The sequence below is a fragment of the Roseateles sp. GW835-FHT13E02 genome, assembly GCF_058794035.1.
The window spans coordinates 223979-279499 of the sequence record NZ_JBXAGJ010000003.1; the positions used below are offsets into that span (position 1 = coordinate 223979).

At 65.8% G+C, this 55521-nt stretch carries 52 protein-coding genes and 1 pseudogene (1 of these 53 running past the window's edge); 24 read left to right on the forward strand and 29 right to left on the reverse strand.

The window, feature by feature from the left end:
* The 6 genes from AC1Q6P_RS04400 to AC1Q6P_RS04425 all read right to left on the reverse strand — a co-directional run.
* Nucleotides 1–410, reverse strand: the 5' portion of a protein-coding gene (locus AC1Q6P_RS04400) for a hypothetical protein (protein ID WP_492663404.1). It extends 151 nt beyond the left edge of the window; the window shows 410 of its 561 coding nt (coding positions 1–410); it begins with the start codon at nucleotides 408–410; its stop codon lies off the left edge, out of view.
* Nucleotides 407–1237: a DUF6502 family protein gene (locus AC1Q6P_RS04405; protein ID WP_492663405.1), complete on the reverse strand. Its 831-nt coding sequence runs from the start codon at nucleotides 1235–1237 to the stop codon at nucleotides 407–409. The genes AC1Q6P_RS04400 and AC1Q6P_RS04405 overlap by 4 nt, the downstream gene beginning before the upstream one ends.
* Before the next feature lie 166 nt (nucleotides 1238–1403).
* Nucleotides 1404–3362, reverse strand: a complete 1959-nt coding sequence (locus AC1Q6P_RS04410; protein WP_492663406.1) for a TonB-dependent siderophore receptor — start codon at nucleotides 3360–3362, stop codon at nucleotides 1404–1406.
* A gap of 82 nt (nucleotides 3363–3444) precedes the next feature.
* A complete protein-coding gene (locus AC1Q6P_RS04415; protein WP_492663407.1) occupies nucleotides 3445–4059 on the reverse strand; it encodes an NUDIX hydrolase in 615 nt (204 codons plus the stop codon).
* A gap of 58 nt (nucleotides 4060–4117) precedes the next feature.
* The gene (gene gstA / locus AC1Q6P_RS04420) at nucleotides 4118–4726 is read right to left on the reverse strand and encodes a glutathione transferase GstA (RefSeq protein ID WP_492663408.1); all 609 of its coding nucleotides are present in this window, start codon (nucleotides 4724–4726) and stop codon (nucleotides 4118–4120) included.
* Between the two features lie 105 nt (nucleotides 4727–4831).
* Nucleotides 4832–5167, reverse strand: coding sequence for a PspC domain-containing protein (locus tag AC1Q6P_RS04425; protein WP_271007724.1), 336 nt, complete (start codon nucleotides 5165–5167; stop codon nucleotides 4832–4834).
* Nucleotides 5168–5405: 238 nt separating this feature from the next.
* Between AC1Q6P_RS04425 and AC1Q6P_RS04430 the strand changes: the two genes are divergently transcribed.
* The 3 genes from AC1Q6P_RS04430 to AC1Q6P_RS04440 are packed head-to-tail and all read left to right on the forward strand — an operon-like array spanning nucleotide 5406 to nucleotide 8937.
* Nucleotides 5406–6923: an alpha/beta hydrolase gene (locus AC1Q6P_RS04430; RefSeq protein ID WP_492663409.1), complete on the forward strand. Its 1518-nt coding sequence runs from the start codon at nucleotides 5406–5408 to the stop codon at nucleotides 6921–6923.
* Nucleotides 6920–7726: an ABC transporter ATP-binding protein gene (locus AC1Q6P_RS04435; RefSeq protein WP_492663410.1), complete on the forward strand. Its 807-nt coding sequence runs from the start codon at nucleotides 6920–6922 to the stop codon at nucleotides 7724–7726. Before AC1Q6P_RS04430 ends, AC1Q6P_RS04435 begins: the two co-directional genes overlap by 4 nt.
* Nucleotides 7723–8937: an ABC transporter permease gene (locus tag AC1Q6P_RS04440; protein ID WP_492663411.1), complete on the forward strand. Its 1215-nt coding sequence runs from the start codon at nucleotides 7723–7725 to the stop codon at nucleotides 8935–8937. Before AC1Q6P_RS04435 ends, AC1Q6P_RS04440 begins: the two co-directional genes overlap by 4 nt.
* A gap of 690 nt (nucleotides 8938–9627) precedes the next feature.
* On the opposite strand, the gene AC1Q6P_RS04445 is transcribed toward AC1Q6P_RS04440, so the two are convergent.
* On the reverse strand, nucleotides 9628–9870 hold the full coding sequence (locus tag AC1Q6P_RS04445; protein WP_492663412.1) for a DUF4902 domain-containing protein: 243 nt from the start codon (nucleotides 9868–9870) through the stop codon (nucleotides 9628–9630).
* Nucleotides 9871–10156: 286 nt separating this feature from the next.
* On the opposite strand from AC1Q6P_RS04445, the gene AC1Q6P_RS04450 reads away from it, so the two are divergent.
* The 5 genes and pseudogenes from AC1Q6P_RS04450 to AC1Q6P_RS04470 all read left to right on the forward strand — a co-directional run bounded on the left by AC1Q6P_RS04450 (nucleotide 10157) and on the right by AC1Q6P_RS04470 (nucleotide 15121).
* Nucleotides 10157–10894, forward strand: a complete 738-nt coding sequence (locus AC1Q6P_RS04450) for a helix-turn-helix transcriptional regulator (RefSeq protein ID WP_171828495.1) — start codon at nucleotides 10157–10159, stop codon at nucleotides 10892–10894.
* A gap of 161 nt (nucleotides 10895–11055) precedes the next feature.
* Complete coding sequence (locus tag AC1Q6P_RS04455; RefSeq protein ID WP_171828496.1) at nucleotides 11056–11253, forward strand: CCRG-2 family RiPP; 198 nt, start codon at nucleotides 11056–11058, stop codon at nucleotides 11251–11253.
* Between the two features lie 84 nt (nucleotides 11254–11337).
* Complete coding sequence (locus tag AC1Q6P_RS04460) at nucleotides 11338–12588, forward strand: HlyD family secretion protein (RefSeq protein ID WP_492663413.1); 1251 nt, start codon at nucleotides 11338–11340, stop codon at nucleotides 12586–12588.
* Nucleotides 12581–14761, forward strand: coding sequence for a peptidase domain-containing ABC transporter (locus AC1Q6P_RS04465; protein WP_492663414.1), 2181 nt, complete (start codon nucleotides 12581–12583; stop codon nucleotides 14759–14761). The genes AC1Q6P_RS04460 and AC1Q6P_RS04465 overlap by 8 nt, the downstream gene beginning before the upstream one ends.
* Nucleotides 14762–14865: 104 nt before the next feature.
* A pseudogene (locus AC1Q6P_RS04470) lies at nucleotides 14866–15121 on the forward strand (DUF2061 domain-containing protein).
* Here the strand turns inward: AC1Q6P_RS04470 and AC1Q6P_RS04475 are convergent.
* Nucleotides 15108–16127 (reverse strand): Bug family tripartite tricarboxylate transporter substrate binding protein, encoded by a 1020-nt coding sequence (locus AC1Q6P_RS04475; RefSeq protein ID WP_492663415.1) that lies wholly within the window; start codon nucleotides 16125–16127, stop codon nucleotides 15108–15110. The pseudogene AC1Q6P_RS04470 and the gene AC1Q6P_RS04475 sit on opposite strands and share 14 nt — an antisense overlap.
* Before the next feature lie 65 nt (nucleotides 16128–16192).
* Nucleotides 16193–16459, reverse strand: a complete 267-nt coding sequence (locus tag AC1Q6P_RS04480) for a YkgJ family cysteine cluster protein (RefSeq protein WP_171828501.1) — start codon at nucleotides 16457–16459, stop codon at nucleotides 16193–16195.
* A 173-nt stretch (nucleotides 16460–16632) separates the two neighbouring features.
* Here AC1Q6P_RS04480 and mnmG point away from each other — a divergent pair, with 173 nt between their 5' ends.
* From mnmG to AC1Q6P_RS04505, 5 genes are all read left to right on the forward strand, one after another.
* Nucleotides 16633–18603, forward strand: a complete 1971-nt coding sequence (gene mnmG / locus AC1Q6P_RS04485) for a tRNA uridine-5-carboxymethylaminomethyl(34) synthesis enzyme MnmG (protein ID WP_492663416.1) — start codon at nucleotides 16633–16635, stop codon at nucleotides 18601–18603.
* Nucleotides 18600–19175 (forward strand): cysteine hydrolase family protein, encoded by a 576-nt coding sequence (locus AC1Q6P_RS04490; protein ID WP_492663417.1) that lies wholly within the window; start codon nucleotides 18600–18602, stop codon nucleotides 19173–19175. Before mnmG ends, AC1Q6P_RS04490 begins: the two co-directional genes overlap by 4 nt.
* The gene (gene rsmG / locus AC1Q6P_RS04495; RefSeq protein ID WP_492663418.1) at nucleotides 19172–19843 is read left to right on the forward strand and encodes a 16S rRNA (guanine(527)-N(7))-methyltransferase RsmG; all 672 of its coding nucleotides are present in this window, start codon (nucleotides 19172–19174) and stop codon (nucleotides 19841–19843) included. Before AC1Q6P_RS04490 ends, rsmG begins: the two co-directional genes overlap by 4 nt.
* Before the next feature lie 93 nt (nucleotides 19844–19936).
* Entirely contained in the window at nucleotides 19937–20707 is a 771-nt protein-coding gene (locus tag AC1Q6P_RS04500) for a ParA family protein (RefSeq protein ID WP_492663419.1), read from the forward strand.
* Nucleotides 20708–20723: 16 nt separating this feature from the next.
* Nucleotides 20724–21515, forward strand: a complete 792-nt coding sequence (locus tag AC1Q6P_RS04505; protein WP_492663420.1) for a GNAT family N-acetyltransferase — start codon at nucleotides 20724–20726, stop codon at nucleotides 21513–21515.
* A 21-nt stretch (nucleotides 21516–21536) separates the two neighbouring features.
* On the opposite strand, the gene AC1Q6P_RS04510 is transcribed toward AC1Q6P_RS04505, so the two are convergent.
* Entirely contained in the window at nucleotides 21537–21989 is a 453-nt protein-coding gene (locus tag AC1Q6P_RS04510; protein WP_492663421.1) for a GNAT family N-acetyltransferase, read from the reverse strand.
* Entirely contained in the window at nucleotides 21986–22930 is a 945-nt protein-coding gene (gene argC / locus AC1Q6P_RS04515; protein ID WP_492663422.1) for an N-acetyl-gamma-glutamyl-phosphate reductase, read from the reverse strand. The genes AC1Q6P_RS04510 and argC overlap by 4 nt, the downstream gene beginning before the upstream one ends.
* A gap of 54 nt (nucleotides 22931–22984) precedes the next feature.
* Between argC and AC1Q6P_RS04520 the strand changes: the two genes are divergently transcribed.
* The 6 genes from AC1Q6P_RS04520 to AC1Q6P_RS04545 all read left to right on the forward strand — a co-directional run bounded on the left by AC1Q6P_RS04520 (nucleotide 22985) and on the right by AC1Q6P_RS04545 (nucleotide 30858).
* Nucleotides 22985–23530: an RBBP9/YdeN family alpha/beta hydrolase gene (locus AC1Q6P_RS04520; protein WP_171828508.1), complete on the forward strand. Its 546-nt coding sequence runs from the start codon at nucleotides 22985–22987 to the stop codon at nucleotides 23528–23530.
* 15 nt (nucleotides 23531–23545) lie between these two features.
* Nucleotides 23546–24457: a ParB/RepB/Spo0J family partition protein gene (locus AC1Q6P_RS04525; protein WP_102768795.1), complete on the forward strand. Its 912-nt coding sequence runs from the start codon at nucleotides 23546–23548 to the stop codon at nucleotides 24455–24457.
* Nucleotides 24458–24767: 310 nt separating this feature from the next.
* On the forward strand, nucleotides 24768–26690 hold the full coding sequence (locus tag AC1Q6P_RS04530; RefSeq protein WP_102768794.1) for a PrkA family serine protein kinase: 1923 nt from the start codon (nucleotides 24768–24770) through the stop codon (nucleotides 26688–26690).
* Nucleotides 26691–26724: 34 nt separating this feature from the next.
* The gene (locus tag AC1Q6P_RS04535) at nucleotides 26725–28005 is read left to right on the forward strand and encodes a YeaH/YhbH family protein (RefSeq protein ID WP_492663423.1); all 1281 of its coding nucleotides are present in this window, start codon (nucleotides 26725–26727) and stop codon (nucleotides 28003–28005) included.
* Nucleotides 28006–28091: 86 nt separating this feature from the next.
* Nucleotides 28092–29603: a SpoVR family protein gene (locus AC1Q6P_RS04540; RefSeq protein WP_492663493.1), complete on the forward strand. Its 1512-nt coding sequence runs from the start codon at nucleotides 28092–28094 to the stop codon at nucleotides 29601–29603.
* 163 nt (nucleotides 29604–29766) lie between these two features.
* Complete coding sequence (locus AC1Q6P_RS04545) at nucleotides 29767–30858, forward strand: hypothetical protein (RefSeq protein WP_492663424.1); 1092 nt, start codon at nucleotides 29767–29769, stop codon at nucleotides 30856–30858.
* 30 nt (nucleotides 30859–30888) lie between these two features.
* Here the strand turns inward: AC1Q6P_RS04545 and AC1Q6P_RS04550 are convergent, their stop codons facing one another.
* Both AC1Q6P_RS04550 and AC1Q6P_RS04555 read right to left on the reverse strand, forming a co-directional pair.
* A complete protein-coding gene (locus AC1Q6P_RS04550; protein ID WP_492663425.1) occupies nucleotides 30889–32298 on the reverse strand; it encodes an FAD-binding oxidoreductase in 1410 nt (469 codons plus the stop codon).
* A complete protein-coding gene (locus AC1Q6P_RS04555) occupies nucleotides 32295–34667 on the reverse strand; it encodes a penicillin acylase family protein (RefSeq protein ID WP_492663426.1) in 2373 nt (790 codons plus the stop codon). The genes AC1Q6P_RS04550 and AC1Q6P_RS04555 overlap by 4 nt, the downstream gene beginning before the upstream one ends.
* Nucleotides 34668–34922: 255 nt before the next feature.
* Here AC1Q6P_RS04555 and AC1Q6P_RS04560 point away from each other — a divergent pair, with 255 nt between their 5' ends.
* From AC1Q6P_RS04560 to AC1Q6P_RS04570, 3 genes are all read left to right on the forward strand, one after another.
* On the forward strand, nucleotides 34923–36422 hold the full coding sequence (locus AC1Q6P_RS04560; protein ID WP_102768789.1) for an OmpP1/FadL family transporter: 1500 nt from the start codon (nucleotides 34923–34925) through the stop codon (nucleotides 36420–36422).
* 199 nt (nucleotides 36423–36621) lie between these two features.
* Entirely contained in the window at nucleotides 36622–36858 is a 237-nt protein-coding gene (locus AC1Q6P_RS04565) for a hypothetical protein (RefSeq protein WP_171828513.1), read from the forward strand.
* A 71-nt stretch (nucleotides 36859–36929) separates the two neighbouring features.
* On the forward strand, nucleotides 36930–37529 hold the full coding sequence (locus AC1Q6P_RS04570) for a cob(I)yrinic acid a,c-diamide adenosyltransferase (protein ID WP_102768787.1): 600 nt from the start codon (nucleotides 36930–36932) through the stop codon (nucleotides 37527–37529).
* An 8-nt stretch (nucleotides 37530–37537) separates the two neighbouring features.
* Here AC1Q6P_RS04570 and AC1Q6P_RS04575 read toward each other — a convergent pair whose 3' ends face one another.
* Nucleotides 37538–38524 carry a helix-turn-helix transcriptional regulator gene (locus AC1Q6P_RS04575; protein ID WP_102768786.1) on the reverse strand — a complete coding sequence of 329 codons (987 nt, stop codon included), beginning with the start codon at nucleotides 38522–38524 and terminating at the stop codon, nucleotides 37538–37540.
* A 103-nt stretch (nucleotides 38525–38627) separates the two neighbouring features.
* Between AC1Q6P_RS04575 and AC1Q6P_RS04580 the strand changes: the two genes are divergently transcribed.
* Nucleotides 38628–39782 carry a hypothetical protein gene (locus AC1Q6P_RS04580; RefSeq protein ID WP_102768785.1) on the forward strand — a complete coding sequence of 385 codons (1155 nt, stop codon included), beginning with the start codon at nucleotides 38628–38630 and terminating at the stop codon, nucleotides 39780–39782.
* 23 nt (nucleotides 39783–39805) lie between these two features.
* Here AC1Q6P_RS04580 and AC1Q6P_RS04585 read toward each other — a convergent pair whose 3' ends face one another.
* The 6 genes from AC1Q6P_RS04585 to AC1Q6P_RS04610 all read right to left on the reverse strand — a co-directional run bounded on the left by AC1Q6P_RS04585 (nucleotide 39806) and on the right by AC1Q6P_RS04610 (nucleotide 42958).
* Nucleotides 39806–40027 (reverse strand): hypothetical protein, encoded by a 222-nt coding sequence (locus AC1Q6P_RS04585; protein WP_133155244.1) that lies wholly within the window; start codon nucleotides 40025–40027, stop codon nucleotides 39806–39808.
* A gap of 26 nt (nucleotides 40028–40053) precedes the next feature.
* Nucleotides 40054–40548 (reverse strand): hypothetical protein, encoded by a 495-nt coding sequence (locus AC1Q6P_RS04590; RefSeq protein WP_492663427.1) that lies wholly within the window; start codon nucleotides 40546–40548, stop codon nucleotides 40054–40056.
* Complete coding sequence (locus AC1Q6P_RS04595) at nucleotides 40545–41042, reverse strand: AbrB/MazE/SpoVT family DNA-binding domain-containing protein (protein WP_492663428.1); 498 nt, start codon at nucleotides 41040–41042, stop codon at nucleotides 40545–40547. Before AC1Q6P_RS04595 ends, AC1Q6P_RS04590 begins: the two co-directional genes overlap by 4 nt.
* 220 nt (nucleotides 41043–41262) lie before the next feature.
* Nucleotides 41263–41781 carry a GNAT family N-acetyltransferase gene (locus AC1Q6P_RS04600; protein ID WP_102768782.1) on the reverse strand — a complete coding sequence of 173 codons (519 nt, stop codon included), beginning with the start codon at nucleotides 41779–41781 and terminating at the stop codon, nucleotides 41263–41265.
* 173 nt (nucleotides 41782–41954) lie between these two features.
* Nucleotides 41955–42638, reverse strand: a complete 684-nt coding sequence (locus AC1Q6P_RS04605; protein ID WP_492663429.1) for a 3'-5' exonuclease — start codon at nucleotides 42636–42638, stop codon at nucleotides 41955–41957.
* Complete coding sequence (locus AC1Q6P_RS04610; protein WP_171828518.1) at nucleotides 42635–42958, reverse strand: nucleotide pyrophosphohydrolase; 324 nt, start codon at nucleotides 42956–42958, stop codon at nucleotides 42635–42637. Before AC1Q6P_RS04610 ends, AC1Q6P_RS04605 begins: the two co-directional genes overlap by 4 nt.
* Nucleotides 42959–43491: 533 nt before the next feature.
* Here AC1Q6P_RS04610 and AC1Q6P_RS04615 point away from each other — a divergent pair.
* Nucleotides 43492–44640, forward strand: a complete 1149-nt coding sequence (locus AC1Q6P_RS04615) for an SGNH/GDSL hydrolase family protein (protein WP_171828519.1) — start codon at nucleotides 43492–43494, stop codon at nucleotides 44638–44640.
* A gap of 106 nt (nucleotides 44641–44746) precedes the next feature.
* Here AC1Q6P_RS04615 and queE read toward each other — a convergent pair whose 3' ends face one another.
* The 9 genes from queE to AC1Q6P_RS04660 form a co-directional block, all read right to left on the reverse strand.
* The gene (queE, locus tag AC1Q6P_RS04620; RefSeq protein ID WP_102768778.1) at nucleotides 44747–45382 is read right to left on the reverse strand and encodes a 7-carboxy-7-deazaguanine synthase; all 636 of its coding nucleotides are present in this window, start codon (nucleotides 45380–45382) and stop codon (nucleotides 44747–44749) included.
* 34 nt (nucleotides 45383–45416) lie between these two features.
* Nucleotides 45417–46523: a 6-carboxytetrahydropterin synthase gene (locus tag AC1Q6P_RS04625; protein WP_492663430.1), complete on the reverse strand. Its 1107-nt coding sequence runs from the start codon at nucleotides 46521–46523 to the stop codon at nucleotides 45417–45419.
* Between the two features lie 216 nt (nucleotides 46524–46739).
* Nucleotides 46740–48452 carry a SulP family inorganic anion transporter gene (locus tag AC1Q6P_RS04630; protein WP_492663431.1) on the reverse strand — a complete coding sequence of 571 codons (1713 nt, stop codon included), beginning with the start codon at nucleotides 48450–48452 and terminating at the stop codon, nucleotides 46740–46742.
* Between the two features lie 30 nt (nucleotides 48453–48482).
* On the reverse strand, nucleotides 48483–50522 hold the full coding sequence (locus AC1Q6P_RS04635) for a GGDEF domain-containing protein (protein ID WP_492663432.1): 2040 nt from the start codon (nucleotides 50520–50522) through the stop codon (nucleotides 48483–48485).
* A complete protein-coding gene (locus AC1Q6P_RS04640; RefSeq protein WP_492663433.1) occupies nucleotides 50519–52594 on the reverse strand; it encodes a GGDEF domain-containing protein in 2076 nt (691 codons plus the stop codon). The genes AC1Q6P_RS04635 and AC1Q6P_RS04640 overlap by 4 nt, the downstream gene beginning before the upstream one ends.
* A gap of 327 nt (nucleotides 52595–52921) precedes the next feature.
* On the reverse strand, nucleotides 52922–53362 hold the full coding sequence (locus tag AC1Q6P_RS04645) for a PaaI family thioesterase (protein WP_492663434.1): 441 nt from the start codon (nucleotides 53360–53362) through the stop codon (nucleotides 52922–52924).
* Complete coding sequence (locus AC1Q6P_RS04650) at nucleotides 53355–53837, reverse strand: hypothetical protein (protein WP_492663435.1); 483 nt, start codon at nucleotides 53835–53837, stop codon at nucleotides 53355–53357. Before AC1Q6P_RS04650 ends, AC1Q6P_RS04645 begins: the two co-directional genes overlap by 8 nt.
* A 94-nt stretch (nucleotides 53838–53931) precedes the next feature.
* Complete coding sequence (locus AC1Q6P_RS04655; RefSeq protein WP_492663436.1) at nucleotides 53932–54591, reverse strand: class I SAM-dependent DNA methyltransferase; 660 nt, start codon at nucleotides 54589–54591, stop codon at nucleotides 53932–53934.
* A gap of 48 nt (nucleotides 54592–54639) precedes the next feature.
* Nucleotides 54640–55410 (reverse strand): class I SAM-dependent methyltransferase, encoded by a 771-nt coding sequence (locus AC1Q6P_RS04660; protein WP_492663437.1) that lies wholly within the window; start codon nucleotides 55408–55410, stop codon nucleotides 54640–54642.
* Nucleotides 55411–55521 lie beyond the last annotated feature (111 nt).

The window sequence follows — 55521 nt, forward strand, 5'->3', positions numbered from 1 at the left end:
GCCAGCACCGGCTGGATCAGCTTGGCGTTGAGGTAGCCGCCGAAATACAGCGGCACCGCGCTACCCACCTGACCCCATTCGCCGGTGAAGCTGACGCGCGGGCAGCCGCCTTCCAGGCTGATCTTGTTGCCCTCGAAGCTGAGCACCCATTCGGGCTGGGCACTGCTGTCGCTGGCGTACTGGATCTTGGTGGTGCCCGGGTGGTCAGCGGCCACGGCGTTGCTGTTGATCACCGGCGGCTGGCAGTTGAGCAAGCCAGCCCAAGCGGCACTGCACACCGGCACCGGCTGGGCGCCGGCCTGAACGGCAAACTCGCGCGGCTCGGCGGTGCGACCGGTCCCCCCAACGCCCGGACCGCAAGCGCTCGACAGCGCCGCGATCGTGAGCGCCAACACATGCTTGGGTTTCACGGCTTCTCCCCCTCGTTCATCGATTCAGAATAGAAATACACACCGAAGCGCGCCCGCTGGTTTCTGTCGCCGCGGGGCGCGGTCTTGGCGTCTTCATCAAAACGGATCTGGGCCTCGCGCAGCACCTGCTTCAAGGCCTGAGGCCAGGCCTGGCGCGCAACCTCGTGCAGCTGATGGGCGGAAGCTGCGGTGATCTCATCCACAAACACCGCTTGTTCCAGGAACTTGGCCTCGCCCTGCAGATTGGCACTGGCCGCGGCCAGGGCGTCGCTCATATTGTTGGCATACATCCAGGCCATCTCTTCCATGCCCTGGTGGGGCGTGAAGCCCGCCTCGTTCAAGCGCAGGCCTTCGGGGCTCTCTTCCACGCCACCGAGGCGCAGGAGTTCATCGAGCAGCGCACGCGGGCGGACATCGCTGCTGACGCGGGCGACCAGGGCGTCGAAGCTGTCCTCGCTGCCGCTGCGCGGCAGCACGCGCGGCTGGCCCTGGGCATCGACAAAGGGCGGCAGATTGAGCCAGACGCCCACCACCTCGGCCGCCAGGCTCAGCGGGCGGGCCAGCTCGGCCTCGTCCACCTTGGGCTCGGCCGGGCGGGTCAGGTTGCGCACATCGCGGCGGTGCACGCCGGAGAGCAGGCTCAAGGCGCTGTCGGTCTGCGGCATCTGGCGCTCTTGCAGCTCGCGCTGCGCGGCCGCCAGGAACTCGGTCTTGAGCGCCTGCGCAAAAGCCGGGTAGGCCACGCCGCGCTTGACCAGCATGCGGATCAGCGGCCGCATCACCTTGAGGCTGGCTTCCAGGGTCAGCGTGGCGACGGACTTTTTCATCATCGGAGTCATCGGGCAGGGCTCCGCCGGGCGATGCTGCGGATCGAGAACAGGCGCTGGGCCTGCGGCAGGGCGGTCGGCATGGCGATGGGCGAACGGGCAGGGTCCATGCAGCCCAAGGGCTGCGACGATGATGTGGAACATTGTCCCACACCCCTCCCCTCGCTCACCAGCGGCTGCTGAGATTCACGGCCAGCAATCGCCCTTGTCGTTCGGCATAGCTGCCGCTACCCCGCAGCTCCAGGCTGCGGTGGTTCAGGGCATTGCTGAGCAAGAGGCGCAGGGTGCTGGGCTGGCCGCCCAGCTGCAGGGGCCAGCGCAGGCCCAGGTCCAGCTCGCTGAGGGCGGGCAGCTCGACCCGGTTGTCACGCGTGGCCGGCATGCGGCCGGTGTGCGAGAAGCCGGCGTCGAAACTCAAACCGCCCAGTGCGGCCGGGCGGTACACGGCGTTGAGCTTGAGGATGCGCTCGGCCTGGCCGACCGGACGCGGGCCGACCCGGCCCAGGGCCACACCCTCGCCGCGCACGCGCGGCTGCATCAGCACCGCGCCGGCCACCAGCTGCCACTCGGGTGCCGGCCGGCCGTTCAGCGAGAGCTCGATGCCGCGGTGGCGCACATCACCGAGCTCGGTGTAGAGCTGCTGGGCGTCGAGGTTGTAGTAAGGCTTGCGCACATCGAACACGCCCGCCACCAGCTTCAGCCGCGGGCTCATCTGCCAGCGCAGGCCGGCGTCCATCTGCGTGGTCAGGATGGCCGGCAAGGCTTGGTTGCGGTTGCTGGCGTTGCCGGGCGCCACGCCGCTTTCCTCCAGGCCGCGGGTCAGTCCGGCGTAGGCCGCCAGCTCGGGGCTGAAATGCCAGGCGGCGCTGAGGTTGTAGAGCCAGGGCGTGGCTTCGGTCTCGGTCAGCGGCAGGCCGGGGCGGTCGACACGCTTGCGGTAGTCGCTGTGCTGCAGGCCGGCATTGAACTCCAGTTGCTGGTTCCAGCGCAGCTCGTAGGACAGGCCCAGCCAGTGCTGCTTGACCTCGTCCAGGCTTTGCGCGCCGAAGGCAAAGGTGGGCTGCGGCGGCTGGAAGGGCTGGAGCTGGCTCATGGTGCCGTAGTCCAGGCTTTGCGAACCGCCGGTGCGGCGGTCGCGGGCGCGGCCGGCCAGCTGCAGATGCAGGCGCTGCGCCCAGGGCGCCGGGGCGAAGGCCCAGCTCAGGCGCAGCTCGCCGCTGTTGGAGGCCACGCGGCTGGCCGGGTCGGCAATCACCAGGCGCTGGGCCTGGCCCTGGGCGTCCATGCCCAGCAACAGATTGCTGAAGCTGGCGCGGTCGTCGTTTTCGGAGTGGAAGATGCCGGCGCGCAGCTGCCAGGCCGGGTTGAAGGCATGGCGCAAGGTGGCGCCGTAGTTGCGGCCGACGCCGCTGTAGGCCGCCCAGTCCGGCCCCTTGAAGACCCGCGCTTCGCCCAGCGGCGGCAGACCGGGGGTGGCGCTGGACACCTGCGGGCCCATGCGGTCGTAAGGCGTGTCGATGGCCGAGGCGAACACCATGGCCTCGGTGTGCACATCGGGCCGCCACCAGAGCGCCAGGCTGCCGGTGGTGAATTCACCGTCGGTGCCGTTGCCGTATTCGACATGGGCTTTGGAGAAGCCGCCGGTCACGGCCCAGCGGCCGTCGGTGCTCAGCGGGTGGCTGAAATCCAGATCGACAAAACGGCCGCGCCACTGGTCCAGGCCCAGCACCAGCTGCGCGCTGGGCTCGGCGTCCGGGCGGCGCAGGCTGAGGTCAACGATGCCAGTGGGCGCGGGGAAGACAAAGCCCTGGGCCGACAGGCCGACGCGCACATTGCTGGACTGGCGCAGGCGCGCGCTCAAGCCCCAGACCTGGTCGAAGTACAGGCCGTCGATGCGCACATTGCCGGCCGCCGTAGGCGAGAAACCGCGCACGCTGCCGCTGGTGTAGAGGCCGATGGTCTCGCGGCCGATGCTGGTGCCGAAGGCATCGCTGGCGGCTTGCACCGCGGCGTCATTGGCGCGCGCGGCCAGCGGAGCCAGAGACAAAGCCGCCATCATCGTCAACAGGCCGGCGGCCAGCGGGGTCAGAGGCAGGGCGGGAGCAGCAAAAGAGCGATCGGGCATGGGGCGCAGCGCAGAAGCAGGCAAAGCTGCGCAGTGTAGGTGGCAGGTCCGCCGCAGGCGAAAGCCATGGCGGCCCACCCGCTCAAGCCAGGCCCAGCGCCGCCAGCTTGCGCGCCACCGTTTGAAAACGCAGATCGGGCGCCTCGGCCCAGGCGCGCACCGGCTGCCAGGCGGCGGCATGAACCTCGGCCAGCTGCGGGCGCAGCGGGGCGCGGCTGTCGGCCAGCAGCAGGTAGGCGTAGTCGTGGTGCCAATGCGCACCTTCCTGCTTTCGCGGGTTGGCGGGGATGGCATGGCTGTCGATGTCCAGCGGCAGGGCCAGGCCGCTGGCGGCGTCGATGTATTCGGGGTGCGGCTGCAGGACCTGGACCCCGGTTTCCTCGCGAGCCTCGCGCAGGGCCGAGGCCAGCAGGGGATCGGCCGCCGCGTTGGGCTCGAAATGCCCGCCCGGCTGCAACCAGCGCTGCAAGGTCTTGTGATGGATCAGCAGGAGTTGGCGGGTGGCGGGATCCAGCACGATGGCGCTGGTGGTGATGTGGCCGCGCATCTGGGCGCGGCTGAACACATCGCCGTCCGGGTCTTGCAGCTGGGCCTGCAAGGCTTGCAGCCGCGCGCTTTCTTCCGGAAAGCGGGGGCTCAGATAGGCCTGCAGGATCTGGCAGGCCTGGGCGTGAACGTGGGAGCGGGAGGTCGACATGGGACCATTGTCCGGCCCCGGCGACTCCCCTCCTCCGCGCTGCGCCCTTCGGCTCAGGTCACTTCAGCAAGCCTTCGGCCTTCATCGCTTCCTGCACCGCCGGGCGGGCCGCCACGCGGGCACGGAAAGCCACCAGGTGCTCGAAGCCGCTGACGTCCACACCGACGTACTGGCCCCAGTTGCTGACCACGAACAGATAGGCATCAGCCACCGTGAACTGATCGCCCATCAGGTACTGCTTGCCTTCCAGCTGGGCATTGACCCAGGTCAGGCGCGCCATCAGCGCGGCGCGGGCAACCGGCTTGTAGTCTTCCGGGGTGGCCGGGTTGAACAGGGGCGAGAAGCCCTTGTGCAGCTCGGAGGTGATGTAGTTCAGCCATTCCTGCAGGCGGTAGCGCGCCATGCTGCCGGCGGCCGGGGCCAGGTTGGCGGCGGGCGCCAGGTCGGCGATGTACTGGACGATGGCCGGGCCTTCGGTCAGGCGCTCACCGTTGTCCAACTCCAGCACAGGCACCGAACCCTTGGAATTGATGGCGTAGAAATCGCTGCCGTCCTGCAGCTTCTTGGTCTTGGTGCTGGCCAGCACCAGATCAAAACTCAGGCCCGCCTCGCGCAGGGCGATGTGCGGGGACAAAGAGCAGGCGCCAGGGCTGTAATAGAGCTTCATGGTTCAGGTTTCCTTGCGAGAACTTGCCGGCGGACCTGCCGGCAAAGCCCGAACCATACGCCGGATTGGCGACTCTTGCAGGCAGGCGCCCAACGGCCGCCGAGATCAATCCTGCGGCACAAAGATCCAGAGCAGCAGGTAGACGAACAAGCCCGTGCCCACGCACAGCACCAGCAGGGTGAAGAGCAGGCGCCAGACCCAGGAATCCAGGCCGGTGATGCGAGACAAGCCACCGCAGACACCGCCCAGCCAGCGATCCTCGCGGCTGCGGCGCAGCTCGTTCAGGCCGTTGGCGGCCGGAGCAAAGCCCGCGCTGGTAGAAGCGCCTGGCGCTGCCTCGCCGCTCAGCAGCCGGGCCTTGGCCTGCGCGAACTCAGCGTCACTGAGCACACCGCGCTCGTGCAGCTCGGCCAGTTTGTGGAGTTCTTCGGCGACGGACATCTGGGTTCCTCCTTCTGAATGCCGGGGCCGTCATTGCCCCAGCCCTCAATCTAACGCCATCGGCGGGCTGAGTCCGTGCGCTGCGACAAACTGCAGCGCCGGGCGACTGAACGGCCGCCCCGCATTCCCCGCAGCTTGTCGCCGCGTTCCGCCATTCGCCGCAGGCAGGAGTCAAAGCGCTGCAGGCGCTGCCCATAATCCGCCCCCATACAAGCACCCAAGTCTGGAGACGACGCTGATGTGGAAACAAAGACAAGGAACAGGAGCCGCCCCGCTGCTGAGCGGCCTGGCCCTGCTGCTGGGCACGGGCCTGGCGGCGGCCGCCGCGAGCGAAGGCGGCACGAGCAAGCTGGGCAATGGCCCCACCCACGCCTGCCGCATCGAAGGCATGCCCAATGAGATGCAATGCGGCAGCGTCATGCGGCCGCTGGACCCGGCCAAGCCGCAGGGCACGCAGATCGAGATCCACTACCTGGTGGTGCCCGCCATGGCTCGCAACAAGCAGCCCGACCCGGTGCTGATGCTGGCCGGCGGCCCCGGCCAAAGCGCCATTGCGGTGGCGCCGCGGGTGCTGGGCGTGCTCAAGCGCTTGAACAACCGACGTGACCTGGTCTTCATCGACCAGCGCGGCACCGGCAAGTCTGCCCCGCTGCAATGCGCCGATGACAGCAAGCTGCCGATCGCCGAAGCCCTGGACCCACAAGCCCAGGAGCGCCGCCTGCGCGACTGCCAGGAAAGCCTGAGCCGCCTGCCCCACGGCGATCTGCGCCTGTACACCACGACGATCGCCATGCAGGACTTCGAGGCCGTGCGTGAGCAGCTGGGCGCGCCGCAGTGGAACCTCTACGGCGCCTCTTACGGCACGCGTGCGGCACTGGAATACATGCGCCAGTTCCCGAGCAAGGTGCGCCGCGCCCTGATCGACGGCGTGGCGCCGCCGGACATGGTGCTGCCCGCCAGCTTCTCGACCGACAACCAGGCCGCGCTGGATGCCGCCTTCAGCGCCTGCGAAAAAGAACCGGCCTGCCAGGCCCGCCACCCGCAGCTGCGTGCCCAGTGGCAAGCGCTGCTGGCCAGCGTGCCGCGCCAGATCACGGTGCGTCAGCCCATGACCGGCAAGCAAGAACAGTTCACGCTGACCCGCAGCCAGCTGCTGCGCGCCGTGCGCGGCCCGCTCTACATGCCAGCCCTGGCCGCCGCCCTGCCCGCCGCCATCGGTGAGGCGGCCGAAGGCCGCTTTGACGGCCTGATGGGCCTGACCGGCACCATGAGCTCGAACAAGAGTTCGCGCCTGGCCATGGGCATGCATTTCTCGGTGGTCTGCGCCGAGGACCTGCCCCGCCTGCCGCAAGCGAGCGACAAGCCGGGCGCCGACTACGGCAACAGCGACGCCCTGCTCTACAGCGCCGCCTGCAAGACCTGGCCCCGCGGCGAGGTGCCCGAAGCCTTCTACCAAGTGCCCAAGGCCGCCATGCCCGTGCTGGTGCTCAGCGGTGGCGCCGATCCGGTGACCCCGCCCCGCCACGGCGAGCGGGTGACCAAAGCCCTGGGCGACAAGGCCCAGCACATCGTCGTGCCCGAGGCCGGCCACGGCGTGGCCACCATCGGCTGCATGCGCGATGTGATGTTCCGCTTCTTCGACGCCAAGACCGACGCCGCCGCCCTGCCCCAGGACGCCGCCTGCGCCACCCGCATCCCGCGCCCGCTGGCCTTTGTGCCGGTGCAAGACGCTTCTGCCACCAAGGTGCAGCCATGATCGAAATCAAGAACGTCAGCAAGAGCTTCGTCAGCGCCAGCGGCGGCTATTCTCTCTTCAAAAAGGGCAAGAAACAGACCGTGCAAGCGGTGCGCGATGTCAGCCTGCATGCGCCGAACGGCCGCATCACCGGCCTGCTGGGCGCCAACGGCGCCGGCAAGACCACCACCTTGCGCATGCTGGGCGGCTTGTTCGAACCCGATCACGGCCAGATCAGCGTCGACGGCATCCAGGTCAGCCAGGCGCCGCGCCAAGCCCTGGCGCGCATGGGCATCCTGGGCGATGTACATGGCCTCTACCCGCGCCTGAGCGCCCGCGAAAACATCATCTACTTCGGCCGCCTGCAAGGCATGGAAGCCGATGCGGCCAACGCCCGCGCCGAGGAGCTGGCGCGTCTGCTGGACATGCGCCACATCCTGGACCGCCGCAGCGATGGCTTCAGCCAGGGCGAGCGCATGAAGACCGCCCTGGCCCGCGCCCTGGTGCATGACCCGGCCAACATCGTGCTGGACGAGCCGACCAACGGCCTCGATGTGCTGGCCACCCGGGCACTGCGCGAGGCCCTGCGCCATCTGCGCTCGCCCGAGGGCGGCGGCAAGTGCATCGTCTTTTCCACCCACATCATGCCGGAGGTGGAACAGCTCTGTGAGCATGTGGTGGTGGTGGCGCAAGGCCGCAGCGTGGCCGAAGGCTCGGTGCCCGAGCTGCTGGCCCTGGCCGGCGAAAAGCACTTCGAGGACGCCTTTGTGAAGCTGGCCTTCACTCAGCAGCAGCAACATCAACAACAAGAGGTGGCGGCATGAGCGCGAGCATCACCAGCAGCAACAACAACAGCGGCAGCTCCAGTCTGCTGAGGAACTTCTGGATCGTCTTGCGCAAGGAGGTGGTCGACGCCTTGCGTGACCGCCGCACCCTGATGCGCCTGTCCATCCCCGCCGTGCTGATGGGCCCGCTGCTGCTGCTGGCGCTTTCGGGCCTGATCTCCTCGCTGGAGGGCCAGGCCGACAAGCGCGAGGTGCAGGTGGTGGGCATCGAGCATGCGCCCAGCCTGCGCAACTTCCTGGAGCGCCAGACCTACACCCTGAAACAGGCCCCGGCTGACTACGAAGCACGCCTGCGCGCCAGCACCTTGCTGGAGCCGGTGCTGGTGATCGGCAAGAACTTTGAGGCCGAACTGCTGGCCGGCGACAAGCCCACGGTAGAGCTGGTCAGCGACAGCGCCAACCAGCGCGCCAGCGCCGGCGTCGGCCGGCTGGAACGCCTGGTCAACGCTTTCAGCCAGGAGCGCGCCGCCCTCAGCCTGGCCCTGCGCGGCGTCTCGGGCGAATTGCTCCAGCCCGTGGCCATCGAGGAACGCGACCTGGCCAGCGTGCAGGCCCGCGCTGCCCGCATCACCGGCATCATCCCCATGTTCATCATCATGGCCGTGCTCTACGGCGCCCTGACGGCCGCCCTGGACAGCACGGCCGGCGAGCGCGAACGGGGTTCATTGGAGCCCTTGCTGATGAACCCGGTGCAGCACATCGCCCTGGTGCTGGGCAAATGGGGCGCGGTGGCCTTGCTGGGCATGGCGGTGGCGCTGATTGCCTGCGTCAGCTTTGTGCCGGCGCAGTGGCTGCTGCAGAGCGACAGCCTGCAAGCCATGTTCCAGTTCGGCAGCTACGAGGTGATCGCCTTCCTGCTGCTGCAGCTGCCGCTGGCCGTGGGCATCAGCGCCGTGCTGATGGCCCTGGCCATCCGCTCCAAGACCTTCAAGGAAGCCCAAGCCGGCAGCACCATGGTGATGACCGCCGTGAGCCTGATGCCCATGGTCACCCTGCTCAACCCGGGCGGCGAAGCGCCCTGGTATCTGTGGGTGCCGGGCCTGGCGCAGAACACCTTGATGATGCTGGTGCTCAAGGGCGAGACGCTCAGCGCCGCCCAGGTCCTGCCCGGCGTCGCCGTGGGCCTGGCCCTGATGGCCGGCGGCCTGCTCTTCGTGGCCCGCTCCATGCGCGGCGCGGTGTCCAAGTAGGCGCGGCAGCTTTCCCTTCTTCTTCCTCCAACACGAGCCCGGGCATGCCCGGGCTTTTTCATGGGTGCTGGGAGGCGGAGAACGGCACATTGCGGACCTCGGCTGTCTGGATCTTTCTCGCTGCGGTGGCTCGTCCCACCGCCGGGCTCATGGTTCGCGGTTCGGCTCTGCGAGCCGACTGCCCTCGGTGCTCACTCCGCAGCTCAGCGGCGCCAAACTCCCTCCGTTCGCTGCGCTCACTGTGGTCAAACAGTGGCGCCGAGTAAGCGCTTGAAGCGCGTGAGTACACGCGCCTGAGCCGCTCCGCTGCGCCCTCGGCCGCGCACAAATCGCCCGTCGGCGGGCCGAGCCACCTCCGGAGATGGCGTGTTCCACCGTGGATGAGGCAGATCGATCGCGATGCAAGCGCCCTGCAGCCCGTGCCGCTGCCGGGCGAATTGTGCCGGGCCGAGCAGCACAGCGCCTCGGGGCGCGCACGTACTCGTGCGCTTCAAGGTCTGACTTGGCGCTTCTGTCTGAACGAAGCGAGCGCAGGGAGCGAAGTGAGTTATGCGCCAGCCCCGAGGCGCGAGCAGCGCAGGGAAGTCGGCCCGCCAGGGTCGACCCCGGAACCATGAGCCCGGTGGCGGCACGGGCTGCAGGGCCTCACGAGCAAAACCACCAAAGGCTGCTTCGTGCCGAGAACTGCCCTCAATGCTGCCCGAGCGCTCGCTGAACTTCGTACTGCCAGGGCAGGGTGTGGACGATCTCGTTGAGCTGACGGGCGGATTCCAGCGGCGCCAGCACTTCGCCATCGGCATTCAGGAACTGCAGATTGGTGACCAAAGCGAGAGGGTCCACCATGGCCACCACACCCGCCGACATGCTGACCCAATCCCAGGCCACACCGGCGACGGTGTCGCCGTCGTCCCCCTGCCACAGGGTTTGTCCCATGGCGGGCCGCCCTCCTTCGCCTGGAACCAGCACCTGCGTGCTGCGGTGCGCAAACTGCAAGCGAGGCGCATGCTGCGCTTCACAAAGAACCCGTGGCCATGCGTACACCATCCAAGCTGGAGTCATAGAACAATCACTTCGAATTGCTAATGTGGATCAACGAGCGGACAGACTTGCGTAACTGTTTGTGCAGTGTGCAAGCAGCGTTTTCGACACGCCAGCTGTAAACCTTGCCAGGGGTATAACCGAGTTGACCGCGAGCCCGCGGTTTATTGCAATGCGCGCCATGGACGGGAGCAATTCAATGCTGCAAGGGGGTTATCAGGCGGTGCTGGAGGCACGCAGCCGCGAGGAGTTTCGCCACGAGGTGATCCGCTTCGCGCAAAGCCTGGGCTTCTCCACCGTGTCAGCCACGGTGGTGCTGGATCACACCGTCGGCGAGTCCGAGTTCGAGACGGTGGACAACACGCCGGAGTCGTTCACATCCACCTACCTGGACCGCAGCAGCTGGCGCCATGACCCCGTGGTTCAACACTGCAAACACCAAAGCGTGCCCATCGTCTGGAACCAGAGCACCTACCTGGCCAGCGGGCAGGCGCATATGTGGGAAGAGCAAGCCCGGTTTGGTTACCGTACCGGCATCGCCCTGGCCTTGCATCTGCCCGAGGGCCGGCACTTCATGCTGGGCATGGATCGACCCGAACCGCTGCCGGGCAACCCTGTCGAGTTGACGCGATTGGTCGCAGATCTGCAGCTGTTCGCGGTCTACGCCCAAGACGCAGCGTGGCGGGTGGTGATGCCCCGCGAGACCGAGGCGCAGGTCAAACAATCCCGGCTCACCCCACGTGAGCTGGAATGCCTGCGTTGGACCATGGATGGCAAGACGGCCTGGGAGGTCGGCACCATCCTCAGCATCACCGAGCGCACGGCCGTGCTGCACCTCAACAACGCCATGCACAAGCTGGGCTGCACCACCAAGCATCAGGCGGTGCTGAAGGCGCTGCGCATGGGCTTGATCCGTTGAAACCCGAACTCTCTCGCAAACCCGCAGCCCTGGCGCTGCGAGGCTGACATAACCTCCAGGCTTCGCGCAACTGTAAGAGTTGACACTTCCAAGGCTGGCCGTGAATTGCTGAAATCATTGCCAAGCACTCGTTGGAGTGTGTTCACCGATTGGATTCCATCATGACCCAGCACACCAACTCCGAATTGAACATGTCTGAAACCGGTCCCGTGGAGCTGAGCCTGGAGCAGCTGCAAGCTGTCGCCGGCGGCGGCACGCCCAAGGGCGGTTGGGGTCCCCTACCCGTCGCACCCGACGCTCCGGCCGTGCCGACTGAAGCACCGGTTCCTGTCCCCGGCACGCCCAAAGGCGGCTGGTAATCCCTCTCTCGCTGTCACCCTCCGCTCCTGAACCGAGCGGGCTTTGACGGGCAAGAAGGTAGCAAAGACCGGTCTTCGCCACACATGCTGTTCCGCCGCGAGGCCTTGCAAGGCCAGCAGCACAGCGGCTTGGGCAGGGTGCACGTCCTGCCACCGCTGTCTCTCACACTGCTCACGGCGGTTGCCGTGGGCAGTGTTGCTTTGGTGCTCGCGTTTCTCTGCACGGCGGAATACACCCGCAAGGCCCGGGTCAGCGGCTATCTGGTGCCGGACCGCGGCGTACTGCGCATCCAGGCGCCGCAATCAGCCACGGTGCTGAGCCGCGAGGTCGGCGAAGGCCAAGCGGTCAAGGCCGGCGACGTGCTGTTCGTGCTGGCCCTGGACAGCGCCAGCCAGACCATCGAAGGCATCGCCCAGACCCTGCAAAGCCGTCAGCTGAGCCTGCAAGGCACGGCCAGCCAGCAGCTGGCCCTGGTGCGCACCCAGCTGCAGACCCTGACGCAGAAACGCGCCGGCCTGCTGCGCGAACAGGCCCAGCTGCAGGTCGAACGCCAGCTGCACGCCGAGCGCCTGGCCCTGGCGCGCGAATCGCTGGAGCGGCAGGAAAACCTGGCCCGCAACCACTTCATCTCGCCCGCCCAGCTGCAGAGCAAGCGCGAGGAACTGCTCGGCCTGCAATCGCAAACCCAGGCCCTGGCCCGCCAGGGCGAGGCCCTGCAGCGCGATCTGCAAGCGACCGAGGCGCAGATGCGCGAGCTGCCGCTGCGCAGCGAAGTGCTGCAGGCCGAGATCGCCCGCGACCTGGCCGAGCTGAAGGAAAAAGGCCTGGAGACCGAAGGCCGGCGCCGCCTGGTGCTGCGCGCACCCAGCGACGGCATCGTCTCCACCCTGCTGGCCGAGCCCGGCCAAAGCATCCAGGGTGGCGCGGCCCTGGCCCAGCTGTTGCCGGCGCGCACGCAGATGCAGGCCCAGCTGTTCGCGCCTTCGAGCGCGGTCGGTTTCTTGCAGGCACAGCAGGCCGTTCAGCTGCGCTACCAGGCCTTTCCGTACCAAAAATTCGGCCAGCAAAGTGGGCGCGTGCTTCAGGTCTCGCGCACGCCCCTGGCCCCGGCCGAGCTGGCCACCCTCAACCTGCCGGCCGCGCTCAGCCAGGGCGCGGGCAGCGAGCCGCTCTACCGCATCACCGTCAGCCTGGACCACCAAACCGTCAGAGCCTACGGACAGCCCCAAGCCCTGGCCGCCGGCATGCAGCTCGATGCCGATGTCATGCTGGAGCGGCGCCGCCTGATCGAGTGGATTTTCGAACCCCTGCTGAGCCTGGCCCAACGTGTCTGATTCCGCGCCCTCCCCCAACGCCGCCCCCGGCCTGCTGTCTCGCCTGCACCTGAGCTGGCGTCGCCGCGGCCGGGTGCCGGTGATTCTGCAGACGGAGGCGGCCGAATGCGGCCTGGCCTGCCTGGCCATGGTGGCCAGCGCGCGCGGCCTGCATCTGGACTTGCCGGAACTGCGCCGGCGCTTTTCGCTCTCGCTCAAGGGCGCGACCATGGCCGACCTGCTGCGCATGGCCGCGCCCCTGGGCCTGGCCGGCCGCGGCCTGCGCGCCGAGCCCGAACATCTGGTGCGGCTGGAGCTGCCGGCCATCCTGCACTGGGACTTCAACCATTTCGTGGTTCTGGTTGAGGTGCGCGGCCAGCAGGCCCTGATCCATGACCCGGCCCATGGCCGGCGGCAGATCTCTCTGGCGGAGCTCTCGCGCCACTTCACCGGCGTGGCCCTGGAGCTGCGCCCCGGGCCGGACTTCACACCCCAGCCTCCGGCGCCACGCCTGCGCTGGCGCCAGCTGTTCGGCCGCATCAGCGGGCTCAAGCGCTCGCTGGGCCAGATCCTGCTGCTGGCCCTGGCGCTGGAGCTGCTGGCCCTGCTCTCGCCCTTTTTGCTGCAGTGGGTGGTAGACGGGGTGCTGGTCAGCGCCGACCGCGACCTGCTGGTCACCCTGGGCCTGGGATTTGGCCTGCTGGTGTTGCTGCAAACGGCCATCAGCGCCCTGCGCTCCTGGGCGGTGCTGGTGCTCTCGGCCTCGCTCAATCTGCAGTGGCTGACCCAGGTCTTCGGCCACCTGCTGCGCCTGCCTCTGGCCTGGTTCGAGAAGCGCCATCTGGGCGACATCTGGTCGCGCTTTTCCAGCGTGCAGCAGATCCAGCGCACCCTCTCCACCCGCTTTGCCGAAGCCCTGCTGGACGGCGCCATGGTGCTGCTGACCCTGGCCATGATGGCCGTCTACTCGCCGCGGCTGAGCGCCGTGGCGCTGACCGCCGTGCTGGGCTATGGCCTGCTGCGCTGGGCTTACTTCGGCCCGCTGCGCGAGGCCAGCGAAGAGGCCCTGGTGTTCGAGGCCAAGCAGAACAGCCATTTCCTCGAGTCGCTGCGCGGCGCCCAGGCCATCAAGCTCTACAACGCCGAGGCCGAGCGCAGCGCCGCCTTTGCCAATCTGGTGGTCGAGCAGATGAACGCCAGCATCGCCACCCGCCGGCTGGACCTGGGCATGGCCGTGGGCCAGCGCCTGCTGTTCGGCCTGGAGCGCGTGGCCATCGTCTGGCTGGGCGCCCTGCTGGTGCTGGACCGCGAGCTCTCGGTCGGCATGTTGTTCGCCTTCCTGGCCTACAAAGAGCAGTTCAGCGCGCGCGTGGCCGGCCTGATCGACAAGGGCGTGGAGCTGAGCATGCTGCGCCTGCAGGGCGAGCGCCTGGCCGACATCGTGCTGAGCGCGGCCGAGCCGGCCGAGCTGAGCGCAGGGGCCAAAGTGAGTGCCGGCTCTCCGGAAACGCTCGAACTGGTGGACCTGAGCTTTGCGTATGCGGAAGGCGAGGCGCCGGTGATCCAGAGCTGCAGCCTGCGCATCGAGCCCGGCGAAGCGGTGGCCATCGTCGGCCCCTCGGGCTGTGGCAAGACCACCTTGCTCAAGCTGATGCTGGGCATCCACAGCCCGCAGCGCGGCGAGATCCGCATCGGTGGCCGGCCGCTAGCCCAGCTGGGTCTGGCCGCCTGGCGCGCCCGCATCGGCATCGTCATGCAGGACGACCAGCTCTTCGCCGGCAGCATTGCCGACAACATCAGCTTCTTCGACCCCGAGGCCGACTCGGCCTGGGTGCAGGAATGCGCGCGCATCGCCTGCGTGCACGAGGACATCAGCGCCCTGCCCATGGGCTACCAGAGCCTGGTCGGCGACATGGGCAGCAGCCTCTCGGGCGGGCAGCGGCAGCGCGTGCTGCTGGCGCGCGCACTCTACAAACGGCCGCACTACCTGTTCCTGGACGAAGCCACCAGCGCGCTCGATGTCGAGAAAGAACGCCAGCTCAACGCCTCGCTGCGTGCACTCAATCTGAGCCGCATCGTCATCGCCCACCGCCCGGAGACCATTGCCTCGGCCCAGCGCATCATCGCCCTGCAAGGTGGGCGGGTGGCGCAAGATCTGCGCAGCGTGCCGCCGGCCAGCAACCAGGCCGGTTGAGCAGGAGGGGCTATTGCCGCCATCGAGATTGCCAAATGGACGGCGAGTGGCCGTGCTTTTAGCATTCGCCTATTGAAATTAAGGCACCAATAGGCGAACCCACCATGGCCAAAACCGCGAGCTTCGGCGTCCTCCATCTGGGCACCTCTTTCGGCGTCACCTACGCCCTGACCGGCAATGTGGCCGTGGCCGGCGCAGTGACCCTTTGTGGAACCGGCCGTCAACACGGTGATGCACCACTTCTTCGACAAGTACTGGGGCCACCCGCGCCTGAAAGCCTGGTTCGCTCAGCGCAGCCTTCGCCGCCTGCGCCGCAACGCGGGAGCGGCGGCAGCGGCGGCACAGATCAATCCGGCTTGACCTTGGCCCGGTTCAGCACCGGCTTCCAGCGCTGCTGTTCCTGGGCGATGAAGGCGGCGAACTGAGCCGGCGTGTTGCCCACGGCCTCGGCCGAATCGGCGCTCAGGCGCTCGGCAGAAGCGCTGCTTCGGATGGCCTTGGCCGATTCCGTGGCCAGGCGGTCGAGATGGGCCGGGGCCAGATTGGCCGGCGCGAGCAGGCCGTACCACTGCGTCATCTCAAAGCCCGGGAAGCCCTGCTCTGCCACGGTCGGCACATCGGGCAGCTGCGGCAAGCGGGCCTTGGAGCCGGTGGCGAGACAGCGCAGCTTGCCGGCCTTGACGAACTGCAGCACGGCTGGTGCGCCGACCGAGGCGGCATCGAGGCGGCCAGCCAGCAGATCGGTCAGCTGCGGGCCGGTGCCGCGGTAAGGCACATGGACGATGAAGAGCTCGGCCGCCATCTTCAGATACTCCATGGCCAAATGGCCGGCGCTGCCATTGCCGGCCGAGCCGTAATTCAGGCGGCCCGGCTTGCTGCGCGCCAGGGCCACAAATTCCTTGAGGTTGCGCGCCGGCACATCGGGGTGGACCACGTAGAGACTGGGCACCTTGGCCAGCAGCGTCACGGGCTTGAAGTCCTTGACCGGGTCGTAGGGCAGCTTGTCGTAGATGAAGGGGTTGACGGCCAAGGTGCCGATATGGCCCAGCACCAGGGTGTGCTGGTCATCGGCGCGGGCCACCTCGGCCATGGCGATATTGCCGCTGCCGCCGGGCTTGTTTTCCACGTAGACGGTCTGACCCAGGGTCTTGCCCAGCTCGAAGGCGGTGGCGCGGGCGACGATCTCCGAGCTGCCGCCGGGCGCAAACGGCACGACCAGGCGCACGGAACGGCTGGGCCAGGCTGCCTCGGCCCAGGCTGGCAAGCCCAAGCCGGCGGCCGCACCGGCCAGACCGCTTCGCAGCAGAAATTGGCGACGGGCCCGCGAGTCGGGGGGAGCGTGAGGGTCGTTCAGGTCCTGGGTCATGGCTCTTGTCTCCGGTGGGTATTTTTCTAGGGAACTTTGTTGAGCCAGTCTAGGACGCGGGCCTGTCAGGGCGCTGTCGCTTGCTCCATCCAGCCCAGCCAACGCATGGCCTGCTCGCGCGATTCGCCGCACATCTGCTCGCTGGGCTGCAGCGAGCCACAGACGGCGGGACGATCCGGGTGACCGAAGATCTGGCAACGGTCTTGCGCATCGAGCTGGATGCAGCGCACGCCCGCCGGCTTGCTGACCCCGTTGATGACGGGCATGCCCGGGATGGGCGAGCTGATCGAAGGCGCTATGCAGCAGGCGGCGCAATGGGGACGGCAATTCATCGCGATATTGTCGGCGCAGGGATGGCCGGCGGCCGTGACTTATCCACAGCCGATCCGTAAAATCACGGGTTTGCCCGCGCCAGCTTTGGCGCTGTGGAAACGGGCCCGAATCACCCAAGACCCTGCGCAAAAAATGCGCAGCCGATCGGGCCACTATGAAAGCAGCCAGCCCCATGCAATACCCCAAGGAATTCGATGTCATCGTGGTCGGTGGCGGACATGCCGGCACCGAAGCGGCGCTGGCCGCCGCCCGCATGGGCTGCGCCACCCTGCTGCTCACCCACAATATCGAGACCCTGGGGCAGATGAGCTGCAACCCCTCGATCGGCGGCATCGGCAAAGGCCATCTGGTCAAAGAGGTGGATGCGCTGGGCGGCGCCATGGCTGCAGCCACCGACGAGTCCGGCATCCAGTTCCGCATCCTCAATGGCTCCAAGGGCCCAGCCGTGCGCGCCACCCGCGCCCAGGCCGACCGGGTGCTCTACAAAGCCGCCATCCGTCACCGCCTGGAAAACCAGCCGAATCTGTGGCTTTTCCAGCAAGCCGTGGACGACCTGCTGGTCGAGTCCGACGGCCAGGGCGAGCGCGTGGTCGGCGCCGTCACGCAGATGGGTTTGCAATTCCGCGCTCGCGCCGTGGTGCTGACCGCCGGAACCTTCCTCGATGGCCGCATCCATGTCGGCCTGGAAAACTACAGCGCCGGCCGCGCCGGTGACCCGCCGGCCATCAGCCTCTCGGCCCGGCTGAAAGAGCTGAAGCTGCCGCAAGGCCGGCTCAAGACCGGCACGCCGCCGCGCATCGACGGCCGTAGCATCGATTTTTCCAAGTGCGAAGAACAAGGCGGCGACCTCGACCCGGTACCCGTGTTCAGCTTCCTCGGCGACGCCGCGCAGCACCCACGCCAGCTGCCCTGCTGGATCACCCACACCTCGGAGGCGACGCACGCCATCATCCGCTCCGGCTTCGACCGCAGCCCCATGTTCACCGGCGTGATCGAAGGCGTGGGCCCGCGCTACTGCCCCAGCATCGAGGACAAGGTCAACCGCTTCGCCGACAAGGACAGCCACCAGATCTTTCTGGAACCCGAGGGCCTGACGACCCACGAGTACTACCCCAACGGCATCTCCACCTCCCTGCCCTTCGACATCCAGCTGGCCGCCGTGCGCTCGATCCCGGGCCTGGAGAACGCCCACATCATGCGGCCGGGCTATGCCATCGAGTACGACTACTTCGACCCGCGCGGCCTGAAGTCCAGCTTCGAAACCCGCGACATCGGCGGCCTGTTCTTTGCCGGCCAGATCAACGGCACCACGGGCTACGAGGAAGCCGCGGCCCAAGGCCTGTTCGCCGGCCTGAACGCCGCTCTGCAGGTGCGTGGCCAAGGTCCCTGGTTACCGGGCCGCGACCAGGCCTATCTGGGCGTGCTGGTCGACGACCTGATCACCAAGGGCGTGACCGAGCCCTACCGCATGTTCACCAGCCGCGCCGAGTTCCGCCTGCAGCTGCGCGAGGACAACGCCGACATGCGCCTGACCGAAGTCGGCCGCCAGCTGGGCCTGGTGGACGACCATCGCTGGGCGGCTTTCAACCGCAAGCGCGACGCTGTTTCACGTGAAACAGAGAAGCTGAAATCAACCTGGGTGCACCCCGGCATCCTGCCGGCCGCCGATGCCGAGCGTCTGGTCGGCAAGGCGCTGGAGCGCGAGTACAACTTCATCGACCTGCTACGCCGACCCGGCGTGGTCTACGACACTCTGGCCGAAGTGGCGGCCATCGCCCGCCCAGAAGCTGCTGTTTCACGTGAAACATTGACTGCCGATCTGGGCAAGACCATGGCCGATGCCGTCATCGAGCAAATCGAAACCAGCGTCAAGTACGCCGGCTACATCAACAAACAGGTCGAGGACGTGGCTCGTGCGGCCAATCTGGAGAACTTGCGCCTGCCCGAGGAACTGGACTACAACGAGATCCAGGCCCTGTCCTTCGAGGTCCGCCAGAAGCTCAACACCCACCGACCCGAGACCCTGGGCCAGGCTTCTCGCGTTTCGGGCGTCACGCCCGCCGCCATCTCCCTGCTGCTGGTGCACCTGAAGAAGAAACGCTTCAAGGGCTTCAGCGAGGCCCAGGACAAGGTCGGCGCATGAGTCACAGCGAACCGGCGCTCGACCTGAAGCAAGCCGCCCTGCTGGTGATCGATGTGCAGTGCGGCGCCTTCGATGGCCGGCTCTGCCCGCCCATGCCGGACGGCGACGCCCTGCTGAGCGCCTGCCGCAGCGCCCTGGACTGGGCCCGCCAGCAGCGCGTGCCGGTGTTCTGGATCCAGCACTCCGAGCCCGGCGGGCCGATGGACGGCGCCGGCTTCGACATCGATCCGCGCCTGATCCCGGCCGCCGAAGAACGCCGATTCACCAAGACCGTGCCCAATGCCTTCGAGGAAACGAGCCTGGCCCAAGCCCTGCAGCAGGCCGGGCGCAGCCAGCCCATCCTGATCGGCTTGCAATCCGATTGCTGCATCGAGGCGAGCGCCCGCGGTGCACTGGCCCTGGGTTTGAAACCTTGGCTGGTTCCCGACGCCCACCACACCTGGCCCGACCAAGGCCTGAGCGCCGAGGCCTTGCGCGACCAGGTTTCGCAAGCGCTGGCACAAGCCGGCGTGCCGCTGATTCCTCTCTCCACGCTGTACACGGTGACCCACCCACAAAGCCACTCCGCATGAGTTCCGACGCCCTTTTTGCCCCCTTGCACGACGCCGCCCAGACCCTGGGCCTGAACCTCAGCGACGCTCAGCTGCACCAGCTGCTGGCCTACCTGGCCATGATCAGCAAGTGGAACAAGGTCTACAACCTGACCGCTGTGCGCGAGCCCCAGGCCATGCTGACCCAGCATCTGGTAGACAGCCTGAGCCTGCTGCCCGCCCTGCGCCGCCATCTGCAAGCCTCCGGCAAAAGCAGCCTGCGGCTGATGGACGTGGGCAGCGGCGGTGGCCTTCCGGGTGTGGTGGTGGCCATCTGCGAACCCAATATCGACGTCAGCTGTGTGGACGCCGTAGCCAAGAAGGCCAGCTTCATCAAGCAGGTGGCGGCCGAGTTGCGCCTGCCCAATCTGCATGGCGTGCATTCCCGCGTGGAGGCGCTGGACACCCCGCCCTTCGACCTGATCACCTCGCGCGCTTTCGCTTCCCTGCTGGACTTCACCACCCTCACCCGCCAGCACCTCAAGCCTGGCGACGAATCCGGGGCAATTTGGCTGGCCATGAAGGGGCAACATCCGGCGGAAGAACTGGCCGCCCTGCCCGGCGACCTCGATGTGTTTCACGTGGAACAACTGCAGGTTCCTGGCCTCGACGCACAGCGCTGCCTGATCTGGATTCGCCCCAAGGCCTGAGAAATTTCTCTGCGCCGCAGCCCTGAGGGCCCCGCGCCACAAAAGCAGCCCCCATCTCCCGCTACCATCACGCCTGCTTAGAAAAACGAGACCATGGCCAAGATCTTCTGCGTTGCCAACCAAAAAGGCGGAGTCGGCAAGACCACCACCACCGTCAACCTCGCTGCTGGCCTGGCCAAGGTCGGCCAGCGCGTGCTGGTGGTGGACCTGGACCCGCAGGGCAATGCCACCATGGGCTCGGGCATCGACAAGCGCGCGCTGGAGCTCAGCGTCTACGACGTGCTGCTGGAATCGGCCTCTGTGAAAGAGGCCAAGCAGACCAGCGAAAAGGTCGGCTACGACGTGCTGGGTGCCAACCGCGAGCTGGCCGGTGCCGAAGTCGAGCTGGTTGATCTGGAGCGCCGCGAACGCCGCCTCAAGGGCGCCCTGGCCGCCGCCAACGACGACTACGACTTCGTCCTGATCGACTGCCCGCCCTCGCTGTCCATGCTGACCCTGAACGGCCTGTGCTGTGCCCACGGCGTGGTCGTGCCCATGCAGTGCGAGTACTTCGCGCTCGAAGGCCTCTCGGACCTGGTCAACACCATCAAGCAGGTGCACGCCAACCTCAACGCCGACCTGCAGATCATCGGCCTGCTGCGCGTGATGTTCGATCCGCGCATCACCCTGCAGAACCAGGTCAGCGATCAGCTCAAGCAGCACTTCGGCGACAAGGTGTTCGACACCGTGATCCCGCGCAATGTGCGCCTGGCCGAAGCGCCCAGCTACGGCCTGCCCGGCGTGGTCTTTGATCCGAGCTCCAAAGGTGCCCAGGCTTTTGTCGATTTCGCCCGCGAAATGGTGCGCCGCGTCGGCAGCATGTGAAGTGAACGGGACGGCGATGAGCGAAGAGGCTGCGCTGCTGACCGGCGACCGGGACCTGGCCTGGCGGGCCGAGCAGGCCGGGCTCAACGCCAGCGCTCCGCCCCAGCAGCAGCGCGTCGAAGGCTGGCTGATCCGCCTCTCCCCCGGCAAGGCCAAGCGCTCGCGCTGCATCAATGCGCTGGAAGCCGGCAGCCTGCCGCTCGATGACTTGCTGTCGCGCTGCCAGCACGCTTTCCAGGCCGCCGGCCTGCCGCTGATCGTCCGCCTCACGCCCTTCACCCAGCCGGCCGATCTGGACGCCACCCTGGCCGCCAAAGGCTGGCCCAGCTACGACGCCGCCGATGTCATGACCCGCAAGGATCTGCAGGGTCTGCCCGAGACCCTGGCACCCGGCCTGCGCCTGGAGCGGCTCAGCGCCACCGAATACGCGGCCCTGGTGGGCCAGCTGCGCGGTTCCAGCGCCACCGAGATCGCCGCCCATGCCGAGCGCCTGCAAGCCTCGCCCGTGCCCTATCTCGGCCATGCCTTGCACGCCGCCGAAGATGGGCGTTTGCTGGCCCTGGGTCAGTACGCTCGGGAAGAAGCCATGGTGGGCCTGTACGACATCTTCACGCCGCCCGAGGCACGTGGCCAGGGCCATGCCACTCAACTCTGCGCCGCCCTGCTCCGAGCGGCCCAGGCCGAGGGTGCGCAGCAGGCCTACCTCCAGGTGGGCAGCGACAACCACAGCGCCCAACGCGTCTACCAGCGCCTGGGTTTCCAGCCGGCCTACCGCTACCACTACCGCTCTCCCGAACCCTCGATTTGAGCGGTGCCTGCGCGAACCCAATCAATCGCGCAGCTTCCAGACCTTGAGCAAGGTGTGGCGCGTGAAGCCCGGCACGAAATCGTGCACATGGCTGATACAGACATAGCCGAGGTGTTCGTAGAGCGCGGCCGTCTCGTCGGACAGGGTTTCGATCAAGGCGTCGACACAGCCGCGACGCAAAGCCTGGGCCTCGATCTGGCGCAGGCAGGCACTGCCCAAGCCCTGCCCCCGCAGGTCCTCCCGGACCCATAAATAGTCGACGTACAACCTTTGGAACTCGGTGCGGCCGCTGGCGCCCACCAGCAGCTCGCCCTGTTCATCGAAGCGTGCGCAGGCGATGTCCTGCGCATCGCTGCCCTGGGTCTGCTGGCGGCCGAACAGGCGCACGCGCTCGCGCAAGGCCTGCACGACAGCCGGCGGAACGTCCTGGTCCCGCCACCAGCGCTCGGCCTCACCGCGCGGCGCCGGGCTCACACCAGGCCCAGGCTCTCTTCCAGGCCCAGATGCACATTCATGGCCTGAACGGCGGCGCCGCTGGCGCCCTTGCCGAGGTTGTCCAGGCGGGCCATGACGAGGATCTGCGTCTCCGAGCCGAAGACGAACAGGTCCACCCGGTTCGTGTCATTGCAACCCTGCACATCGAAGAAGCCCTCGGCCAGGGTGTCGGCATCGCGCAGCGGCATCACGCGGATGAAGCGCTCGCCCTCGTAATGCGCGGCCAGGGCTTGCTGCACCTGCTCGGCCCGGGTGCCGGCACGCAGCTGGCTCAGGTGCAGAGGCACAGTCACCGCCAGGCCCTTGTAGAAATTGCCGACGATGGGCATGAAGACCGGCGCAGTCTTGAGGCCGGTGTGGGCCATCATCTCGGGCAGGTGCTTGTGCGCCAGGCCCAGGGCATAGGGGCGGGGCGAGAGCAGCTTGGTGTTGCCGCCCGCTTCGTACTCGCCAATCATGCCCTTGCCGCCACCGGAATAACCGGTGATCGAGGTGGCCGAGACCAGGGCCTCGGGTGCCAGCAAACCGGCATCGACCAAAGGGCGCAAGGCCAGGATGAAAGCGCTGGCATGGCAACCCGGGTTGGCAATGCGCTTGGCGGCGCGGATGGCCTCGCGCTGGCCCTTGCACAGCTCGGGCAGACCGAAGGTCCAGCCGGGCACCGTGCGGTGCGCGGTGCTGGCGTCGATCAGGCAGGTCTTGGGGTTGCTGATCATGGCCGCGGCTTCACGTGAAGCGGCATCGGGCAGGCACAAGAAAGCCACATCGGCGGCGTTCAGCAGGCGCGCGCGCTCGGCCGGGTCCTTGCGCTTGTCGGCGTCGATGCGCAGCACCTCCACATCCTGACGCGCGGCCAGGTACTCATGGATGCGCAGCCCCGTCGTGCCCTCTTGTCCATCCACAAAAACCGCGTACGTCATGACTTCTCCAGCACAATCAAATTCAAGAAAGAAGTGAAAGCATAAGGCAAGCGAATGAAAGCAAGCACCGTCCTCCTGCTGCCCGGCTGGTTGAACTCCGGCCCCGGGCATTGGCAAAGCCTCTGGGAGGCGCAATTCGGCCACCAGCGGGTCGAGCAATCCGACTGGGAGCGCCCGCTGCGCGGCGACTGGATGGCGCGCCTGGATGAGGTGCTGCAAGCCCAGACGGAGCCCGTGGTCCTGGTGGCCCATTCCCTGGGCTGCCAGCTGGTGGCCAGCTGGGCCTCGCATTCCGCCCACACGGCGCGGGTGCGCGGCGCTCTGCTGGTGGCGCCGCCCGACACCGAGGCACCATCCACCCCGCCGCAGCTGCACAACTGGCGCCAGATCCAGCGTGCCCGACTGCCCTTCCCCGCCATCGCCGTGATCAGCAGCGACGACCCTTTCTGTGCGCCCGAGCGCGGCGCGCAGATGGCGGCCGACTGGGGCGCCAGCCTGGTGATGGCTGGGCCGCGTGGGCACCTCAACGCCGATTCCGGCCTGGGCAACTGGCCCGAGGGTCAGGTCTTGCTCTCCCAGCTGATGCCCCAGCCCGCATAAGGGACAATCGCCCCCATGGTCACCAAGAAACCCAAAGGCCTCGGCCTCGGCCTCGAAGCGCTGCTCGGCCCCAAAGTCAACGAAGCGGAAGCCGCCGCCGCCCGCGAAGGCAGCCCCAGCCAGCTGCGCCTGGAGCAGATGCAAGCCGGCAAATACCAGCCGCGCACGCGCATGGACGAAGGCTCGCTCTACGAGCTGGCCGAGAGCATCAAGGGCCAGGGCATCATGCAGCCCATCCTGGTGCGCCCGATCGCCCCGCCCTCGCCGCTCAGCGATGTGCGCTATGAGATCATCGCCGGCGAACGCCGCTTCCGCGCCGCCAAGCTGGCCGGTCTGCGCGAGGTGCCGGTGCTGGTCAAGGCCGTGCCTGACGAAGCCGCGGCCGCCATGGCCCTGATCGAAAACATCCAGCGCGAAGATCTGAATCCGCTGGAAGAAGCCCAGGGCCTGCAGCGCCTGGTCAACGAGTTCCACCTGACCCATGAGCAGGCCGCGCAAGCCGTAGGCCGCTCGCGCAGCGCCGCCAGCAATCTGCTGCGCCTGCTGCAACTGGTCGAGCCGGTGCAGAACATGCTGATGGCTGGCGACATCGACATGGGCCATGCCCGCGCCCTGCTGCCGCTGGACGGCGCACACCAGATCACCTGCGCCACCGAGATCGCCGCCAAGAAGCTGAGCGTGCGAGATGCCGAGAAGCTGGTCGCGCGCCAGGGCGCCGGCCGCCAGACGCCACTGCTGCGCGTCAAGAACGACAAGAGCCGCGACCTGCTGCGCTTGGAAGAGGAGTTATCCGACCTGCTGACCGCGGTGGTCGAGGTGCGGGTCAAGAAGCGCACCAAGCGCGGTGAACAGGGCGAACTGTCCATCCAGTTCGGCTCCCTTGATGAGCTTAACGGCTTGATCGAACGCCTGCGCAAAAGCGAGTGAATATCGGTGTGAGGAAAGCGCATCAAACGCCTTCACACCAAACTTTTCAGATCGGCGTAGCATCAGACCATGGCTTGATTTCGAGCCCGGTTTGAACCCCGGAATCAAGAGCGGAAATTGCCGCTCTTTTCAGGGCTTCAGCAGGGTCTTGAACGGCCAAGCTTGAATCACTGCCGCTGCACCTCGGAAAGCTCTGATGACGCCCCCAGCCACACGTGGCCGGTGCGCCAAGGGACTTCATCAGAACTTCCCAGGCGATGCGCCGACGAGCCATGTCTGCGCGCTGCCCGGGACCTTACCGGAGGTCAGCATGGACGTGATCAGCAGCTTCACCAAGCGCTACGAGCGCACCCGCGTCGAAGAGCTCTCGCTCGAGGATTACCTCAACGAGTGCAAACGCAACCCCCTCGCCTACGCCACTGCGGCCGAGCGCATGCTCAAGGCCATTGGCGAGCCCGAGATGGTGGACACGCGCCACGACGCCCGCCTGTCCCGGCTGTTCGCCAACAAGACCATCAAGATCTACCCCGCCTTCGCCGAGTTCTACGGCCTCGAGGAAGCGATCGAACAGGTGGTCAGCTACTTCCGCCACGCCGCCCAGGGCCTGGAAGAGAAGAAGCAGATCCTCTATCTGCTGGGCCCGGTGGGCGGCGGCAAGAGCTCCATCGCCGAGCGGCTCAAAAGCCTGATGGAACAAGTGCCTTTCTACGCCCTGGCCGGCTCGCCGGTGAACGAATCGCCGCTGGGCCTGTTTGACGTCAACGAAGACGGCCCCCTGCTGGAGCAGGAGTACGGCATCCCTCGACGTTATCTGAACCGCATCCTCAGCCCCTGGGCGGTCAAGCGCCTCGATGAGTTTGGCGGCGACATCCGCCGCTTCAAGGTGGTCAAGCGCTACCCCAGTGTGCTCAAGCAAGTGGGCGTGGCCAAGACCGAGCCGGGCGACGAAAACAACCAGGACATCTCTTCCCTGGTCGGCAAGGTGGACATCCGCAAGCTGGAAACCTATGCCCAGGACGACCCCGATGCCTACAGCTACTCGGGCGGCCTGTGCCTGGCCAATCAGGGCCTGCTGGAGTTTGTGGAAATGTTCAAGGCGCCGATCAAGGTGCTGCACCCGCTGCTGACTGCCACGCAGGAAGGCAACTACAAGGGCACCGAGGGCTTCGGCGCCATTCCCTTCGACGGCGTGGTGCTGGCGCACAGCAACGAGAGCGAGTGGAAGACCTTCCGCAACAACAAGAACAACGAGGCCTTCCTGGACCGCATCTACATCGTCAAGGTGCCCTACTGCCTGCGCGTCAGCGAAGAGGTCAAGATCTACGAGAAGCTGATCCGCGGCTCCTCGCTGGCCGAAGCCAAATGCGCCCCAGGCACGCTCAAGATGATGAGCCAGTTCGCGGTGCTGACTCGGCTGAAGGAGCCCGAGAACTCCTCGCTCTATTCCAAGATGCAGGTCTACGACGGCGAAAGCCTCAAGGACACCGACCCACGTGCCAAGAGCTTCCAGGAGTACCGCGATTACGCGGGGGTCGACGAAGGTATGAGCGGCATTTCCACCCGCTTCGCCTACAAGATCCTGTCCAAGGTCTTCAACTTCGACAGCGCCGAGGTGGCGGCCAATCCGGTGCACCTGATGTATGTGCTGGAGCAGCAGATCGAGCGCGAGCAGTTCCCGAGCGAAGTGGAGCAAAAGTACGTCGGCTTCATCAAGGAAGCACTGGCGCCGCGCTATGCGGAGTTCATCGGCAAGGAAATTCAGACCGCGTATCTGGAGAGTTATTCCGAGTACGGCCAGAACATCTTCGACCGCTACGTCACCTACGCCGACTACTGGATCCAGGACCAGGAGTACCGCGACACCGACACCGGCGAGGTCTTCGACCGCGTGGCCCTGAATGCCGAGCTCGAGAAGATCGAGAAGCCCGCGGGCATCAGCAACCCGAAAGACTTCCGCAACGAGATCGTCAATTTCGTGCTGCGCGCACGCGCCAACAACGCCGGCAAGAACCCGGCCTGGACCAGCTACGAAAAGCTGCGCACGGTGATCGAGAAGAAGATGTTCTCCAACACCGAGGAGTTGCTGCCGGTGATCAGCTTCAATGCCAAGGCCAGCGCCGACGAGGCCAAGAAGCACGAGAACTTCGTGCAGCGCATGGTCGACAAGGGCTACACGGCCAAGCAGGTGCGGCTGCTGTGCGAGTGGTACTTGAGGGTCCGCAAGAGTTCTTGAGTCCGAGGACGAGGCCACGCAGGAGCAAGCACCCATGCTGCAGCAGATCATCGACCGAAGGCTTTCCGGCAAGAACAAGTCCATCGGCAACCGTGAGCGCTTCCTGCAGCGCCACAAGGCCCAGATCCGCGAGGCGGTGCGCCGCGCGGTGGACGGCCGCGGCATCCGCGATCTGGAGCGCGGCGAAGATGTGCACATCCCCAAAAAGGACTTGAGCGAGCCCGTCTTCGGCCACGGCGAGGGCGGCGTGCGCGAGGTGGTTCGGCCGGGCAACAGCGAGCATGTCAAAGGCGACCGCATCGCCAAGCCCAAGGGCGGTGGTCAGGGCCAGGGCGGCGGCCAGGCCAGCGATTCCGGCGAGGGCGAGGACGACTTTGTCTTCCACCTGAGCCGCGAAGAGTTCATGCAGGTGTTCTTCGAAGACCTGGCCCTGCCCAATCTCGAGCGCACCCAGCTGGCCGAAACACCGGAGTGGAAAAGCCACCGCGCCGGCTTCACCAGCGATGGCACGCCAACCAACCTCCATGTGGTGCGCTCCATGCGCGGCGCCCTGAGCCGCCGCATCGCCCTGGGCACCGGCAAGCGCCGCGAGCTGCACGAGCTGGAAGAACGCCTGGCCCTGCTCAAGCGCGAGAACCCGGCCGAGCTGGAAGTGCAGCGCATGCTCAAGGAAACCGAGGACCGCATCGCCTTCCTCAAGCAGCGCATTGCGGCGATACCGTTTCTCGACCCCATCGACCTGCGCTTTCGCAACCGCGTGCGCACACCGGTGCCGACCAGCCGGGCCGTCATGTTCTGCCTGATGGACGTGTCCGGCTCCATGGACGAAAGCCGCAAGGATCTGGCCAAGCGCTTCTTCATCCTGCTCTACCTCTTCCTGACCCGACATTACGAGAAGATCGATGTGGTCTTCATCCGCCACCACACCCAGGCCCAGGAGGTGGACGAGCAGAACTTCTTCCACGCCACCGAGACCGGCGGCACCGTGGTCTCCAGCGCCCTGGTACTGATGGAGGAAATCATCCGCGCGCGCTATCCCAGCAGCGAATGGAACATCTACGGCGCCCAGGCCAGCGATGGCGACAACTGGCACCACGACAGCGGCCGCTGCCGCGAGCTGCTGGCCCAGCAGATCCTGCCGCTGTGCCGCTATTTCGCTTATGTGCAGGTGGCCGAGCAGGAACAGAACCTCTGGGACGAGTACAGCAAGCTCAGCGAAGAGGTGCGCCACTTCGCCATGCGCAAGGCTACCGAGGCCGCGCAGATCTACCCGGTCTTCCGTGAACTCTTCAAGAAGGAAGGGGCACAGGCATGAGCCAGATCGAAAACCGCCGCCAGATCGGCATCGCCCCCTTGACCGATGAATACGGCGGCCGCCGCACGCGTGCGCCCCTGCGCGAGATGAAGCCCGCCGGCCCCCGCCCCGCCCAGCCCCTGCCCTCGCCCAGCGACTGGACCTTCGAGCTGATCGACGAATACCACGACGTCATCCGCGCCACCGCCGAGCGCTACGGCCTGGACACCTACCCCAACCAGCTCGAGATCATCACCGCCGAGCAGATGATGGACGCGTATGCCTCGGTGGGCATGCCGGTGAACTACCGGCACTGGAGCTATGGCAAGGAGTTCATCGCCACCGAGCGCAATTACAAGCGCGGCCAGATGGGCCTGGCCTACGAGATCGTCATCAACTCCGACCCCTGCATCGCCTACCTGATGGAAGAGAACTCCATGGCCATGCAGGCACTGGTGATCGCCCACGCCAGCTACGGCCACAACAGCTTCTTCAAAGGCAACTACCTGTTCCGCATGTGGACCGATGCCTCCAGCATCATCGACTACCTGGTCTATGCCAAGAACTTCGTTGCCGACTGCGAGCAGCGCCACGGCCTGGCCCAGGTCGAGCAGGTGCTGGATTCCTGCCATGCGCTGATGTCCTACGGCGTCGACCGTTATCGCCGCCCGGCCAAGCTGTCCCTGGCCCAGGAACGCAGCCGCCTGGCCGACCGCGAGGCCCATGCCCAGCTTCAGATCAACGAGCTCTGGCGCACCCTGCCCAAACGCGTCGAGAAGGGCGATGAAGCCGCGGCTACCCGCCGCTTCCCCGACGAGCCGCAAGAGAACCTCCTCTACTTCATCGAAAAGAACGCACCCCTGCTGGAGCCCTGGCAGCGCGAGATCGTACGCATCGTGCGCAAGATCGCCCAATACTTCTACCCGCAGCGCCAGACCCAGGTGATGAACGAGGGCTGGGCCACCTTCTGGCACCACCGCCTGCTGAACCAGATGTATGACGACGGCTATCTCAGCGACGGCATGATGATCGAATGGCTAAAGTCGCACACCAATGTGGTGGCGCAACAGCCCATGGCCAATCTAAACCCCTATGCCCTGGGTTTCGCCATGTACACCGACATCAAGCGCATCTGCGAAAAGCCCACCGAGGAAGACCGGCGCTGGTTCCCCGACATCGCCGGCGGCGACTGGTTGCCCACGCTGGACCATGCCATGCGCAACTTCAAGGACGAGAGCTTCATCGGCCAGTACCTGAGCCCGCATCTGATGCGCGAGTTCCGGCTCTTCTCCATCCTCGACGATGAAAAGCAGTCCGAGTACGAGATCTCGGCCATCCACGACGAGAGCGGCTACCAGCATGTGCGCGAAGCCTTGTCGCGCCAGTACGACCTCAGCACCCGCGAGCCCAATATCCAGGTCTGGAACGTCAATCTGCGCTGCGACCGCTCCCTGACCCTGCGCCACACCCAGCACATGGGCCGACCTCTGCACGACAGCGCGCAAGAGGTGCTCAAGCATGTGGCCCGGCTCTGGGGCTTTGGCGTGCAGCTGGAGAGCGTCAACGAGGCCGGCGACATCAGCCGGCGCTGGAGCGTGCCGGCGCCGCCGCACGGATGATGAGGCCACCGAGCCGCCCTCGGGTGGGCTCGGTGGCTCTGCCAGCCCCGGAAGGGAGCATCCAGCAGCACCTGGCACAAAGCCACCTAACTCACCACTCAGGGGGAATCTCGGCGTCACACAAGCCCCGTACCATCACCAGCCTCAAGACTCGGAGGCTGAGATGATGATCACGACCCGGACGCTGACCCCTCGCACCGCTTTCCCCAAGCATCGCATCGCCACGCCTGCGGCCTGGTTGCTGATCGGCCTTGGCAGCCTGGGCCTCAGTGCCTGTGGCGGTGGGGGCGGCAGTGACAACACCCAGGTCGTTCCCGTGCCAACACCGGTGCCTGAGCCGACCAAGCTGATTGCCCCGCCGACCACGGCCGGCACCCTGGCCCAAAGCAGCGAAGTGGCGCAGGACAGCGTCAAGGCCACCACAGCCGCCGCGGCCGACCTGGTGCGCCGCAGCGAGGACCCCAGCCATCTGTTCCTGCCCTTCGGCGAGCTGATGAGCGGCCGCCAGAACAGCCCCAAGCCCAGCGCCGCTGAACCCGAGCGCCGCAAGATCCTGGAGACCACCACCGTCAGCTGCAGCAGCCTGGGCATCAGCGTCATCCGCAACTGCAGCGGCTCCATCGTGGTGGACACCAATGTGAGCAACAGCGCCACGTCCTTGCCGGCCGGCAGCTACATCAGCATGCGCTTTGACAAGATCAGCGGCATCGCCGACGGCCAGAGCCTCAGCATCGACGGCAGCATGCGCATCGATTTCCTGACCGCCATCAGCAATCTCGACAACCCAGGCAACAACGTCCGGCTGCAGCTGAGCTTCGACAAGCTGAGCGCTTCCGGCGGCGGCGAAAGCTTTGGCCCGTTGACAGCCGTGGCGCTCCTGGAAGTGGACGGCCAGGGCAAGCCCAGCCTGACCCTGAACGGCGTGCAGTACGCGGGGCTGAATGAGCTCAGCGTCACCGACGCCAACAACTACAGCCTCGGCCACAGCAAGCTGCGCAGCGCCCACTGGAGCGACAGCAAGGCGTATGTGGACACCCAGTTCAGCAACTGGCAGACCAGCAACGGCCGACCGCTGCAAGGCTCCAGCGCCACGCTGACCGCAGGCAAGGACAGCGCCCTGATCACGGTGGAATCGAGCAGCAGCAGCCAGGTCAGCTACCGTGTGCAGCTGAGCAGCGGCGGCGTGGCCAAGAACTACCAAGTGCTGGCCAGCTACAGCGGCAGCACGCTCAGCTACAGCGTCAAGGCCTTGTGATCCCGCACGAGCTGCGGGCTGTACAAGCCCTCAGCTCGCAAAGATCTTGCCCGGGTTCATGATCTGGGCCGGGTCCAGCGCTGCCTTGATGCTGCGCATCAGGCCCACCGCGCCCGGCCCGGCCTCGTCGAGCAGAAAACCCTGCTTGTGCAGACCGATGCCATGCTCGCCGGTGCAGGTGCCGCCCAGACGCAGGGCGCGGGCCACCATCTGCGCGCTCAGGTGCTCGGCCAGCTCCCGCTCCGCCGGCTGCTGCGGGTCGATCAGATAGCCCATATGGAAATTGCCATCGCCGACATGGCCGACGATGAAATAGGGCAGATCGGTGGCCTCGACCTCGCGCACCGATTCATTGATGCTCTCGGCCAGACGCGAGATGGGCACGCAGGTGTCGGTGGTCACGCAGCGGCAGCCAGGGCGGGTCTGCAGGGCTGACAAGTAAGCATGGTGGCGGGCTGTCCACAGCCGCGTGCGCGCCTCGGGCGTGCTGGCCCATTCAAAGGCCTCGCCGCCCTGCTCCGCTGCCAGCGCCTGCACGCTCTGCGCCTGCTCGGCTACGCTGGCGGCCGAGCCATGGAACTCCATCAGCAACATCGGCGATTCACGCAGGCCCAGATGGTCATGGGCGTTGACGGCACGCACGGCATGGGCATCGAGCAGCTCGCAGCGGGCGATCGGAATGCCCATCTGGATGATGGCGATGGTGGTCTGAACCGCGGCGTCGATGCTGGGGAAAAAGCAGATGGCAGCCGACACCGCCTCGGGCAGCGGATACAGACGCAAGGTCAGCTCGGTGATCACGCCCAGCGTGCCCTCGCTGCCCACGAACAAGCGGGTCAGGTCATAGCCGGCACTGCTCTTGCGCGCGCGGCTGCCGGTGCGGATCTGCTCGCCGCTGGCGGTCAGCACGGTCAGGCCCAGCACGTTCTCGCGCATGGTGCCGTAGCGCACCGCATTCGTGCCGCTGGCGCGTGTGGCCGCCATGCCGCCCAGCGAGGCATCGGCCCCCGGGTCGATGGGGAAGAACAGGCCGCTGTGGCGGATCTCCTGGTTCAGCTGCTGGCGGGTCACGCCGGCCTGCACGGTGACCGTCAGGTCCTCGGGATGCAGCTGCAGGATGGACTTCATCCGGCTCAAATCCAGGCTGATGCCGCCCTGCACCGCCAGCAAATGCCCCTCCAAGGACGTGCCGGTGCCGTAGGGGATGACGGGTACGCGATGCTGCTGCGCCAGTTGCAGCACGAAGGCCACCTCCTCGTTGCTCTCGGCAAAAACCACGGCATCGGGCGGCGCCACGTCGAAGGGCGACTCGTCTCGACCATGCAGTTCGCGCTGAGCCAGTGCGGTGCTGCAGCGGGCACCAAAGCGCCGCCGCAAAGCCTGCAAGACCTCGTCCGGCAGAGAAAACGGTGCCTGCGCAGAATCGGCCAAGGCCCTCATTCGCTGAGCCGGATGCTGCGGTAGTTGGAATCGGCCTGGATCTCAGCCTCACTGAACGGCAGCTTGATCCAGGCACCACCCTTCATGTAGATATCCGAATAGACCTTGGTCTGGTCCGAGAAATGGGGCGAGAGGATGTGGCTGGACTGCGAGTAGGTCAACACCCCCTCGGCCACCGGTCCTTTGGCATCGAAAGTGACAAACTGCATATAGCTGTTGCCGTAGACCGGGTCACCATACAGGCCGGCATTGAGATTGCCGCGGACATTGTTGAAGGTGTAGGGGCCGCCAGGGATGGGGATGGGTGCGCTGTCGCGCACGATGATCTGCCGCCGGGCCGTCACCTCTTCGAGCGGGATGTTCTGGGTGGCGAACCATTGCACCGCATCGGCCAGCAAGGTGGCCGCCTTGCTGTTGGCGGTGTTGAAGCCGCGCGGGGTGTAAACCGGATCGGCCGGGTTGTAGGCCACGCGCCAGTAGCTGGCGTCCTTGAGCTCACCCGAGATTTCGTAGAACTTGCGGAACAGCAAAGCCCCCGGGTCGAGCAGGCCCTCGGTCTTCTTCCAAGCGGCCAGCACGGCGCAGGCCTTGCTGAGATCGGTCAGCTTGCCCGTGCTGTCCTTGGTGCTGGGCGACGTGCCGCTGCAGGCCGCGGCCAGGAACTCGTCCAGCCATTGCTCGGCCTTGAAGAAACGGGCCTTCTGGTAGACCTGCTGCAGCTGGGCCAGGGTGAAGCCCTTGCCGGTCAGGCCATCGCGGCCCTCGATGCGATCCAGGGCCTGGGCAATGCCCATGCGGGTGCGTTCGCCTTGAGGAGCGCCTTCGGCATTGGGGCCGGTGGCGATGATCTTGGGGTAGCCGCTCAGCCGCACCTGATCGTTGGGCAGCCAGTGGCTGTCGTTGGCGTTGACGATGAAGTCATCGCGCAAGACATAAGGCCGCTGGGCCGCGGGGATGGCGCCATTCCAGTTGCAGGCCGACTTGCTGCCATCCATCAGCACCAGGCCACGCGTGGCCAGCAGGAACTGACCGGTGGGGCTGTTCACGCAGCTGGCCAGCTGGGCGTCGCTGACATTGGCCGCCACCGAGTAATTGGCATAGAGCGCGCGGCCGTTCTTGTCCGCAGCCATGGTGTTGACCCAGGGCAAGGCGTTGAAGGTGGCCAGGTTCTCGCGCAGGCTCTCGGCGCTGCTGGCCTTGCCGTTGAGCAGGGCCTGGTCCAGCAGCTTGGTGTTGCTGTAGTTGGCGTCACGCAGCGCGAAGCCAGCCGCACCGCTCCAGGCAAAGCTGGCGCCATCGCTGACCATCGGTCCAAAGTCAGTGCTGTAGAGCGTGCGCGTGATGGTCTTGAGGCTGCCATCGGGCTGCAAGGCCTGCACCGACAGCGGCGTCTGGCTCATGGGCTTGTAGCCCCCATCGACCCAGTAGCGCGTCGGATCGGCCGGATCAAGCTTGAGCTGAAACAGCGTGAAGCGGTTGTCGGTCGAGAAGGTGTGGGTCCAGGCCACATCCTTGTTGAAGCCGATCAGGGGCACCACCGCACCGAGCAGCGTGGCCCCCATGACGTCGTACTTGCCTGGGATGGTCAGGTGCAGCTGGTGCAGACGCAATGCGCCCCACCAAGGAAAGTGCGGGTTGCCCAGCACCATGCCGGCCCCGCTCTGCGTGGCACCCTTGCCCAGGCCATAACCATTGGAGCCGATCACATGCTCTTCCAGCTGGCGCAAGCCCTGCAGCAGGGGTGTGCGCGCCAGGGCGAGCTGGGTGGACTTGGCGCGCAAGGTCTTGGCCGACAGCAGCACCGGCTCGGCGCCCGCCGGCTTCACCAGCGGTGGCTGGGCGCTGCCCAGGGCGTGAATGAACTGCAGCGAGCTGCCGGCGATGGCCGCCTGGGTGAAGCGGAAGTAGGCGTCGTCCTCGTTCATCGGGCGCACCCAGGCGGCGCCCTTGCATTCCAGCGGCAGGCCGTTCAAGCCCTTGTCGCTGAGGTAGCGGTTGTAACCGGCCACAAAGCCGGCGACCAGATCGCGCACCTCCGCACCGGCTCCGTTCTTCATGGCCTGCGCCTGGGCTGGCGTCATCAAGGCCTTGTAGAAAAAGTCCGAGGACAGATTGGGCGTGAAGTCGCCAAACTGCCCGAGGTAGTTGACCGGTTTGCCGTTGGCATCGACATCGCCAAAAAAGCGCGAACGCTCGCCACGCAGGGTGATGATTTCCTGGGCAAACAGGCAGATGTGATCCTGGGCAAAGGCATAACCATAGCCATAGCCCGCCCCCTTGAAGTTGTCGGCCTTGATGTGCGGCACACCGTAGCTGGTGTAGCGGATCTCGGCGGAAAACTCAGGCGCCGAGATCGGCTCAGGCGCCAAAGGGTTGCTGTCGCCATTTCCGCCACAAGCACAGAGCAAAGCAGCGCTGGCCAGGGCCGAAAACACAGGGTTGATACGGAGAGGGTTTCCCGAACTTGTACGTATTTGCACGAAGTTGTCTCCAATGTGACTACCGTCCGTGGGTAGATCGCTCTAATTCGCTATCTGCGCGGGCGCTAATTTGTAGCCCCAGGCTATCATCAAAATGGTAAAAAGCCCATCAAAAGGGCGTACCACGACAACACTGGAGACATTATGAAATTCAAGCTTTCCGCGCTTGGCATGGCCGTCATCGGCGGCCTGTGCGCCCAATCCGCCCTGGCCTCCGGCTACCACTTCGGCTCGCAATCGGCCTCGGCCCAAGGCACGGCGAACGCCAACACCGCGGAAGCTTCGGACGCTTCGGTGCTGTTCTACAACCCGGCCGGCATGACCCGCCTGGACGGCACGCAAGCCTCCGGTGTTCTCAACGTGGTCCTGCCCAAGGGCACGTTCGAAGACCAAGGCAGCATCACCAGCTTTGGCCTGCCCACCAAGGGTGGCAACGGCGGCAAGTTCGTGCACACCACCGCCGTGCCCCATGCCTACCTGACCCACAAGCTGAACGCGGACACCTCGATCGGCATGGCCTTCTTCGTGCCCTTCGGCTCCAAGAGCGAGTACGACAAAGACTGGGCCGGCCGCTACAACAGCATCGGTACCGAGCTCAAGACCATCGCCCTGAACCCCTCGATCGCCTTCAAGGTCAATGAAAAGCTGAGCGTGGGTGCAGGCCTGACCGCGCAGTACATCGAAGGCAATCTGGCCAAGGGTGCGGACTTCGGCTCCGGTGCACTGGCCCTGATCATCGAACAGCAGGTCGCGGCCAACTCTGCCCCCGGCGTGCCGGTCGATATGGTGCGTGCGGCCGTCATCAACCGCCTCGGTGGTCTGATCAAAGCCGCTTCCGGCAACCCGCTGTACTCCGGTGGCGTGGAAGTGGAAGGCAAGGATTGGGGCCTGGGCTTCAATCTGGGTCTGATGTATTCGCCCAACCAAGACACCCGTTTTGGCATCGCCTACCGCTCCAAGATTGCGCACAAGCTCAAGGGCGAAGCCGTCTGGAACGTGGCCACCCCGGCAGCCAATCTGGCCACGCTGCTGAACGGCGCCCTGCCCGGCGCTGGCACCACGGTGCAGCAACGTCTGGTCGGCCTCTACACCAACAGCGACGCCAGCCTGAAGGTCGACACGCCCGAGTCGCTGTCACTGTCCTTCTTCAAACAGCAGGACAAGCTGGCCGTGATGGGTGATGTCACCCTGACCCGCCACTCGCGTTTCAGCGAACTGCGCATCGATTTCGCCAACAACCTGCCGGATTCGCTGACCCCGGAGAACTGGATCAACACCATCCGCGGCTCCTTCGGTCTGAACTATCAGTGGAGCGACGACCTGAAGCTGCGCGCCGGCATCGCCTACGACCAAAGCCCGGTCAAGGCCACGACCCGCACCCCTTCGATTCCTGACAATGACCGCACCTGGATCTCCGGTGGCCTGAACTGGAAGCTGGACAGCAAGAACTCCATCGACTTCGCCCTGAGCTTCATCCGTGTGGCCCCGAGCCAGATCGATATGTACGACAACGGTGCCCAGGTCAACGCCGCGGGCTCCGCTGTCTGCAACCCGTCCGGCAACACCTCCAGCTGCGCCACCATCAAGGGCCGCTACAAGCTGAACTCGGCCCTGCTGGGTCTGCAGTACAACCGCCAGTTCTGACGCGATACCGCTCACGCGGCGCCTCGGCCTGCCAAAGCCACCGGCTCACCCCGGTGGCTTTTTTCTTGCCTCTTGCAAACAAACACGGGCGAAACAAGGGCTGACTGTCAAAGCCGTGGACGACAGCGCCAGGCCGTGACACCATGGGCGTATCGGCTGCTCTGCCGATGTTTGTCAGTTCGATGGAGGCTTGAACACCATGGCTGATCTCTCGACCCTGCTGATCTTGCTGGCTTTGCTGCTGGCTCTGGTGGGTGCTTTGCGGCTGGATCTCTTGCGCCTGGCCGTGAAAAACCTGTTGCAGACACTCACGCCCGAAGCCAAACCCTTGCGTGACGACCCCGGCTTGAAAGTCAGTGCACCCGCCGAGCCGCCGCGCCATGCGCAAATGGCCGGACACAAGCCGGCCTTTCATCGCAGTGGCCGTCGCCACTGAAGTCACCGGGCCATTGAACTTGGGGCAAGATGCCGGCTTCTTCACAGACCACGCCGGACCCGGCAAGCCCCATGGCCAATCGACTTTCCAATATTGCCACCCGCACCGGTGACGACGGCAGCACCGGCCTCGGCGATGGCAGCCGCGTGCCCAAGGATCACCTGCGCGTGCAGGCCATGGGCGATGTGGACGAGCTCAATTCCAACCTCGGGGTGCTGCTGGCCGAGCCCCTGCCCGAGGATGTGCGTGAGCTGCTGGTGACCATCCAGCACGAGCTGTTCAATCTCGGCGGCGAGCTGTGCATGCCCGGCTACGAGTTGCTCAAGGAAGGCGCCGTGCTGCGCCTGGACCAGGCCCTGGCCCATTACAACGCCGCCCTGCCCCGGCTCAAGGAGTTCATCCTGCCGGCCGGCACGCGCAGCGCCGCCATCGCCCATGTCTGCCGCACCGTGGCCCGCCGCGCCGAGCGCGCCGTGGTCACCCTGGCCGCCTCGGAGACCATCAACGCCGCGCCGCGCCAGTACCTGAACCGCCTGTCCGACCTGCTCTTCGTGCTGGCCCGCGTGCTCAACCGTGCCAACCTGGACGGCCTGGGCGGCGACGACATCTACTGGCACAGCGAGCGCCTGGCCCGCCTGGATCAGGACGAAACGCCGAGCTCCGACGCCTGAGGCTTGCCTCAGGCAGCCAAAGCGTCGACCGCGCCGCGCAAGCGCTTGGCATACGCCGTGCGCAAGCTGGCCGGCCCCAGGACGTCGACCTGGCCGGCATGGCGCAACAAGTCCATCAAGAGCTCGGTGGCGTCGACATAGGGCACCTCCAGGCGCCAGCGCCCGTCGTCCAGCCACTCACTGCGCTGGCTCGGGTGCCATTCCTCCTTACTCACCCATTGCGCGGCCTCGGCGCTGAACAGCAGCTGGGCTTGCTGGGCCTGGGCGCCGGCAAATATGCCGTAGCCCTGATCCAGCTCCGCCTCCAACTGCTTGAGCGGCACGGCCTTGGCGCGCTCTGACAGCAACTCAACGCCCTCCATGGCATCGAGCGCAAAGCGGCGAAAGCCCTCGCTGTCATGGCACCAGGCATCGAGATACCAGGTGTTGCGGTAATGAACCAGGCGCTGGGGTGACACCGTGCGGCGGCGCAGCTGCCCTGCCCGCCCACCCTGGCTGCGGCTGCGATAGCCCATGCTCAGGCGCTGCCGTTTGACCACGGCACTGCCCACGGTCTCAAAACACTCGGCCACCACGCGGCGGCGGGCCGTGCTGATCAGCTTGATGCGCTGGGTCAGCTCCTTGGCCTCGGCCTCATCCACACCCAGCATGCTGGTCAGCTTGTCGAACATGGGTTGCAGATGTCGGCTCAGGATGCCCTCTTCGTCCAGGCTGGACAGCATCTGGTGCATGGTCAGCAAGGCATGCAGCTCTTTCTCGCTGAACCAGACCCCTGGCAACTCGTGCTGGCGGCCCCGCCATTGCTGGCCGAAACGGTAGCCATTGGCGCTGGCGTCGTATTCGATGGGCGCGTCCATGCGCTCACGCAGGTACTGCAGATCACGCTTCAAGGTGGCCGGTGACACCTCCAGTGTCTCCAGCAAGCTGGCAAAACTGACGCATTCGCGGCTGCGAATCATCATCTCGATCTTGTAGAAACGCTCGGTGCGATCCATGCGATCTCCTGTTTTTCGGTAGCTCACGTCATGAGCCAGTGAGCCCAGACACTGTGCCACAAGGTCGCTCAAGTTCGTGGTGACCGGCACCAGGAGATTTCCCATGGCATCGATCGCAGCACGCACCCTCACCCCCGTGAACGCCAGCGCCACGCCGGGCGCCGCACGACAACAGGATCTGGCCTTCATCCACGTCAGCCCTGCCACTTCAAGCCCGGAAGGGCAAGACCTGACCCCAAACTCGCCGCTGCCGGCCCACCAGGCCCTGGGCCAGGCGCTCGGCTGGGACTATGCCCACCACGGCCTGACCCCGCCGGTCGAGCACCTCTACCCCAACTCGCCCTTGCGCCAGGGCTGGCTGGCCGGTGCCGCCACCTTCGGTGCTCGCACCCTGCCCGCCACCATCCACACCCAGCGCTGGCTGGCCCTGCGCAGCCATGCCTGGGCACGCGGCCGCAGCTTTGAGCTGGTGCAGCTGACGCCCAATTTCCTGCAGCAGATCGACTCGGCGTTCTGCCCCATCCTGCGCCAGGCGCTGAATGACAAGCCTGCCGATGCACTGCAAAAATCCATCGACCGCGTGCGTGACGATGCCGGCTATGCCGCCGGCAATCTGGTCAACCTGAGCCGACAAGCCAATGCCGCCAAAGCCAGCCATGATTGGCACAGTGCATCAGCCCTGGCGAGCAGCCTGCAACAGGGTCCGATCCGACAGACAGCGGGACTGGACGCCACACAATGGGCCCGCATCGCCACCCTGTGCAGTTTTGTCACCGCCCTGCCCCACGAGGAGGCTGCACGCATCCCGCTTCATGTCTTGCCACCCAACCGCTTGCGCCTGTTCAACCCCATCCAGGCCTTGCAAGCCCTGGTGACGCGCCAACTGGCGCGCCCCGGTTGGAGCCAGCGCCTGGCCCGCATCGAAGCCCTCCTGCCCAGCGACAAGCTGCGTGGTGACTTCAACCGCTTTGTGCTGGCCCTGGCCCCCCGTGTACTGGCCGTGAAGTCACTCGATCGCGAGGAGGACATCCGCTGGGCCCTCGAGGATGCATGGTCAGACTCGCTTCTGCAGCGACGTTGGACCCTGTTCGCCCTTCAACTGAGCCCGGCGCAAGCCGAAGCACTGGTGCAACGGGCGGCCGCCAAGAAGCTCAGCGCCCAGTATGTGCAAAGCCACTGCGAACACAGTGCCACCGAGGGTTGGGCCTTGGAATACCACGGCTACTGCCCGGCCGCCATCCGGCCACGTCTGCACTGAATCTCAAGCCGTGATCGGGAGCCTCAGCCCGGCAGGCCCACGGTGAGCCGTTCCAGTTCCCCAGATTGATCTTGCAAAGCCACGTGGTAACCGCGCTCACCGAACCAGCTCGCCCATTGCCGGGCGAGTTGCTTGCTGGTCAGCCAGGGGCCGGATCGGTCGAGGCGCACACGATTGGCGCGGCGCTCGTAAAACACCACCCGCCACATACCGGTGGTCGGAGAACTTTGGTCGAATCGATTCATGATGCTGAGGCGCGCAGCCTAGCAGACTAACCCGTTACATCGTGTCCAGCAGATGACAGGCCGGCGAGAAATTCTTCGCCGCTCACGCCCTTCAAACCCGGGAGCTGACGGCGGCTGATCAAGCGCTGGCCGCGCAATCTCAGAGCCGGGTCACTGCACAACCACAGCTCGGCCTTGGCATGCGGCGACAAGGCCAGTTCCAGGGCGGGCGAAGCCTCGCGCGAACGTCGCCGATCCGCTTGCGCAGCTGGCCCCACGACCTCGGCATAGGGCAGGAAATCAGCCAAGAGCTCCTGCTGCTGGACCTCGCTGAGCGCCAGGCGAGGAAAACGCAAGGCCGTGATCAAGGCCTGCGCCATCTCGGCATTGACCAAGGGCACACAGGCCCCGGACTGCCAGGCCTGACGCAGCGCCTGAGCGGCGTCATCGCTGCACAACAAGGCCCGTAGAAGCAGAGGCAGATCCAAGACGACGCGACTGGCCTGCACGGCTTTCTTGGGCCGCGTGCGGGCCCGGGTCACCGTTTCACCGCCTTGGCGCGCGCGAAGACCTGTTGCGCCGACACCGGCTTGGAGCTCGCCTGCTTGCGTGTGGCGCTGCGGGGTTTGGGCGCAGCTTTCACGGTCTCAGTGGTTTTCACCGCTGCCGCCTTGCGTGTTTTTGCAGCCGCATTTTTTGCCGCGACCGATTTCGCGGCACTCAATGGTTTTGCCAGCGTTTTTTTGACCGGAACCGTTTTTTGAGCTGCAGGCTTTTTTCCTCCGGAGGCTGCTTTTTTTCGAGCCGGAGTCTCGATGGATTTGTCGGCCCAGCGCAGGGCGGACTCGATGGTTTTGGTGTCGATGTCGAGCTCGGCGAGCTTGGCGCGCAGCGCGTCGCCTCGCTGGATTCGCACGGGGGTCAGGATGATTTGGCCGGCTTGGGTGTGGACCTCGAAGTACTGCACGGGTCCCAGGGGCTGGGTCACGCTTTTCGGAAGCGTCAATTGATTCTTTGAAGTCAGCTTGGCCAGCACGTGTCGTCAATTCAGAAAGTAAGGGGGCATTACTTTACCTTCTCCTTGCTTTGACTTTGGCCCGTCGTCATCGAAAAACACACGCATCTCTTCGGTTGCAAGAATCCGCTTGAATGAAGCGCTAGGTCTTTCAAAAAAATGGACGAAAAAAAACCAGCGACCCGAAGGCCGCTGGTTGTCATGAGACTGGAGAAGCTCAGGCGCCAAAGCGCCGATGCGCTCAGACCAGGGATCGATGCAAGCGCAGTTCTTCCAGACGAACGCCACCGACTTCGGTGGTCTTGGCGCTGCCCAGCTCGCGCTTGAAGCCGGCCAGGTCAAAGAAGCGCAAGGCACGTTCATTGCGCAGATAGGTCCACAGCGTGACCTTGGTGCAGCCTTCTTCTTGCAGGCCGTCGCGGGCCGCATCCCACAAGGCCAAGCCCACGCCCTTGTCCCAATGGATGGGGTTCACATACATGGCCCAGATCTCGCCGGTGCTCGAAGGCGTGCCCTTGTCGCGCGAACGGTCGAAACCGACAAAACCCATCAACTCGTTGTCGATATGAGCCACCACCACCTGGGGCTCGCACAGATCGATCGCTTCGCGCCAGAAGGCTTGGCGCTTCTGCACCGACAGGGCGTCCAGCACGGAATCGGGCAGCAGACCTTTGTAGGCGTCTTGCCAAGCCGCGACATGGATTTCTGCAATGCCCTTGGCATCACGCAGCGTGGCGGGGCGAACCTGAATACTCGACATACAAGAAAGAACTCAAAAGGAAACCAAGAACGAACCACTCCCGAAGTTCCGAACCACCAGCCGCCATCGGCTCAGACCGGGCGGCAAATGCTCTTGTGCGGGAACACGAAACGGAAGGGCGGTATTTTGCTTGCCATTGCGCGCCGGGCCGGCGCTTGACAGCGCGATATTTTCTAGGCCGAAAGAAGAAGGGCCTGCGTCCCCAGCCTGGCCTTGGCATGCGCTTGCACGGCGCGCTTCAGGGCCGTCTTGCTGCTGCGCTGCAGACAAGACAAGACCGCATGGTCCACCGCCAAAGGCCCCAGATCCGCGGCGAAACGCTCGGCCACGTCCTGCTGCATGCGCAAGAGCAGGTGGGCCGTGGTGCTGGCATCGGCCAGTGCACGGTGGGCCCGGCCCGAATCGGGCAGTTGGAAATGTCGCGCCAAGGTGCCGAGCTTGCAGTTGGGCGCATCGGCATAGAGACGGCGTGCCAGGAGCACGGTGCAGACAAACTCGTGTGCAGGATCCGGCTCGCAACCCGCCCAAGCCATCTCCGCCTGCCAGAAGCCGCGATCGAAGGAGGCGTTGTGGGCCACCAGAGGGCAGCCACGGGTGAACTGGGCCAGCTCGCGCATCACTTCAGCCGCCGGCGGGGCGTCGTCCAACATGGCGTTGCTGATGCCAGTGAGTTGCTCGATGAAAGGCGGCACCCAGACGCCCGTGTGCATCAGGCTCTGAAAACGATCGACGATCTGACCACCCCGTACCAGCACAGCTGCAATCTCGGTGGCTCGGCCACCACTGCCAGGGCCCAGACCCGAGGTTTCAAAGTCGATGACGGCCACCGTCTCCACGCCTTTGCTGAACACGCTCATGCTTTGGCGGGCACCGGGTGCTTGATGGCATTGAGGGCCAGCTTGCGTTCGACAGCGGCGGCGACATCCACGGCGCTATGGTCGGCGATCTGCAGCAGGTAGAGCAGGACATCAGCGATCTCTTCGCCCAGATGCTGGTGCTTGGCGGGGTCTTGGGCAATGGCTTGGGATTCCTCGGGCGTCAGCCACTGAAAGATTTCCACCAGCTCTGCGGCTTCCACGACCAGTGCCATGGCCAGGTTCTTGGGGGTTTGATAGGGCTGCCAGTCGCGTTCGGCAGCAAAGCTGCGCAAGCGCTTTTGCAGGTCTTGGATGTCCATGGGATGCAAGTGTGGCATGCCCTCAGCCCGCTTCCAGCGCACTGTGCAGCTTCTGAAGAATCTCTCCCCCTCTCTTATTCATAGGTATTTCAATTTTTTAAGTTGGTAGTCTTAGTAGAGGGCGATCGTTTCTGTGGACAAGTCATTTTTCATGAATGAGATCAATGATTTAGCTCACTTCAAACCATGTGGGTACGACCCGGGATTGAAGACTGCACAACCGACAACAAGTCCGGACTTTCCACTTTCCCTGTGGATAAACCCCTGCTTGTCCTTTTTTTATCCACAAGCTTGTGCCTTGACAGCCTGAAATCCACCGACGTCCTGTTTCCGACCGGCGACAACTTGTCCCGCGTGTGACAAGTTCCTGGAGGATTCACTCTAAATTCAGGTTTTTGGAGCGAATTCAGGCCTCGTTCTGGGGCAAACACGCAGAACCCCGGGCCAAGTTGGTGCCTAGAGTTCGCTTCAGCCCCAAGACGAGGCCCCGATCGGGGCCCGGCCTCCCTCTTCGCAAAAGCAAAGGTTGTCCCATGCAACAGTTTCAGAAGCTCCTCGTTCCGCTGGCTGCCGCCCTGGCCTTGAGTGCCTGCGGTGGCAATGGCGACCCGGTGCCCGACGCTCCCGCGCCGGCCAAGATCACGGCCGTCAAGGTCTTCGGTGACAGCCTGGCCGATTCCGGCACTTTTGGCTTCCGATTCACTGTGCAAGGCGCCGACACGCAGATTTATCCGGAACGCATTGCCGCCAGCATGGGCAGCAGCCTGTGCAATTACTACGCCTTCACCGGTACCACCTTCACCACCAACAGCAAGCCGGGTTGCAGCAACTACGCCATCGGTGGCGGTGTGATCAACCAGACCAATGCCTCCGATCCGCGCGGCATCGTGCTGCAGATGATCACCGCCTCTTTGTCCGGCCCCTACAAGGCTTCGGATCTGGCCCTGATCGATGGCGGTGGCAATGACGCCGCTGATCTGGTGGGCGCCTATCTCAAGGCTCCGACAGACAAGGCCGCAGCCTTCTCGACCCTGTTGGGCACGGTGCTGAGCGCCAGCCAGGTCACCACCATCGTGACCGGCGGTGCGGCCACCATGGCCACTGGCGGCGCCACTTACATGGAAGCCCTGGCCGACAAGTTTGCCGATGGCATTCAGAGCTATGTGCTGGGCAAGGGCGCGCAGCAGGTGGTCGTCCTGAACCTGCCCAGCATCACCATCACGCCGCGCTTCCAGCGCGTGCTGGATGGCATCGCCCTGGCCAGCGGTGGCGGCACCGCCGGTGCCACGGCTCGCGCTCAATCCGAAGCCTTGTTCAAGAGCTGGATCACGGCCTTCAACAAGCGTCTGGAGAGCCGCTTTGCCGGTGAAGCCCGGGTTGCCGTGGCCGACTTCTACAGCATGATGAACGACCAGTTCGCCGATCCGGCCAAGTACGGCCTCAGCAACGTCAAGACACCGGCCTGCCCGCAAACCGGCACCGGCGCCGATGGCCTGCCGACCTACACCTTCCCGACCTGCACGCAAACGGCGTTGTCGGCCACCATCCCGGCCGGCGTCAGCGGTGGCGCCAACTGGTGGAAGACTTACGCCTTCTCGGACGGCTTCCATCCCACTCCGGCCGGTCATCAGCAGATCGCTGATCTGGTGAACCGCAGCCTGGCCGCCAAGGGCTGGAAGTAAAAGGAACGCGATTCAGCGAACCATGCACGGGCTCTTGTGGCCCGTGCGGACAAAAAAGGGGAGCTTCAAGCTCCCCTTTTGTTCTTCATGCCTTTCGACCCGTACTTCACTCGATGCCGATGACCTTGTGCATCTGCACCGACATGCGCCATTGCGGGTGTTGCATGCAGTAGTCCACCACCTCGCGGGTGTGCTGGGTCTTGAGCACGCTGTCCAGCGGCTGCAGGAAGAAATGCTGGAAGTCCAGCCCTGCAAAACGTTCGGGCCGCGCCAGCGGCTGGGGGTAGACCAGCTTGAGCTCATGACCGCGGGTCAGCACCAGTTCGGCATCGGCCTTGGGGCTGACGCAGATCCAGTCCAGGCCTTCGGGCGCCGGCTGCGTGCCGTTGGTCTCGACGGCGATCTCGAAGCCGCGCGCATGCAGAGCCTCGATCAGAGGCGTGTCGAGCTGCAGCAGGGGCTCCCCCCCGGTGCAGACGACATATGGCTTTCCAGGCCGGTCTGCGGGCCAGCGTGAGGCAATCGCGTCGGCCAGGGCCTCGGCCGTGGCGAACTTGCCGCCGCCCTGGCCATCGGTGCCCACGAAATCGGTGTCGCAGAAGTTGCAGACGGCGCGCGCGCGGTCTTCCTCGCGCCCGCTCCAGAGGTTGCAGCCGGCAAAGCGGCAGAACACCGAGGCCCGGCCCGCCTGTGCGCCCTCGCCTTGCAAGGTGTAGAAAATTTCTTTGACGGCGTAAGTCATGCGTGTGTGCTGGTTTGTTCTCGTCGGGGTACGTTCAAACCGGGATCAGGTCCACCGCGGTGGCCACACTGACGATAGAGCCGCAGCCGCGGGTCTCGTACATGTCCACACGGTCCAGCTGCGGCAGGTCGACCCGGGCCTTGCCCAGCACCCAGGCCGCCAGGCTGGCGGTATCGCCATCGGGTAGATCGGCAATCTCGTAGAGCGGCCGGTGGTCGATGGCCTTGAAGATGGGGTCGAACAAGGTCTTCACATCGCCAAAGTCCACAGTCCAGCCCATCACCGCATCGAGCTCGGCGCTCAGGTGCAGGCGCAAGGTGTAGGTGTGGCCGTGGATGGCGCGCAGCGGGCTGTCGGCCGGTGCGGCCTTGAGCTGGATGGCGCTGTCCAGGGTCAGCTCCTTCCAGATGCGGTAGTTCTGGCCGTCGAAATTGGCGCCGCAAGAGCCGGTCTCGTAGACGGTCAGCCAACTCAGCTCGGGCAGCAGTGGCTTTATGCGCGCCCACAGCCAGGCCGAGATCACCTCGCTGGTTGGGTTGCTCAGGCCCTCGATCTCGTTCAGGCAGTGGTAGTTCAGCTCGGCATGGAAGGGTGCCCAGACTTCGTCCAGATGGTCGTAGTCGATGCTGATGTCGCGCTCGCCCAGGTCCTGGTTGGCATGGACGATCACCTCGAAACCATGGCCGTGCATGCGGCCGCATTTGTGGCCCATCGGCACATTCGGCAGCTTGTGGGCCGCTTGAAAACGGTAGCGGCGCCAGACATGGGCCATGCCCTTGACGTCCAGATCGACCCCGCTGTGCTGGGTGCTCTGGATGCCCACTTGCTGAATGCCGGGCACGCCGAACTCATGCTCCAGGCGCAGGCGGATCCAGCGGGCGATGTTCTCGTCGGTGGGTTGTTCGATGGTCTGGTTCAGCAGGGCATGGTCCAGCGGCGCCACGCAGGCTTCCAGCCGGCGGCGCAGTTCTTCCACTTCGGCGCCTGGAAACGGCGCCCAGCCCGCGGGCAGCTGGGCTCGGATGGTGGCGAAATAGCTGTGCCCATGCAGGCCGCGGCTGCGGTGGCCCGAGGGCAGCGCCGGGATCTGGCAGGCCGACTCAAAGCCACAGGAGGCGGAGTACAGGGTGTCGGTGTTCATCAAAGACTTCGCCTTGCAATATCAATATGGTTTTTAAATTTTTAAGAATGGTAGTCGTAGTAAGGGTGAACCCTGGCTGTGGACAAGCGCAATTTTCTCAGTCCTGACAAGTGTTTGGCAGCTTCCAAAGCATGTGGACGCCAGGCCTTGAACTTTTCACTCGAGAGATAACAACTTTGGATGCAAGCGCCGGCCTGTGGACAAGTGGGTACTTGTTCAAGATTCATCCACAAGTTTGTCCACAGGGTTCGGCTGACCCTGGACCATGCCCTGGTGGTGGCTGAGGAAGACCTCGCCCTCGAACCAACGGGTCCAATTGGCGGCGCGCAGGCGGTCCAGCACGGGGCCTTTCACCTCGCTCAAATCCAGGCGCAGGCCCTGGCGTTTGAGGTGGCTGTGCAGCTCGCGCAAGGCCTCCAGGCCGCTGAAATCGATGCTGTTGACCGGGGACATCAGCAGCACCACGCGGCGCATCGGCTCAGCCCCCGGTTCGGCTTGGTTCAAAAAGCCTTGCACCACCTCGGTCAGGCTGCGCGCATTGGTGAAGAGCAGGCTTTCATCGATGCGCAGGCCCAGCACGCCGGGCTGGCATTGCACGGCATGCCGGCCGACATTGCGGTAATGCTCGGTGCCGGGCACCCGGCCGATCAAGGCTACATGGGGCCGCGCCGTGCGCTGCAGCAGCAGGGCGATGGAACCCAGCACGCCCAGGGCCAGGGCCGCGCTGACGCTCCAGCACAGCACGATGGCGGCCACGCCGGCCATCAGCAGCGCCTCGGCGCGGGCATAGCGCCAGGCCTCGACAAAGGGTTGGAACTTCAGGCCCGAAAGCACGGCCACCAGAATCGTCGCCGCCAGCACCGATTTGGGCAGCGAGGCCAGCGGGCCGGCCAGCAAGCCCATGGCCAGGCCCATGAAGAGGGCGACAAACACCCCGCTGAGCCGGCTGCGGCTGCCGGCTTCATGCAGCAAGACGCTGCGCGAAAAACTGCCCGCCACCGGCATGCCGCCGCTGAAGGCCGCGCAAAGATTGGCTGCCGCCAGGCCACGCAGCTCGGCGCCGGCCTGCACTTTCTCGCCGCGCCGGCGCGCCAGCGATTCCGCCACCACCAGGCTGGAGACGTAGGTGATCAAGGCAATCAGCAGGGCGCTGGGTGCCAGGTTCCACCACAGCTCGGCCTCCATGCGTGGCAGGCTGGTGTGCAAATCCATGGGCGGCAAGGTGCCGACCAGGGCCACGCCGTGTGACACCACATCACCCGCGCTGGCTGCAGCCATGGCGAGCAACAGCAGGCCCATGGGTGCCAAGCGCGCAAGCCCCGGCCGCAACCAGCGCCGCCCGGCCAGCAAGAGGCCGCAGGCCAGCAGGCCGAAGCCGGCCGTCCAGCCATGCCAGGCAAAGCCGCTGCTCTGGGCGCTCTGCCACAAGCCGGGCAATTCAAAGCCTTGCGCCGGGCTGCCCAGCAAGACCGGCAGCTGGCTCAGTGCAATCGTCAATGTCGCTCCGGTTTCAAAGCCGTGCAGCACCGGCACCGAGAGCAGCGAGGCCAGGGCATCCAGGCGCAAGGCCGCGGCCAGCAGCAGGATCAGGCCCACCTCGGCTGCCAGCACCAGGGCACCTTCCGGGGGGCTGACCCCCGGCGGCAGTGCGCCCAAGGCCTGGGCAATCATCAGGGCCAGCACCGCCACTGGGCCGACCGCCAAGACCGGACTCGATCCCCACAAGGCATAGGCCAGCAGAGGCAGCAGGCTGGCGTAGAGCCCGATCTGCGGCGGCAGGCCGGCCAGCATGGCATAGGCCAGGCTTTGCGGAATCAGCAGCACGCTGACCACCAGGGCTGCCATCACGTCGGCGCGCAGGGCATCGGGTGAGCGCTGCAACAAACGGCGGCGCAGTGTGGCCAACCAGGGCTCGGAGGCAGAGTTCATCGGCCGGATTGTCTCAGCCGCTGGGCTGCCTCAAGCCGCTCCGGGCCCGAGGATCTGCTGCAGGCTGACCTGATCGTTGGAGCAGGCGGCTTCGAAATCCGCCGCGATCGATTCCAGGCTGGCGCGGTCGGCCGCACGCACGGCGGCAATGCCCATGGCCCGGTTGCGGCCGCGTGATTTGGCGGTGTACAGCGCCATATCGGCCCAGTTGACCGCCTGCTCCCAGTGCAGGGGCAGCTCGCCCGGTGGCAGCGGGAAATGGGCAAAACCCAGGGATACGGTGATGCGCAGCGGCCCGTCGGCGCTGTGCACCGGCGTGTCAGCCACCGTGTGCAGGATGCGCTCGGCCAGCGAGGCCAGCTGCTCACTCGTCACCGCGGAGGCGAAGACCAGGAACTCCTCGCCGCCCCAACGCACCACCAGATCGCCTTGCCGCACGGCATGCGACAGGCGCCGCGCCACCTCGCAGATCACCACATCGCCGATGCCATGGCCATGCTGGTCGTTGACATGCTTGAAGTGGTCGATGTCCACCATCAGCAGGGCACCGTGGAAATCCTGTTGCGTCTGCTCGTTCATCACGGCCAGGAAATGGCGGCGATTGGCCAGATCGGTCAGCGGGTCGCGCTCGCTTTGCGCGCGCAACAGCAGTTCATTGGCCTTGAGTCGCTGGTTGGCCAGGTGCATGCGTCGCACCATCACCCCACCCAAGAGCAGTGACAGGCCCAGCAAGACCGCCACCGCATAACTCACCTGGCTGGCCAGCTGGCGGTTGCTGAGCTGGCGGTCGACCAGGGCCTGCTGGCTGACCAGCAGGTTCAGATCGCGTTGCTTGCGCTCGCTGTCGTACTTGATCCTGAGCTGCTGCAGGGCCGACTCACGGTTGCGCGCATTGAGCTGGGCACTGAGCTTGCGTTCCTCGTGGTAAGCCAGGATGGCCTCGCGGGGGCGGCCCACCGAGGCCCAGGCCTCTCCCTGTTCGCGCAGCTGGGTCGAGAGCTGCACCAGATCGGTGTTGCCCTGGTTCAGCTCGCGCAGCCGTGCCAACTCCTGGCGGGCCTGCTCGAACTGACGCAGCTGGAGGCGCGTCACCACCATATTGCTGCGGATGACCCGCTCAAATCGCGCGTCAGGCAGGCTCGACAACATGGCCAGGACCGGTTGCGCGGCCTGCAGGGCACGCAAGGGCTGGCCGACCTGCATGTAGTAGTCGTTCAGGCCGATGTAGAGCTGGGCCGTCAATCGTTTGGAGCCGGCCTCACGCGCCAGCGCCAGTCCTTCATCGAGGGCCTGGCGCTGGGCTTTGCGGTCTCCCACGCGCGCCGCCAGGATGGCCTCGTTGGATTTCACCTGACCCATGGCTTGCGGATCACCCTGGGCGGTCTGCAAGGCCAGCGTTATCCAGCGCCGACTCAGTTCGGGCTGGCTCTGGTCTTGATAGAGCATGGCCAGGGTGGCCATGCTGAAAGCGCTGCGGCGGTGGTCTTCGGCCGCCTGGGCCAGCTCCAGCGCATATTTCTGGCCGGCTTCGGCGGCCGAGACTGCGCCCTCGGCCATCTGCGTGCGGGCCAGCAGGCGCAGTGCCGTCCAGGCCAAGCGATAGTCGCAGACTTGCTGGGTGACAGCTGACTTCAGCGTCTGGCGCGGGCAGTTGCGTTCCAGCGTCTGCAGGGCCAGGCGGGCCCACTCGGCCGTGCTTTGCAGATGGCCATCGCGGCTGGCGATCTCGCCGCGCAAGACCTGGCTGCGCGTCAGCTGGCCGGCCTGCAGGGCCAGCTGATCGGCCATCTTCTGAGCGCCGATCCGGTCGCCATGAACCAGGCGGACCATGCCTTCCGCGAAATCGATGCGCGCTTCCTGTTCGGGGCCGGGCCGCTCTGTCCCGGCCAGCTCCTGGCGCAGTGTCTGCAGGGCATGCAGCACCTCATCCAACTGATCGTCTTCGCGCCGCACCAGCTGATCGAGCTGGCTTGGCAGGGCGGCAGCCAGTGCCTGCGGTGGCTGAGCTGCCAAGGCCGAACCCAGCAGCAGGCCGGTGCCGAGAATGCTTGCGTGCAGCGACCGTTTCACAGCCGGCTCTCCTCGAAACGGGCCGGGCCGTTCAGGGTCAGCAGCTGGACCTGACCCGATTGCCAGGCGGCTTCCATGCCCTTGGCCAGCTCCTGCAGGCCGTCTTCATCGCTGGCCTGCATGGATTCAATGCCATAGGCCTTGTTGCGGCCATGGGCCTTGGCCAGGTACATGACCGTGTCCACCAGGTCGATGGCGCGCTCCCAGTTGACTGCCACCTCATGCGGCGCCACCGGGAAGCTGGCAAAGCCGATCGATGCCGTGACCGGGATGTGTTGCGCACCATGCCGCACCGTGGGTGCGGCAATCTGGTCGAGCAGGCGCTGGGCCAGGGTGCTGGCATAGCTGACCTCGCGGGTCTCGACCAGGATCAGGAACTCTTCACCGCCCCAGCGCACCACCAGGTCTTCATCACGCAACGTCGCTTGCAAGCGGCGGGCGATTTCAATCAGCACCGTGTCACCGGCGGCATGGCCATGCTGGTCGTTGATGCGCTTGAAATGGTCGATGTCGATCAGGAACACCGTGCCGCTCAGCATGCCCTTGTCGGCCAGCCGTTTGATGGCGGCCTGGAAATGGCGGCGGTTGGCGAGGCCGGTCAGAGGGTCGCGCTCGCTGGCCATCTTGAGCGCGGCATTGCTGTGCGCCAGAGCCCGGTTGGTCTTGCGGATGCGTTGGTAGGCCAGGCCCAGCAGCACGGCAGACAACACGATGCAGCCGCCCAGCGCCGCCCACAGGCGCAGCTGCAGATCGCGGGCGCGCAACTGCTCGGTCTTGAGGCTGTTGTCGCGGTTGAGCAGCTCGATTTCCTTGGCGCGGCGTTCGTCTTCGTAGCTCTCCTGGATCTCCAGCAGGGTTTTTCGGGTTTCGTCGCGCAGCACCTTGTCGATCTTGCGGCGGTGCTGGTGAAACGCCTCCACGGCCGCGCTGAGGTCGCCGGCCCGCTCCAGATGCATGCCCAGCTCCAGCCAGGCATTGGCGACGATGGTGTCGGCACCCCGTTGCTCGTCGCGCGTCAGGGCAGCCAGCACCTCGCGCTTGCCTTCTTCCACACGGCGCAAGCCGATCTTGGCGATGCCCCGGTTGTGGCGGGCCAGCAGCTCGTAGTCGATGTGCTGGGTGGCCAGGGCCAGAGCCAAGGCCTCATCGGCGAACTTGAGAGCCTGGCTGTAGCGGCCCTGGTTGAGGTGGAAATCGGCGAAATTGCCCAGGGCCAGCGAGGTCAGTGTGTCCGAGCCCGCCTGGCGGGCGGCATCCAGGGCCGCCTGCTTGGCCTGCTGTGCACCGTCCATCAAGCCCAAGGTCTGCAGCACGATGCCGCGCATGGTGTAGATGTCGTAGAGCAGGGCCGGGCTGGGGTCTTGGTCAACCTCGGCCAGGGATTTGTCGCTGAACTGGCGGGCCAGGTCCAGCTGTTGGGCCTGGTGGTAGATGAAGGCCAGGTTGCTCAGGGTCTGGGCGCGGCGCCAGGGTTTGCCGATCGCATCGGCCAGCTTGAGCGCCTCGGTGGCATTGGCAATCGCTGCGTCGACATCGCCGGTCTCGCTCTGCACAAAGGACAGGAAATCATGGCAGCGCAGCAGCAGCAGCGGCCCGGTTTCTTGCACCGTGTAGCCGGCCAGGGGGGCCATGGTGCGCTCGGCCTGGCGCAGCCCGTCGCTGAAGCGTTGCTGGCGGGCGCGGATGTAAATCAGGGCCAGGTTGGCAGCGCGCCGATTTGCTTCGTTGGGCCACTCTTCCAAGTCCTTGATGATGCTGGCCGTCAGTGCGGCATCGCGCATCTCGGTGCTCAGATAGCCGCGCAAGGCCAGCAGCTGCACACGCGCCAGGCTGCCCGGCGCGGTGCGCGGCTGCATCTCATGCAGCACATGCTCGCTGGCCGCCGGGTGGCTGCGCCCTTCGCGTTCGACGCGCTCGAGCTCGTCCCAGATGGGGTCTTGCTGTTCGGTCTGAGTGTTCTTGCCGCTGGTTTGCTGCGCACGGTTCGAGGCATCCGGCTCGGGCACGCCGGGCTGGCAGGCGGTCAGCCCGAGCAAACTCAGGCTCAGCAGCCAGCCGGCACAGGCCGGCATGGCGCGCGCCCGTGCAGGCACAGGTGATTCAGCCTTCGTGAAAACGGATGCTCGGCTCATTGACGGCGGTATCGGCACAGCAGGGGTCGAATTGAGTGCAGGCTCAGGGGTGGTGAGCAATCAAGCGGTCAAGACCGAGAACAAATGGACAGGCCGGGATGGGGCCGCGGATTTCTTCCAGCGTGGTGCGCAAGAAACCCGCTGCAGTGAGCCGGTCACACCCGACCCGCGATCCCAGGCCCGGCCCATGGACCGCCCGGGCAGTGTAGTGAGCGCATAGCGCCCAGTTCCCGGTGATTTCCCCGGGGTTGGGTCGGCGGCAGGGCCTCAGCGGGCTTGAACCAGCACCATGGTGGCCTGCATCAAGGCCACAACCTTGAAGTCGCGGGCGTCCTCGCTCAGAAAGGCCCGCACCTCGCCGCTGCACACGGTCAGCAGGCGGCCGGCGTTCTGCACCTTGCCCACGGCCAGGAAATGCGTGCCGATGGCCGGCCGCATCAGATTGATCTTGAATTCGGCCGACACCACCTCGAAACCCGGCGCCGCCAGGCTCAGCGCCGCGTAGCCGCAGGCACTGTCGACGATGCTGGTGATGGCGCCGGCATGGACAAAGCCCTGCTGCTGCGAGACCGCGGGCGAGTTGGGCATGGCGATGTGCACCTCGCCCTCGCCCACCCAGGCCAGGCGGGCGCCGAGGGTGCGCATCAGGCCCTGGGCCTCGAAACTGCGGCGGATGCGGGCGGCGCGGTCCTCGCTGTCTTCACTCATGGGGCAGACCTTCGGCCATGGCCAGCAAGGTTCCGAGCATCACGAAGGCAATGGCCACCAGCAGCGCCAGTCCAATCGGCTTCAGCCAGGACTTGCGCGGGTAAGTGCGCCCGTAGCGGGCCAGCACCAGGCCAACCTGTTCCTTGCCGTTGGCGTAGTACCAGACCACCAGAAAGACCAGGCCGGCGACACGCGTCAGCAAATCTGCCGCTTTCTCACTCGGCAGCACGGCGCTCACACCGACCGTCACCACGAGGAACACCAGATAAGCCCAGACCCACTGCAGCGAGCGCGCCGCCTTGTCGGGATGTCCCATGGCCAGCCAGTTGGATCGCTGCAGCAGGGCGCCAAACACGGGGCTGAAGATCAAGCTCCAGCTGGCTGCTGCGTTGGGGTTCCACAAGCGAGGCGCCGTCGTGGCGGGTGGTTCGATGGGTGCTGAATCGGGGGCCGGGGACGGCGATGCATCGCTCATGGGCTGCGTTCCTCGTGGTCTTGAAGCCGGGCTTTGAGTCAGGCTATGAGCCGGGCTGGATCTGGAAACACCAGCATAACGGGGGATCGGGACGTCAGGCGGCGCGCTGGGCGCTCGTCATCCGCCGCGCCAGGATCACCACATCCACCGTCGCTTGCGAGGCGTTGGCGGGGCTGGGCAGGCGTTCGAGTGCAAGATCGCCAAAGCCGGCCGCCGCGAGCCAGCTGGCAATCGTCTCCGGCCGGCGGTAGAACAGATGCACCCGGTCGCCGCTGCTTCTCAGCTGCACGCCGCTGTCGGCCGGGTCACCGGTGATGCTGCTGAGCAGCAGGTGGCCACCGGTGCGCAGCAGGCGGGCCAGCTCGGCCAGCACCTGGCGCGCGTCGTCGTCGTTGAAATAGCTCAGGCCGAAGCAGAAGGCCAGGGCGTCGAAACCAGGGCTCAGGGCCGACAGGTCGCGGCAGTCGGCCTGGTGTGTGGAGATGCCGGGCAGGCGCTGCCGCGCGGTGGCCAGCATGGCGGCCGACTGGTCGACGCAGAGGATGTCGGCATCCGGCCGGCAGCGGCGCACAAAAGCCGCCACATTGCCGGGCCCGCAAGCCAGGTCGAGCAGGCGCGGCGCCTTGGCGGGCAGGCGATCGACCAGGGCCTGGTAGTTGCGGTCGTAGTCGCGCAGCTCGAAGTATTTCTCGGCATAACGCTGGGCATGCTTGTCAAAGCAGGCTACCGATTCGGCGTTGTAGTCCTCGGACACGGCATTTCTCCATGGGCTGCCGATATTAGCCGCCGAGGATTGCTGCGCTCAGCGCTGGAAGCGCAGCAGGTGGCCGCTGTACTTTTCGGCCGCCTCGGGCGCCGAGCGCAGCAGGCGGTCGTCCAGCTCGAAGCCCAGGCCGGCCATGCGTTTGCTGAAGGCCGGGCGGTTGCCGCGGTTGGGATCCACGACCAGCACCTCGCAATGCGGCAGGGCGTGGCGCTCGATGAAACCGCAGAGTGCACCGCAGTCGTCGCGTTCGTAGAGGATGTCGCTGCCCATGATCAGATCGAAGCGGCCCTGGACGCGCGGGCGGTGGCGGCGTGCTGCGGCCGGATGGCGCTTGGCGCTGGCCGCGGCGGAGGCCAGGGCAAGCAGCTCCTCATCCCAGCTCTGGCCCGACCAGTCGCCGTGACAGTAGCGCATCGGCGGCAGGTCGTTGAGCCGCAGGTTTTCCATCAAGAAGTGGCCGGCCAGGGGGTGGCAATCGCTGGCCGTGACCAGGGCGCCGCGGCGGTGGCTGACCAGGCTGGCCAGGCCCAGACCGCAGCCAATCTCCAGAATGCTCTCGCCCTCCACCAGGGGGCGCAGGGCCATGGCCTCGGCCAGGCGCAGGCCCGAGGGCCAGAGCAGGCCGAACAAGGGCCAGGTGGCCGAAGAGATGCCCAGGGCCTCGGCCTCACCGAGGGGATCGCTGAACTGCTGGCGGTCCAGCAGGGAGCGGATCTGCAGATCGGCCACGCCAGCAATGGCGATGGATTCCAGCTTGTAGGCCAGCGCCGGGTCGGCGTTGGTCAGGGGAAAAGCCGTGTCAGACATGGCGGGAGCTTTCGAGTTGCATGCACACATCCAACCGGAATGCTCGGGACTTTCTTTGGGTGAACGGGTGAACAAGTGAGTGGCGCGGCGCGCCTGGTGAACTCGTCACCC

Coding starts and splice junctions, on each gene's coding strand:
- rsmG (WP_492663418.1), top strand. CDS start 19,172: ATGAGTTCCGACGCCCTTTTTGCCCCCTTGCACGACGCCGCCCAGACC.
- AC1Q6P_RS04460 (WP_492663413.1), top strand. CDS start 11,338: ATGCTGTTCCGCCGCGAGGCCTTGCAAGGCCAGCAGCACAGCGGCTTG.
- AC1Q6P_RS04585 (WP_133155244.1), bottom strand. CDS start 40,027: ATGAATCGATTCGACCAAAGTTCTCCGACCACCGGTATGTGGCGGGTG.
- AC1Q6P_RS04570 (WP_102768787.1), top strand. CDS start 36,930: ATGGCCAATCGACTTTCCAATATTGCCACCCGCACCGGTGACGACGGC.
- AC1Q6P_RS04565 (WP_171828513.1), top strand. CDS start 36,622: ATGGCTGATCTCTCGACCCTGCTGATCTTGCTGGCTTTGCTGCTGGCT.
- AC1Q6P_RS04405 (WP_492663405.1), bottom strand. CDS start 1,237: ATGAAAAAGTCCGTCGCCACGCTGACCCTGGAAGCCAGCCTCAAGGTG.
- AC1Q6P_RS04480 (WP_171828501.1), bottom strand. CDS start 16,459: ATGAATTGCCGTCCCCATTGCGCCGCCTGCTGCATAGCGCCTTCGATC.
- AC1Q6P_RS04545 (WP_492663424.1), top strand. CDS start 29,767: ATGATGATCACGACCCGGACGCTGACCCCTCGCACCGCTTTCCCCAAG.
- AC1Q6P_RS04605 (WP_492663429.1), bottom strand. CDS start 42,638: ATGAGCGTGTTCAGCAAAGGCGTGGAGACGGTGGCCGTCATCGACTTT.
- AC1Q6P_RS04500 (WP_492663419.1), top strand. CDS start 19,937: ATGGCCAAGATCTTCTGCGTTGCCAACCAAAAAGGCGGAGTCGGCAAG.
- argC (WP_492663422.1), bottom strand. CDS start 22,930: ATGACGTACGCGGTTTTTGTGGATGGACAAGAGGGCACGACGGGGCTG.
- gstA (WP_492663408.1), bottom strand. CDS start 4,726: ATGAAGCTCTATTACAGCCCTGGCGCCTGCTCTTTGTCCCCGCACATC.
- mnmG (WP_492663416.1), top strand. CDS start 16,633: ATGCAATACCCCAAGGAATTCGATGTCATCGTGGTCGGTGGCGGACAT.
- queE (WP_102768778.1), bottom strand. CDS start 45,382: ATGACTTACGCCGTCAAAGAAATTTTCTACACCTTGCAAGGCGAGGGC.
- AC1Q6P_RS04450 (WP_171828495.1), top strand. CDS start 10,157: ATGGACGGGAGCAATTCAATGCTGCAAGGGGGTTATCAGGCGGTGCTG.
- AC1Q6P_RS04410 (WP_492663406.1), bottom strand. CDS start 3,362: ATGCCCGATCGCTCTTTTGCTGCTCCCGCCCTGCCTCTGACCCCGCTG.
- AC1Q6P_RS04630 (WP_492663431.1), bottom strand. CDS start 48,452: ATGAACTCTGCCTCCGAGCCCTGGTTGGCCACACTGCGCCGCCGTTTG.
- AC1Q6P_RS04435 (WP_492663410.1), top strand. CDS start 6,920: ATGATCGAAATCAAGAACGTCAGCAAGAGCTTCGTCAGCGCCAGCGGC.
- AC1Q6P_RS04600 (WP_102768782.1), bottom strand. CDS start 41,781: ATGTCGAGTATTCAGGTTCGCCCCGCCACGCTGCGTGATGCCAAGGGC.
- AC1Q6P_RS04660 (WP_492663437.1), bottom strand. CDS start 55,410: ATGTCTGACACGGCTTTTCCCCTGACCAACGCCGACCCGGCGCTGGCC.
- AC1Q6P_RS04625 (WP_492663430.1), bottom strand. CDS start 46,523: ATGAACACCGACACCCTGTACTCCGCCTCCTGTGGCTTTGAGTCGGCC.
- AC1Q6P_RS04535 (WP_492663423.1), top strand. CDS start 26,725: ATGCTGCAGCAGATCATCGACCGAAGGCTTTCCGGCAAGAACAAGTCC.
- AC1Q6P_RS04560 (WP_102768789.1), top strand. CDS start 34,923: ATGAAATTCAAGCTTTCCGCGCTTGGCATGGCCGTCATCGGCGGCCTG.
- AC1Q6P_RS04505 (WP_492663420.1), top strand. CDS start 20,724: ATGAGCGAAGAGGCTGCGCTGCTGACCGGCGACCGGGACCTGGCCTGG.
- AC1Q6P_RS04640 (WP_492663433.1), bottom strand. CDS start 52,594: ATGCCGGCCTGTGCCGGCTGGCTGCTGAGCCTGAGTTTGCTCGGGCTG.
- AC1Q6P_RS04490 (WP_492663417.1), top strand. CDS start 18,600: ATGAGTCACAGCGAACCGGCGCTCGACCTGAAGCAAGCCGCCCTGCTG.
- AC1Q6P_RS04440 (WP_492663411.1), top strand. CDS start 7,723: ATGAGCGCGAGCATCACCAGCAGCAACAACAACAGCGGCAGCTCCAGT.
- AC1Q6P_RS04615 (WP_171828519.1), top strand. CDS start 43,492: ATGCAACAGTTTCAGAAGCTCCTCGTTCCGCTGGCTGCCGCCCTGGCC.
- AC1Q6P_RS04575 (WP_102768786.1), bottom strand. CDS start 38,524: ATGGATCGCACCGAGCGTTTCTACAAGATCGAGATGATGATTCGCAGC.
- AC1Q6P_RS04445 (WP_492663412.1), bottom strand. CDS start 9,870: ATGGGACAAACCCTGTGGCAGGGGGACGACGGCGACACCGTCGCCGGT.
- AC1Q6P_RS04520 (WP_171828508.1), top strand. CDS start 22,985: ATGAAAGCAAGCACCGTCCTCCTGCTGCCCGGCTGGTTGAACTCCGGC.
- AC1Q6P_RS04530 (WP_102768794.1), top strand. CDS start 24,768: ATGGACGTGATCAGCAGCTTCACCAAGCGCTACGAGCGCACCCGCGTC.
- AC1Q6P_RS04430 (WP_492663409.1), top strand. CDS start 5,406: ATGTGGAAACAAAGACAAGGAACAGGAGCCGCCCCGCTGCTGAGCGGC.
- AC1Q6P_RS04525 (WP_102768795.1), top strand. CDS start 23,546: ATGGTCACCAAGAAACCCAAAGGCCTCGGCCTCGGCCTCGAAGCGCTG.
- AC1Q6P_RS04455 (WP_171828496.1), top strand. CDS start 11,056: ATGACCCAGCACACCAACTCCGAATTGAACATGTCTGAAACCGGTCCC.
- AC1Q6P_RS04540 (WP_492663493.1), top strand. CDS start 28,092: ATGAAGCCCGCCGGCCCCCGCCCCGCCCAGCCCCTGCCCTCGCCCAGC.
- AC1Q6P_RS04425 (WP_271007724.1), bottom strand. CDS start 5,167: ATGTCCGTCGCCGAAGAACTCCACAAACTGGCCGAGCTGCACGAGCGC.
- AC1Q6P_RS04550 (WP_492663425.1), bottom strand. CDS start 32,298: ATGAGGGCCTTGGCCGATTCTGCGCAGGCACCGTTTTCTCTGCCGGAC.
- AC1Q6P_RS04580 (WP_102768785.1), top strand. CDS start 38,628: ATGGCATCGATCGCAGCACGCACCCTCACCCCCGTGAACGCCAGCGCC.
- AC1Q6P_RS04650 (WP_492663435.1), bottom strand. CDS start 53,837: ATGAGCGATGCATCGCCGTCCCCGGCCCCCGATTCAGCACCCATCGAA.
- AC1Q6P_RS04475 (WP_492663415.1), bottom strand. CDS start 16,127: ATGACCCAGGACCTGAACGACCCTCACGCTCCCCCCGACTCGCGGGCC.
- AC1Q6P_RS04645 (WP_492663434.1), bottom strand. CDS start 53,362: ATGAGTGAAGACAGCGAGGACCGCGCCGCCCGCATCCGCCGCAGTTTC.
- AC1Q6P_RS04415 (WP_492663407.1), bottom strand. CDS start 4,059: ATGTCGACCTCCCGCTCCCACGTTCACGCCCAGGCCTGCCAGATCCTG.
- AC1Q6P_RS04610 (WP_171828518.1), bottom strand. CDS start 42,958: ATGGACATCCAAGACCTGCAAAAGCGCTTGCGCAGCTTTGCTGCCGAA.